Source organism: Saccharothrix coeruleofusca, from assembly GCF_014648515.1.
Taxonomy (GTDB): domain Bacteria; phylum Actinomycetota; class Actinomycetes; order Mycobacteriales; family Pseudonocardiaceae; genus Actinosynnema; species Actinosynnema coeruleofuscum.
Genome location: NZ_BMRG01000006.1, coordinates 185,112 through 231,175, shown reverse-complemented (window position 1 = coordinate 231,175; position 46,064 = coordinate 185,112). Strand labels below are relative to the sequence as shown.

Genomic DNA, 46,064 nt, shown 5'->3' with positions numbered 1-46,064 from the left:
TTCGGCGCTCGCGGTTTCCACCACCGTGCTCATCGGACCTCCCGGACCTGTGGTTCTGGTTGCCGGAAACCTAGGAAAGCCGCATTACCCCGGTGTTGGACCGCGTGTCGCGGGCGGCAACTCCCCCGCACATCAGACGGGCTGGGGCTGTGAGGCGGCCAGCCAGTCGACGATGCCGCACACCGCGTCCTTGCAGCCGCCGCAGCCGGTGGTCGCGCGGGTGGCCTCGGCCAGCGCCGACACCGTCGTCGCGCCCGCCCGCCACGCGCCCACCAGCTGGCCCTTGCTGACCGTGTTGCACCGGCACACCACGGCGCTGGAAGGCAGGTCGGCGGGGCTGGCGGTGGCGGACTCGCCGGGCAGGGCGCGGCCCAGCAGCAGCGCCAGCCGGTCGGTCGGCGCGGGCAGGCCCCGGTCGTAGAGCTGGGTGATGGCCGCCGCCGCGTCCGGCGCGCCGAGCACGATCGCGCCGGTCACCCGGTCGTCGCGCAGCACCAGCTTGGCGTACCGGCCGCGCGCCGGGTCCTGGAAGCACAGCACCTCCGCGTCCGGGGCGTCCACCTCCACGTGCACGTCGCCCAGCGCGGCCAGGTCCACGTCGCGCGCCTTGAGCCGGGTGACCACGGTGGTGCCCCGGTAGCGGGCGGCGGGCGCGGTCCCGGTGAGCCGGTCGGCCAGCACCGCCGCCTGGTCCCACGCGGGCTGCACCAGGCCGGACACCGTGCCGACGTGCTGGGCGCAGTCGCCGATGGCGTGCACCCTGGGGTCGCTGGTGCGCAGCGCGTCGTCGACCAGCACACCCCGGTCGACCTCGATGCCCGCCTCGGCGGCCAGCGCCGTCTGCGCCCGCACCCCCGCCGAGACCACCACCAGCTCGGCGGGCACGCGCGTGCCGTCGTCCAGCGCCAGCCCCTCGCCGGGCAGGTACTCCGCGGCCAGCGCGCCGAGCCGGAACTCGATGCCCAGCCCGGTCAGCGTGCGCGCCAGCACCCGGCCCGCGCCCGCGTCGAGCTGGCGCTCCATCAGGTGGCCGACCGGGTGCACCACGGTCACCAGGCAGCCGCGCGCGGCCAGCCCGCGCGCCGCCTCCAGCCCCAGCAGGCCGCCGCCCAGCACCGCCACCGGCGCGCCGGGGCCCGCCGCCGCGATGATCCGCTCGCAGTCGTCCAGCGACCGGAACGCCACCACGCCCGGCGCGGGCGTGCCGTCGGCGTCCACCAGCCCCTTCGTCGGCGGCAGCCACGAGCGCGCGCCCGTGGCCAGCACCAGCGCGTCGTAGGCGACCTCGGTGTCGTCCACGTGCACCACCCGGCGGGTCCGGTCGATCTTGCCCACCGACCCGCCCAGCCGCAGGTCCACGCGCTGGCGGGCGGCCCAGTCCGGGTCGTGCAGCCGCACCGCGTCGGCGGGCAGCGACCCCGCCACCACGCTGGAGAGCAGCACCCGGTTGTAGGCCGGGTGCGCCTCGTCGCCCAGCACGGTCAGCGCGACCCGCTCGGCCTCCGGGTCGCGGCGGCGGATCTCGTCGGCCAGCCGGGCCCCGGCCATGCCGTAGCCCACGATGACGACCTTCCTCATACCGGCTCCAATCGGACAGCGCAGACCTTGAACTCGGGCATCCGGCTGGTCGGGTCCAGCACCGGGTTGGTCAGCAGGTTCGCCCGCCCCTCGCCGGGGAAGTGGAAGGGCAGGAACACCACGTCCAGGCGCATGGAGGGCACGCACCGCACGCGCGCCACGGTCCGGCCGCGCCGCGACACCACCGCGCTGAGCTGCCCCTCGGCCAGCCCGGCCCTGGTGGCGGTGTCGGGGTGCACCTCGACGTAGGTCTCCGGCTCGGCCTCGGCCAGCTCCCTGACCAGGCGCGTCTGCGCGCCGGACTGGTAGTGCCGCAGGACCCGGCCGGTGGTCGCCTGCAGCGGGTACTCCGCGTCGGGCAGCTCGGCGGGCCCCCGGTGGTCCACCGGCACGAACCGGGCCCGCCCGTCCGGGTGCGCGAACCGGTCCAGGAACAGCCGGGGGGTGCTGTCCACCACGACCGGCCAGTGCAGCGCCTCCCCGCGCCGCAGCCGCTCGTAGCTGACCCCGGAGTAGTCGGCCGGGCCGCCCCTGGACGCCTCCCGCAGCTCCTCGAACACCACCTCGGGCTCGGTCGGGAACCGCTCGGCGGGCTGCCCCAACCGGACCGCCAGGCCGTGCAGCACGTCCAGGTCGCTGCGCACGCCCTCCGGCGGCGCGACCGCCCGCTGCCGCAGCAGCACGCGGCCCTCCAGGTTGGTCATGGTGCCGCTCTCCTCGGCCCACTGGGTCACCGGCAGCACCACGTCGGCCAGCGCCGCGGTCTCCGACAGCACCAGGTCGGCCACCACCAGCAGGTCCAGCGCGGCCAGCCGGTCGGCGACGTGCGCGGCGCGGGGCGCGGAGACCACCACGTTGCTGCCGAACACCAGCAGCGCCTTCGGCCCGCCGGGCTGCCCCAGCGCGTCCAGCAGCTCGTAGGCCGACCGGCCGGGACCGGGCAGCTCGTCCACGCCCCACACCTTCCGCACGTGCTCGCGCGCCAGCGGGTCGTCGATCTTGCGGTAGCCGGGCAGCTGGTCGGCCTTCTGGCCGTGCTCGCGCCCGCCCTGGCCGTTGCCCTGGCCGGTGAGGCAGCCGTAGCCGGAGCCCTCCCGGCCGGGCAGGCCCAGCGCCAGCGCCAGGTTGATCCACGCCGAGACGGTGTCCGAGCCGCTGGCGTGCTGCTCGGTCCCGCGACCGGTGAGCACGTACGCGCCGCGCGCCTCGGCCAGCACCCGCACGGCGGCGCGCTGGTCGGCCACCGGCACGCCGGTCACCCGCTCCACCCGCTCCGGCCACCAGCTCGCCGCGATCCGCCATGCCGCGTCGAACCCGGTGGTGCGCTCGCGCCGGTAGTCCTCGTCCAGGTGGCCGTCGGCGACCGCGACGTGCAGCAGGCCCAGCGCGAGCGCCAGGTCGGTGCCCGGCGCGGGCTGCAGGTGCAGGGTGGCCAGCTCGGCGGTGGCGGTGCGGCGCGGGTCGACCACGATCAGCTCGGCGCCGCGCAGGTGCTGCACGAACGGCGGCATCGTCTCGGCCGGGTTGCCGCCGACCAGCAGCACCGCGCCCGCGCCGTCGAGGTCGGTGACCGGGAACGGCATCCCCCGGTCCAGGCCGAACGCCCTGTTGCCCGCCGCCGCCGCGCTGGACATGCAGAACCGGCCGTTGTAGTCGATCTGCGAGGTGCCCAGCGCGACGCGGGCGAACTTGCCCAGCAGGTAGGACTTCTCGTTGGTCAGCCCGCCGCCGCCGAACACGCCCACCGCGTCCGGCCCGTGCTCGGCGCGCAGCCGCCGCAGCCCGTCGGCGACCACGTCGAGGGCTTCGTCCCAGGTGGCGGGCCGCAGCTCGCCGTCCCGGCGGACCAGCGGCGTGGTCAGCCGGGCGGGCGAGGTGAGCAGCTCGGCGGCGGTCCACCCCTTCTGGCACAGGCCGCCGCGGTTGGTCGGGAACTCCCTCGGCGACACCTTGCCGCCGGTGATGGACATCGCGCACTGCAGCGCGCAGTACGGGCAGTGGGTGTCGGTCACCTGGCCGACGGTAAGAACGGGCTGTTAACGCCGCGCCGTGGTGTGTTTCCTCCGTGCGAACTTGCCTGCTCATCCCGCGCCGCACGGCGGTGAGGATCGCTCGGTGAGGTAGCGGCGAGGGGTGGTGCTGAGGGGTAGTGGCGAGGGCTTACAGCAGGCTGATGACCTGCGCCGCCACCTGCTCCAGCCCGGCCAGCGACCGCGTGCTCGACCGCGCGTGCATCGCGTGCACGGCCAGGCGGAACAGGGTCGCGCGCAGCAGCGCCTGCGGCCACTCGGCCAGGTGAGCCCAGCGCCGCAGGATGCCGGGGTCGGCACCGCCCCAGGCCAGCGCGTCGACCACGACCACCGCGGCGGCCCACTCGGCGGGACGCCAGTAGGCGGTGAAGTCGATGATCGCGGGCGCGGCGTCCCCGGCGAACAGCACGTTGCCGAACAGGTCGCCGTGCACGACCTGCGGCTTGAGGGTGACCGGCTTGCGGTAGGCGGCGAGCAGCTCGAACAGCCGACCACCCAGCTCGGGGTTGAGGTCGACGTCCTCCTCGTCCCAGGCGCACCGGTCGGCGCGGGCGAACAGGCCGTTGCGGGCGTCGAGGAAGCGCGGCCGGGGCAGCCCGGCGGTGGCCTGGTGCAGCCGCACGGCCACGGACACGACCTCGTCGTGGCGCGGCTCGGCCCGGCCTGCCAGGTACTTGGTGGCCGCCCACCCGCCGACCACGTAGCGGCCGTCGGTCGAGCGGAGGGGGCGGGCGACGCGCAGGTCGTCCACGGTGAGCGCGTCGAGGGTCTTGGCGACCCAGGTCGCCTCGGCGGGGTTGCCCGCCGGGCGGATCGCGGCGTCGCCGCACCGCCAGGCGGGGCCGCCGTCGATCAACTCCGGCACGGCGTCCCTCGCGCCGAACGCGGCACGCACGTGCGACGGCGGTGGTTCCGGAGTGGTGCTCACGGCACGGCACGCTACCTGCAACAGCGGTCGCGGTGGTGGAAGCGGGGCGGCCCCGTGTTGCACCACCCCGCATTCGGCGTAACCGCATTAATGCGGTCTGGCGCACCTCGGCCCCCGCGAACGGCCACCACCCCGCCCCAACCACCGGCTGACAGTGCCGAAACACTCAGCCCACCGTGCCCCGAACCCTCAACCCATCGTGTCCGAACGCCCAGTTCGCACTGCCTGAACGCTCAACTCGCTGTGCCTGAAGGCGCGACTCGCGGTGCCTGAACGCGCGACTCGCGCGAACGGGTGGGCACGACGGAACCGGCGGAGGCCAGGTGGGCACCACGCGAGGCCGCGTCGGCCTGTCGGAATGCCTTTCCCGCCGATCACGCTTTTCGATCGGCGGGAAACGCGTCCCGATGGGCCGACTTCCAGGCGGCCTCGCCGCCGCGCCGGAGGCGCGGCAATTCAGTACTGCGGCAGGCTGGGGTCGATCTCGCGGGCCCAGGCCAGGACGCCACCGCCGACGTGGACGGCGTCCTTGAAGCCCGCGCGGTGCAGGGCGGCCAGCGCCTCCGCCGAACGGGCGCCGGACTTGCAGTGCAGGACGACCTGCTTGTCCTGCGGCAGTTCCGCCAGCGCCTCGCCGGAGAGGATGCGGTCCTTGGGGATCAGCACCGAGCCGGGAATCTTCACGATCTCGTACTCGTGCGGCTCCCGGACGTCGACCAGCAGGAAGTTCTCACCGCTGTCCTGCTTCTGCTTCAGCTCCAGCGGGGTGATGGTGCTGCCCGCCGCCGCCTGCTGGGCGTCGTCGGAGACCACGCCGCAGAACGCCTCGTAGTCGATCAGCTCGGTGATCTTGGGGCTCTCCGGGTCCTTGCGGATCTTGATGGTCCGGTACGACATCTCCAGGGCGTCGTAGACCATCAGCCGACCCAGCAGCGGCTCGCCGATGCCGGTCAGCAGCTTGATCGCCTCGGTCACCATGACCGAGCCGATCGACGCGCACAGCACGCCCAGCACACCGCCCTCGGCGCAGGAGGGGACCATGCCGGGCGGCGGGGGCTCGGGGTAGAGGTCGCGGTAGTTCAGGCCCAGCCCGTCCGGCGCGTCCTCCCAGAACACGCTGACCTGGCCCTCGAACCGGAAGATCGAGCCCCACACGTACGGCTTGCCCAGCAGCACCGCCGCGTCGTTGACCAGGTACCGGGTGGCGAAGTTGTCCGTGCCGTCCAGGATCAGGTCGTAGTCGCGGAAGATGTCGAGCACGTTCTCCGAGTTCAGGTGCACCTGGTGCAGGTTCACCTTCACGAACGGGTTGATCTCCGCGATCGAGTCGCGGGCCGACTCCGCCTTGGGCTTGCCGATGTCGGACTGGCCGTGGATGACCTGGCGCTGCAGGTTGGACTCGTCGACCACGTCGAAGTCGACGATGCCCAGCGTGCCCACGCCCGCCGCGGCCAGGTAGAGCAGCGCCGGGCTGCCCAGGCCGCCCGCGCCGACCACCAGGACCTTCGCGTTCTTCAGCCGCTTCTGCCCGTCGACCCCGACATCCGGGATGATCAGGTGGCGGCTGTACCGCGCGACTTCTTCCTTGGTCAGCTCCGCTGCGGGCTCCACGAGCGGCGGAAGCGCCATCTGATCCTCCTCGACGAAACATGTCCTACGCAGATGGACAACACCAGACTGCCCCGCCGTCTTCCCGCGTGGGAAGTCGTCCCACCCAGTGGGCAGGGGCTACTTGGGCGCCACCGGGAACGCGTTGGCGGTGCAGACCTTGCCGTCCGCGGCCACCACACCGCGATTGCTCGCGTCGACCTCGTTGAGCCGGGCGACGTAGTCGTTGGCCACACCGAAGGTCTGCTGCATCATCACGGGCGCGGGCTGGCCGTTGCCCCTGCAGCCCTCGTGCCCCTTGCCGATGGCGTGCCCGACCTCGTGGTTGATGGCGTACTGCCGGTAGCTGGACAGGTCGTTGCTGAACGCCTTCGCCCCGCGCACCCACCGCGCCGTGTTGATCACCACCCGCTTGGTGGTCCGGTCCCAGCACGAGGACTCGTACTGGATCTGGAAACCGCACAGCTGGTGCGTGGTGTTCGTGCTGGTCAGACTGATGACGAAATCGGCCCTCCCGGCGTCGTCGACGCGCCGCATGGCGACCTGGCCGGTGCCCACCCAGCTGCGGACGTCGGAGAGGAAGCCGTCGATGGTGCGCGCGAACGCGTCCCGGTCGCCGTTGTAGTCCTGCGGGTCGATGCCGTCCTCGATCGCGATCGCGTACTCCACCAGCACGCCCGAGCCCACCGGGTTCGTGCTGCCCGGCACCACCTGCCAGGTGCCCGTGCCCTGCTCGGAGAACTTCGGCCCGTCGGGCAGCACGGCGGTCGGGATGTCGACCAGGTCGGCGTTGGACGGCGGCGTCTCGTTCACCGTGGGCAACTCGGGCTGCGAGGAGGACGCGGCCGGTCCGTCCTGCGCCAGCGGGGACTGCCCACCGCCGTTGGCGCCCCCCGGCGCGGTGCTGTCCAGCACCACCAGCACGGTCAGCACCAGCAGCACCGGCAGGGCGTAGATGCGCCAGCCGTAGTTGCCGACCAGGCCCTTCACACCCCGACGACGCTTGCGGTGACCAACGCCGCCTGCGACGGGCTCCCAGGAAGCCGCCAGCGGCTCCCCCGCGGTGCGACGCGTGCCGCGGCGGTAGCGGTCCTCGGAGAGCGTCGGCCGGGCTCCCGCGGAAGGCGTCGGGTCACGCCGTTCCTCAGACGTCCGGTTCACGTCAGACAGGGTGCCACACCCGGACGGGCGGAGTTGCCCTCGGACAGCGGCGGCCGGTGGGGAGCGGGGCGGAGCGCGGGGCCATCTTCGTGGTCATACCCCCATTATCGAACAGGTGTTCGACTGGCTTGAGCTCCCCATCGAGTGAACCTTTCCCGGTCACCAAGCGCTCCGCTCGACCGCCTCCCACATCCCGACCACCGCGCGGGCCACCGACACCGGCCGCTCCATCTGCGCCACGTGCCCGGTCCTGGGCAGCACCAGCAGCCGCCCGCGCGGCAGCAGCCGGGCCACCCTCGGCGCCTTGCGCACGCTGACCAGGCGGTCCTCGGTGCCCCACACCACCAGCGACGGCGCGGCGACCTTCGGCAGCAGCAGCCACATCGACTTCGACCGGGGCACCAGCCAGCTGCGGATCAGCTCCACCGTGCTGCGGCCCAGCGCGTCGCCCGCCCACGCCTGCGCGGCCCGCTCGGCGTACTCCCGCTCGCTCTCCGCGATGCGGTGCTCCGGCACCAGGCTCGGATCGGCGAAGCACAGCCGCAGCATCTGGTCGGCGCGCTCGCGCGGGGTGACCGCGGCCAGCCTGCGGCGCACCGGCGTGCCCAGCACCGGCACGTACGCCAGCGGCAGCCGGGGGTCCGACACCCGGCGCAGGCTCGGCCGCAGGTCCGGCACGGCGGGCGAGACCAGCGTCAGGGTCCGCACCAGCTCCGGCCGGGTGGCCGCGACGATCAGCGCGATCGCCCCGCCCATGGAGTTGCCGAACAGGTCGACCGGCCCCCGGCCCAAGCCCGCCACGTACGCCGCCACCACCTCGGCGTGGCTGGTCATGCCGAAGGTGTAGCCGTCGACGGGCTCGGAGCGGCCGAACCCCGGCAGGTCCAGGGCGTGCCCCTCGGCGTGACCGGACAGCTGGGCGGCCAGGTCGGTCCAGTTGGTCGCCGAACCACCCAGGCCGTGCACGTAGACGGCGGTCCTCCCGGCGGACCCCGCAGAGGGGCCCGCAGAGGGGCCCGCAGAGGGGCCCGCAGAGGGGCCCGCAGAGGGGCCCGCAGAGGGGCCGGGAGTGCGCCGGACGTGCACGCGGTGGCCGTCGACCTCGACGTAGTCACCAGGCCACGGCTGGATCGTTGTGTCCAGCGGAGGTAGCGACTGGGTGGACAGGGGCACGTGGGTGATGGCGGTTCTGCTCGCCTCCAGGGCGTCGGTCACCGCCTCAGGATGCCTGCTCCCGCCCCCGGTGAAACGACGAGCTTCCCGGATCGCTCCTACCAGCGAGTAAGGTTGCCGACGAGCCGGCGGGGCATCCCCTAACCGGTTCCGCGATGATCGGTTGGCTGGAGGCACCATGACGGAGACGGCCCAGACCGCGGTCGGGCACCAGGGCACGGCGGCAGGACGGGGTGTTCGGCTGCCACGCACCGCCCGACGTGCCCAGTTGCTGGCCGCGGCGCAGGACGTGTTCGTGAACAACGGTTACCACGCCGCCGCGATGGACGAGATCGCCGAGCGCGCGGGCGTCAGCAAGCCGGTGCTCTACCAGCACTTCCCCGGCAAGCTGGAACTCTACATGGCGCTGCTGGAGTCCCACGTGGACGAACTGGTCGGCCGGGTGCGCGACGCGCTGGCGTCCACCACCGACAACAAGCAGCGGGTCAAAGCCGCCGTCGCCGCCTTCTACGACTTCGTCGACGGCGAAGGCCAGGCGTTCCGCATGGTGTTCGAATCCGACCTGCGCGGCGAGCCCGCCGTGGCGCAGGCCGTGGAGCGGGCGACCACCGACAGCGTGGACGCCATCACCGAGACGATCACCGTCGACGCGGGCCTCGACGAGCACCGCGCCCGCCTGCTCGCGGTCGGCCTGGTCGGGTTGAGCCAGGTCACCGCCCGCGCCTGGCTGGCCGACGACCGCAAGCTGAGCAAGGAGGACGCCGTCTCCCTGATCTCCAACCTCGCCTGGCGCGGCATCGGCGGCGGCTTTCCGTTGCAGCATTGACCCGGCTTCGCCGGGTCGGGCTCGGCCGCCTGGAAGTCGGCCCATCGGCACGCGTTTCGGAAAAATCGAAGGGCGTGATTTTTCCGAAAGGCATGCCGACAGGCCGACGCGGCCTCGCGTGGGGGTCACCGAGGCCGTCGCGTGGAGTGGGGGTCTCGGGGCCGTCGCGTGGAGGGTCAGCTCGGCAGCAGGCGGGTGATGTGGGTGGTGACGGCTGCGGGGCGTTCCAGGGGGAGCATGTGGCCCGCGCCGGGGTAGATCGCCAGTTCGGCGTGGGGGAGTTCGTCGGCTAGGACCCGGGCGTGGGCCAGCGGGGTGAGGCGGTCCTCGGTGCCCGCCAGGACGACGCAGGGGATGCCCGCCAGTTCGGCCAGCGCCTTGCGGCGGTCGTGCTCGTCGAGGGAGTCGCGGAAGGCCACCATGCTCGCGGGGTGGCAGCGGCCCACCATGGCGGCGGTGCGCGCCACGTGCCGCCGGTCCGCGTCGCGGCCGAACAGGAGCCAGCGCAGTCCGGGGCGGGCCAGGCCGGGGCGGCGCATCAGGTGCGGTCGTCGGAGCTCGGCGATGCGGCGGTTCGCCGCCTTCTCGCCTGCCAGGACGGCGCGGGCGACGGCGCCGGGCAGGCCCAGGGTGCCGCCCGCCAGCTCGCCGCAGGAGGTGGCCACCAGCACCACCCCGACGACGCGGTCCAGCAGCTCGGGGTGCCGCTCGGCCAGCGCCATGACCGTCATGCCGCCCATGGAGTGCCCGGCCAGCAGCACCCGCCCCGAGGGCACCCGGTCGGCGAGCAGCTCGGCCAGGTCGTCGGCGCACTGGGCGATGGTCGCCGAGCCGGGGGGCGCGGGCGCGGAAGCGCCGTGGCCGCGGTGGTCGTAGCGCAGCACCCGGCCCGGCAGCCCGGCCGCGACCAGGTCCCACGACGTGTGGTCGAGCGTCCAGCCGTGCAGCAGTACGGTGGTCGTCCCCGCGTCGCGCGGGCCGGTGTCGACGACGCGCAGCGCGGTGCCGTCGGCGGTGGTGAACCGGAACTCCATGCCCCCTCGAACGAGTTACTGCTACTCAAGGTAACGGTTACTTCTGGTAGCGTTCGTCACATGGGGCGAGCTGTCAAGGGTGCGGGCGGGACCGACGCGCGCCGGGAGCGCTGGAAGGGCCACCGCGAGGCGCGGCGGGCGGAGTTCGTGGAGGCCACCATCCGCGCGGTGGCCGCGCACGGCCCCGACGTCGGCATGGACGAGATCGCCCACGAGGCCGGGGTCAGCAAGCCGGTGCTGTACCGCCACTTCGCGGACAAGTCCGACCTGTACCTGGCGGTCGGGCAGCGGGGCACCGAGATGCTGATGGACCGGCTCGGCCCCGCGCTGGCCCAGGACGGCCCGATCCGGCTGCGGATCAGCCGGATCGTGGACGCCTACCTGTCGGTCATCGAGGAGCACCCGAACCTGTACCGGTTCGTGGTGCGCGGCTCGTTCACCGACCGCCCGGTCGAGCAGGACGTGGTCGGCGAGGACAAGGCGATGATCGCCGCCGCGCTGGCCCGGCTGCTCGGCGACTACCTGCGCGCGTTCGGCCTGGACTCCGGCGGCGCCGAGCCGTGGGCGCACGCGCTGGTCGGCATGGTGCAGAACGCGGGCGACTGGTGGCTGGACCGCCAGTCCATGACGCGGGCGAGCCTGAGCGACTACCTGACCACGATCATCTGGCACGCCCTCGACGGGCTGCTGCGCTCCGCGGGCGTGGAACTCGACCCCGACGCGCCGCTGACCGGGGGATTCTCCGAGGAGCCGCGGTTGCGGCTGGTGAACGGGGAGCGGACGTGACGCCGTCCGCCATCGGCTGAGCTTGTCCGGACGGGGGATGTCACTCCCCCGTCCGGGCGGTCGCTCTCAGGCGCCCGCGACGAAGCCGACCCGACGCGAGTCGCTCGGGCCGATCTCCACGTAGGCGATGCGCGCCGTGGGCACCACGAACCGGGCGCCCTTCTGGTCGACCAGCGTGAGCTGCCCGCTGCCGTCCTTCAACGCGGCCGCGACCAGCGACTCCACCTCGTCGGGGGTGAGACCGCTGGACACCACGAGCTCCCGCGGGCTGTCCGCGACGCCGACCCTGACCTCCACGCTGACCTCCGTGCGCGTTGATGACGCCGCCGAACGGCGGCCGTCAGACAACTGTCGGAACCAACCCTAGCCGAGCCCGAGGGCCGTCATGCGCCGCGTGTGGCTCTGCTGCAGCCGCCGGAACAGCGCCGCGATGCCCGCCAGGTCGCCCGAGCCGCGCACGATCAGCTCGGCCAGCCCGTCCCGCTCCGCCACCACGTACTGGGCCTGCGTCAACGCCTCACCCAGCAGCCTGCGGCCCCACAGGACGAGCCGGTCGCGCAGCTTCGGGTCGGCGTCGCAGGCCGCCCGGACTTCGCGCTCGGCGAACGCGGAGTGGCCGGTGTCGGCCAGCACGGCCAGCACCAGCTCCCTGGTCGGCTCGTCGAGCCACTCGGCGACCTCGCGGTAGAAGTCCGCCGCCAGCCCGTCGCCGACGTAGGCCTTGACCAGCGACTCCGCCCACGTCTTGGGCGCGGTGGAGGCGTGGAAGTTGTCGAAGCCCGCGACGAACGGCGCCATCGCCCGCTCCACCGAGCGGCCGTGGTCGGCCAGGTGGCGCTCCAGCAGCGCGTAGTGCCCGATCTCCGCCGCCGCCATGGCCGACAGCGCGGCGCGCCCGGCCAGCGTCGGCGCGGTCCGCGCGTCCTCGGCCATCCGGTCGAAGGCCGACAGCTCGCCGTACGCCAGCGCGCCGAGCAGGTCGACGACCCCCTCCGGGATCTCGCCGGTGCCCACCGCCTGTGCCGCCTCCACCTCGCTCATGCGACCGAGCCTAGTCGGTGGGCATGTCCGCACCGCCGCGCCCGAGCCCGGCTCGTTCCGGTCCGAACGGCCTAGTCACCGGGTAGACTGGCACTTCGACAAGCCCGGCGCTCGACGCCGCGCGGCCCCGACGGGGATTCGCGGCGGTGCCGACGGGCGATCACGGCGGCACCGTGCCGCCTGGTGAGGGTGCGCGCACAAACCTCGCAAGCCCTCCCGCGCCACGCCCGGTCCCCTTCGCGGACCGCGAGGCGGACGCGGTCGAGCGGCCCGTACAGGCCGTGCGCGCTGGTACGAGAGAGGCGATCATCCTGACCGCGACGAACGAACAAGACCTGGACCCGGTGGCCCTGGAGCACAGCGAGGCCGGAGTCCCCGACGAGGACACCTCCCGACCGCTGGTGGCGGACGCCCCGGTCAGCCCGCTGGCCCCGACCTTCGCCGAGCTGGGCGTGCGCGAGGAGATCGTGCGCGCGCTGGCCGAGGCGGGCATCGAGCGCACCTTCGCCATCCAGGAGCTGACGCTGCCGCTGGCGCTGGCGGGCGACGACGTGATCGGCCAGGCGCGCACCGGCACCGGCAAGACCCTGGGCTTCGGCATCCCGCTGCTGCAGCGGCTGACCACCCCCGGCGACGGCACGCCGCAGGCGCTGGTCGTGGTGCCCACCCGCGAGCTGTGCCTGCAGGTCACCCACGACCTGACCGACGCCGCCAAGCACATGGGCGTGCGCGTGCTTGCCATCTACGGCGGACGTCCCTACGAGCCGCAGATCGCCGCCCTGCGCAAGGGCGTGGACGTGGTCGTGGGCACCCCCGGCAGGCTGCTCGACCTGGCCGAGCAGCGCCACCTGGTGCTGGGCAAGGTCCGCAACCTGGTGCTGGACGAGGCCGACGAGATGCTCGACCTGGGCTTCCTGCCCGACATCGAGCGCATCCTGCGGATGGTCCCCGAGCAGCGGCAGACCATGCTGTTCTCGGCCACCATGCCCGGCCCGATCATCACGCTGGCCCGCACCTTCCTCAACCAGCCCACGCACGTGCGCGCCGAGGAGAACGACGCGGGCGCGGTGCACGAGCGCACCGAGCAGTTCGTCTACCGGGCGCACGCGCTGGACAAGACCGAGCTGCTGGCGCGCGCCCTCCAGGCCCGCGACCGGGGCCTGTCGATGATCTTCACCCGCACCAAGCGCACCGCCCAGAAGGTCGCCGACGACCTGGTCGAGCGCGGGTTCGCGGCCGCCGCGGTGCACGGCGACCTGGGCCAGGGCGCCCGCGAGCAGGCGCTGCGCGCGTTCCGCTCCGGCAAGATCGACGTGCTGGTGGCCACCGACGTGGCCGCGCGCGGCATCGACGTCGAGGGCGTCACGCACGTGATCAACTACCAGTGCCCCGAGGACGAGAAGACCTACGTCCACCGCATCGGCCGCACCGGTCGCGCGGGCCGCACCGGCGTGGCGATCACCCTGGTCGACTGGGACGAGGCGGCGCGCTGGAAGTCCATCAGCGACGCGCTGGGGCTGGACAAGCCCGAGCCGGTGGAGACCTACTCGACCTCCGACCACCTGTTCGCCGACCTGGGCATCCCGGCGGGCTCGACGGGCAGGCTGCCGCTGGGCATGCGCACCCGCGCGGGCCTGGGCGCCGAGCCGGAGGAGAAGCTCGACGACGACCGCAAGTCCCGCAAGCGGCGGCGCGGCGGGCGCGGCTCGTCCTCCGGCGAGGGCGAGGCGGCCTCCAGCGCGCCCGGCCAGTCCGGCCAGTCCGGCCAGTCCGGCGAGTCCGGCGAGTCCGGCGAGGAGCGCGCCACCCGGCCCCGGCGCAGGCGGCGCAGCCGAGGCGGCGTGGTCTCGGGCGCGGCCGGCGAGGCGGCCGAGCAGCAGGAGCAGCGGGCCGAGCCCGCGCAGGTGCCCTCGGGGTCCTCCGACGCCCCGGCGGGCGAGGCCGAGCGGCCCCGGCGGCGCAGGCGTCGCCGGGTCTCCGGGGAGCCTGGTGGTTCCGCCGAGGCGACCCCCTCGGCAGACTGACCGACGACATCGGGCGAGCAGCGGGAGCCGGGCAGTGAGCCAGCCGGAGCAGGCGGAGTCGAACGGGCGGGCAGTGCTGGAGGGGGACGTGCTGGGGGAGGACGTGCTGGAGCCTGCCGCTCCGCAGGACGACCCCCCTCCGCCCGCCCGCTCGTGGCGGACCGGGCGCGACTTCGCCGCGGTCGCCCTGCTGGTGGTCGCCGTGCTGGTGGCGGGCTTCCTGGTCTGGCGGACCAGCGACGCCCGCGGCACGATCTCCCAGGTCGGGCCGAGCACGATCACCCCGCTGCCGCCCGCCACCGTGCTGCCGCCCACCCTGGGCGAGGTGTGGCGGGCGCCCAGCGGCGCCACCCGGACCCCGGTCGCGCTGGACTCCGTGGTGGTCACCGCCGACGGCGGCGAGGTGCTGGGGCGGGACGCGGCCAGCGGCGAGGTGCGCTGGCGCTACCAGCGCGACCTGCCGCTGTGCACGGTCAGCAGCGCGTGGGGCCGGGTCTTCACCGTCTACCACAAGGGCACCAACTGCTCGGAGATCACCACGCTGGACGCGGCCTCGGGCAGGCGCGGCCCCCAGCGCAACGGCGACGCCGAGATGGGCACCCGGCTGCTCGACGAGGGCTCGCACGTGGTGACCACCGGCGGCGAGTACTTCGAGGTCTACCGCCGCGACGACCTGGTGCGGTCGCTGGAGTACGGCGAGCTGCGCGCGATCGTCAACCCCAACAAGCAGCCCCGCACCGGCTGCGACTACGGCTCCTTCGCGGTCACCGGCGGCAAGGTCGCGGTGATCGAGCGCTGCTACGCGATGGACACCGCCGACCGGCTGACCGTGCTCAAGCCCAACCCGGAGAAGTCCGACGAGCCCCAGGTGCTGGCCAGCGTCGTGGTCGGCGCCAAGGGCGCGCGGGTGATCGCGGTGACCGCCAACCGGGTCGCCGTGGCGCTGCCGGGCAAGCTGGTCGTGTTCGACGCCGACACCGGCGGCCTGATCAGCGAGTACCCGGTGCCGATCTCGGCCGAGGAGCTGGCGGGCGACCCGCCCGGCCGGGTGGTGACCACCACGACCAGCACCGCGAACGTGTACTGGTTCACCGGGTCGCGCACGGTCGCGCTCAACCCGGTGGAGCTGAACCCGGTGTGGACCGCCGAGGGCACCCTCGGCTCGGGCACCACGCTGGCGGGCAGGCTGCTGGTGCCGGTGCCCGCCGGGCTGAAGGTGCTCGACCAGGTCAACGGCGCGGAGATCGGCACCATCGCGGTGGACCGGGACGGGTACGACGGCGTGGTGGAGATGGCCACCGAAGGGCCGCTGGTGCTGGAGCAGCGGGGGTCCGAGCTGGTCGCGCTGCGGTGAGGCAGACTGCTGCCGTGCACTCCCAGCTCAGCCCGCACCACGCCCAGCGCGTCGACCTGCCCGGCAGGCACGGCCCGGTCGCGGCCCTGCGCGCGCCCGCGACCGGCCCCGACCTCGGGGCCACGGCTCTGCTCGTGCCCGGCTACACCGGCTCCAAGGAGGACTTCGCGCCCCTGCTGGACCCGATCGCCGAGGCGGGGCTGGAGGCCGTCGCCATCGACCTGCCCGGCCAGTACGAGTCGGCCGGGCCCGCGCGGGAGCAGGACTACCACCCGGCCCCGCTGGGCGCGGCGCTGGCGGAGCTGGTGGAGAAGCTGGCCTCGGACGGCAGGCGGGTGCTGCTGCTGGGCCACTCCTACGGCGGGCTGGTGGCGCGGGGCGCGGTGCTGGCGGGCGCGCCGGTGTCCGGGCTGACGCTGATGGCGTCGGGGCCCTCCGAGCTGCCGCCGGGGCTGCGGCGCACCGCGCTGGACCAGGGCGAGCTGGCCATGCGGGACAAGGGCCTGGAAGAGGCGCAGCGGATCAACGAGGCCCGGCTCGCGCACAACCCGCGGTGGGCGGCGATGCCGCAGCGGCTGAAGGACTTCTACCGGGAGCGGTTCCTGCGCTCGACGCCCGAGGGCCTGCTGGGCATGGGCGCTGCGCTGCGCGCGGAGCCGGACCTGGTGGCCAAGCTGGGCCGGGCGCTGCACGCCGCGGGCGTGCCGTGCCTGGTGGTGTGCGGGGAGCTGGACGACGCCTGGTCGGCGGCCAGCCAGCGGGACATGGCCGAGCGGCTGGACGCCGACTTCGCCGTGCTGCCCGGCGTGCTGCACTCGCCGAACACCGAGGCCCCGGAGGCGCTGCTGGGCACCCTGCTGCCGACCTGGCGGACCTGGCTGGAGCAGTGAGACCTGCCGGGGGCTAAGCCCACCAGAACAGCCACAGCGCCACCGCGCCCGCCACGACCACCAGCAGGCTCAGCGCCGCCGCGGGCCAGCCCCTCCTGCGGTCGGCCAGCAGCTGCGCGACCACCGCGATCACGGCGGCCAGCACGTGCCCCAGCACCACGTCCAGGCCGGGGCCGGGCAGGTCCCTGGTGCCCGCGTAGACCTGCACGCCGATCATCACCAGCGCCAGCAGCACCAGGCCCGCGGCGAAGGCGCCGCTGAGGCCCCGCCAGACCCTGGCCAGCCGGGGCTCCGGCAGGTCGGTCTCCACTGTCGTCACGGATCTCCCCCTACGGTGCGGGCAAGCTACTGGCGGGCGGTCATGGTGCCAGCAGCGCCCACGGCTCCAGCGCGGGCGCGGCCTGCTGCCCCTCCGGGCAGCTGCGCCGGAAGTCGCACCACCCGCACCGCCTGCCGGTGCGCGGTGGGAACAGCACGTCGCGGTCGCCGCCCGCCGCCAGGGTGTCCCCGGCCAGCGCCAGCTCGTCGGCGGCTTCCTCGGCGCGGGCGACGTGCCTGCCCAGGCTCTCCTCGGTGTGCTCCCAGACCGCGACCTCGCCGGTCGGCAGGTGGTGCAGCTCCACCCGGTGGCAGGGCTTGCGCAGCGTCCGCCGCGCCGCCAGCGCGTACAGGGCAAGCGCTTGCGAGCCCCGCGCGTCGTCCACCGTCAGCGCGTGCCTGCCGGTCTTGTAGTCCACGATGACCAGCTCGCCGTCGCGCAGGTCGATGCGGTCCACCCGGCCCTCGGCGACGATCTTCGAGGTGGGGGTGGACACCCAGCGCTCGACGCCGATCGGGTCGACCGAGGTGTCGAGCTCGGCGACGTAGTCGCGCACCCAGACCACCGCGCGGTCGCGGTAGCGGGCCGCCTGCTCGGCGTCGCGGAAGCCGTCGTCCTTCCACTGCCGGTGCAGCAGCGCCACCGCCTGCTCGGGGCTGCGCCGGTCGGCGGGCAGGTCGAACAGCGCCTTGAGGGCGTTGTGCACCACCGCGCCCAGCGTGCTGTGCGCCCAGGCCCCGCCGCGCGGCGGGGTGGGGCGGTCCAGGTAGGCCATGCGGAAGCGGCGCGGGCAGTCCGTCCACGTGGCCAGCTTGGCCGGGGTGACCCGGACCAGCTTGCGCGGCTGCGCGCCGAAGTCGAACCCGAGCTGCTCCTGCACGGCACCACGCTACCGACAGGGACCGACAGCCCTCCACCGCCCCGCCCCGCCGGGCAGCGCGGTCAGCCGACCAGGACCTTGCAGCCGGTGGCGCGGTCGGCGATGGCGTCGAGCACCTCCGGTGACGTGGTCTCCGCGCCGAGCCGGACGGTCTTGTTGGTGCCGTGGTAGTCGCTGGACCCGGTGACCAGCAGCCCCAGCTCCTTGGCCAGGCCGCGCAGCCGGTCGCGGGTGGGCGCGTCGTGGTCGGGGTGGTCGACCTCCACGCCCGCCAGGCCGAGCGCCGCCAGGTCCGCCACGACCTGCTCGGTGACGACGGGCCCCCGCGAGCGGGCGAAGGGGTGCGCCAGCACGGTCACCCCGCCCGCGTCGCGGATCATCTCGATGGCGCGGGCCACCGGGGTGTCGGTGCGCGGCACGTAGTAGCGGCCGCCGGTCAGGTACTTGGCGAACGCCTCGTCCACGCTGTCCACCACGCCCGCCCTGATCAGCGCCATGGCCAGGTGGGGGCGACCGGCGGGGGCGTCCTCGGGCATCGAGGCCATCAGCTCGTCCGGGTCGATCGGGAAGCCGTCCTCCACCATGCGCACGGCCATCCGGCGCAGCCGCTGCCTGCGCTCCAGGCGCAGCCGCAGCTGCTCCTCGACCAGGGCGGGCGAGGTCGGGTCGTGCAGGTAGGCCAGCAGGTGGACGGTGATCACCCGGCCCCGACCGTCGTCCGACGCGCAGGACAGCTCCGCGCCTCGCACCAGGCGCAGCCCGGCGGGCAGCGCGGCAGCGGCCTCGGACCAGCCCGCCGCGGTGTCGTGATCGGTGATCGCGATCGCGTGCAGGCCGGCGGCGGAGGCCGCCGCCACCAGCGCGGCGGGGGTGTCGGTGCCGTCGGACTCGGTCGAGTGGGTGTGCAGGTCGATGCGCACCCGACCAGTCTGACCTACGGGACCATCTTCTTCCCGCGGGCCGCCCGCTGAGCCTTGATCATCGAGAAGCGCTCGGCCTGCGCCTTCTTGTCGCCGAAGGTCAACTCGGAGATCGCGTCGTAGACCTCCTCGGGGTTGGGCAGGTACTCGATCCGGTTCAACGCCTGGATCTGACCCGCCGACTCGACGACCAGGGTGCCGAAGCCGAACATGCGTCCCAGCACCGAGCGCTCGTAGGTGAGGTCGGTGACCTTGCTGATCGGCATCATGGCGACCTTGGTCTCGAAGACCCCCGAGGAGATCATGAACCTCTTGTCGGTGACCACGATCCGCTCCACCCACCACTCCATGACGAAGTAGGCCAGCCGGAGCACCACGAACAGCGAGGCGTACCAGAGGATGTTCTGGATCAGCCCCATGTTGTCCGGCAGCAGGTAGGAGATCATCATGGCGCCCGCCATCAGGGCCAGCGCCTCCAGAAGATCACCGAGCAGGGTGCTCCAGTGCCTGCGTACCCGGATGACCCGACGCTCCGTGGGCAGGAGGTACTCGTCTGGGTCTCGTGGTGCGAACATGCCTTCGACCTCTCGCCGTGGGGGAGGAGCCGGGCGACTCAGAACAATTGTTTCACGAAGGTGATCAGCGCCTCGGCGGCTTCCCTCAGCGTGTTCAGGATGTTCTGCACCACCAGAGCCGCCTGCTGCGGCTCGGCGATGAGGAAGAACAGGAGCAAGCCGACCCCGGCGAAAGTGAGAATCTTCTTCAGATTCACGGCGATCATCCCCGTTCGCTACCCGCACCCGTTTGGCGCCAGTGAAAACCGTTGTACCGCACTCCACGGCACGTTGGGAGCTTTGTACCGCACTTGGGTCAGCGGACTGCACCGCCGAACCGGTGTGGCTACTCTCCGCGATCGTGACGCTTGGCAATCGATTCCCGGTTCGCCGGGTCGGCGGTGTCGACCGGACCCCGCACCAGTGATCACTCCGCGTAGACAGCCGCAATCCTCCAGGTGAGGGACCCCGCCCCACCCCCGTCGGCCGAACGGTCGCCGGGACCGCCGGTGACCAGGCGAGGCGGCGGTCGGGATCGCGCGAACGACCACTCTGCGTGATTGTTCTAGACCACTACGGCCGTGTGCCCACCAACCGGCTCCCGGCCGCCCACGGCGCGAACGACCACCCCTGCCAGGTGCGATCCGGTGGCCCCCGAGCGGGCGACGAGCCCCCGAACGCGCGCCCGACGGCTACTGCGATCTTGGCCACAATCCGGCCCGAGCGCGACCTTCCAGGGGGTCGCGCCGATCAACTTCGCCCGATCGAGTGTGCGTTCGGCGCGCGTTTCAAGGGGTCTCCGGCAGCCACACGAGGCGCTGGCCGTGCAGCGCGGTCCTCGCCAGCGCCTGCGCCCGCACCACCTCGCCGCCCTCGAAGCGGACCAGGCCCAGCACGCCGAAGGTGCCCCCGCCCGGACCGGGCCGCAGGTCCTCGCGGTCGGGCAGCACGTGCACCAGGCCGTTGGCGAACCCCTCGTGGCTGATCCACCACACCGGCCTGCCCAGCCCGGCCAGCGCCGCGACGAACCGCTCCCCCTCCAGGTAGGCCAGCACGCTGCTGGTCAGCACCACCAGCGGCAGCTCGTCGGGCACCCGCGCCGCGGCCCGCCCCAGGTCCGCCACCGCGTCGCCGACGACGAACTCCGGCGGGGACTTGCGCTGCACCGCCGCCGCCACCCCGAACAGCCGCAACCGCTCCGGCTGGTCCGCCCAGACGCACGCCTCCAGCCAGGCGTAGGTGTCCTCGTCGGCCAGGTCCGCGGGCGCGCGGTCCAGGCCGACCTTGGCGGCGACCTTGACCGACTTGGGCAGCTTGGGCAGCCGCGCGCCGGGCGCCAGCTCCAGCGCGCAGTGCAGGCCCACCGCCGCCTTCGCGGGCCCGGCGGCCAGCTGGCCCGCCTGCTCGGTCTGGTACCGGTAGCCGTACTTGTCCAGGTTGAGCAGCAGCCCCGCCGAGCAGCCGACCTCCAGCAGCCCCACCGGTCCCCGGACCGCCGCGTTCACCGCCGCCACCGCCGGGTAGACCAGCGCGGCGCGGCGCACCTCGTTGGTCTGCGTGGTGCGGCTCGCGATCAGCGCGCGCATCCGGTCCGCCCGCTCCAGCACGAACTCCCGGAACAGCGGCCAGGTGCGCTCGTCCACCCCGTGCGTGCCGCCCAGCGAGGGGTAGTAGCTCGACAGCGGGTGGAACGGCTCGGCCTGCACCAGCCGGTGCGCCGCCGCCAGCAGCAGCGTGCCGTGCGCGAACCGCTCCTCGGCGGCGGTGAGCAGGCCCGCCACCTCCGGGTCGTCCGCCGCGCCGCGGCCGAGGTGCTCGTAGAGCGGCGACACCCCCGCCGCCTCGCGCTCGGCGAACCAGGCCAACCGGCGGCGCACCACGTCCAACGGGGTCACATCACTCCTCGGGCTCGGGCCTGCCCGGCTGCTCGCCGCCGCGCGCGGCCCCGTAGGCCCGCTTGGGCACCATCACCTTGCGGCGGAACACGCAGACGACCGTGCCGTCCTGCTTGTAGCCGCGGGTCTCGACGTAGACCACGCCCCGGTCGTCCTTGGACTTCGACGGGGTCTTGTCCAGCACCTCGGTCTCACCGTAGATGGTGTCGCCGTGGAAGGTCGGCTTCACGTGCCGCAGCGACTCGACCTCCAGGTTGGCGATCGCCTTGCCCGAGACGTCGGGCACCGACATGCCCAGCAGCAGGGAGTAGACGTAGTTGCCGACCACCACGTTCTTGCCGAACTCGGTGGTCTCGGCCGCGTAGTGCGCGTCCAGGTGCAGCGGGTGGTGGTTCATGGTCAGCAGGCAGAACAGGTGGTCGTCGTACTCGGTCACCGTCTTGCCCGGCCAGTGCTTGTAGACCGCGCCGACCTCGAACTCCTCGTAGTACCGCCCGAACTGCACCGCGCGCCTCCGTTGGCTGTGTGGTGATCGGGGGTCACCCCGACCGGGACGCACAGTGTGAACGGGGCAGGAGTACCCTAGGCAACCGGTCTGTGAGCGACTCCACCGCCGGACCACCGACCCGAGGAGGTGAGGGCGATGAGCAACGACCCCCATCCTGCGAGTACCTCGCGCGTCCTCGTCGGCGGGTCGGCTTTGATCAGCTAGGCCCAGTGGTACCCGGTCGGGGACGTGCCGTCGTTTCGCCTGGAAACCGACGCCCCCGTCTGGAGGACCCGTGCCCAGCCTGCCCTCGCTCGGCGGCCTGAGAGGCCGCTCGACCGACCGCCTCCGCACGCCCGCGCCCGTCCCGGTGCCGCTGTCGGCGTACGTGGTCGACTGCGGCGTCTACGTCGACGGCAGTCGCCTGGCCGGCCGCTGGTCGCACACCGACGCGGTCAACGAGGTGCGCAAGCGCGGCGAGGGCTTCGTGTGGATCGGCCTGCACGAGCCCGACGAGGAGCAGATCCAGGGCGTCGCGGAGACCTTCGGCCTGCACGAGCTGGCCGTCGAGGACGCCGTGCACGCCCACCAGCGGCCCAAGCTGGAGCGCTACGACGACACGCTGTTCATGGTGTTCAAGACCGTGCGCTACATCCAGAACGCCTCGCCCGACACGGCCAACGAGATCGTCGAGAGCGGCGAGATCATGGTCTTCCTCGGCCGCGACTTCGTGGTCACCGTGCGGCACGGCAACCACTCCGGGCTGGCCGCCGTGCGGCGCGAGCTGGAGGCCGACCCGGAGCGGATGCGGATGGGCCCGGCCGCGGTGCTGCACTCGATCGCCGACCACGTGGTGGACAACTACCTCGACGTGACCGACCACATCGAGGACGACATCGACCAGATGGAGACGCTGGTCTTCGCGCCGCGCAGCGGGATCAGCGCCGACCAGATCTACCTGATGAAGCGCGAGGTGCTGGAGCTGCGCCGGGCGGTGATGCCGCTGGCGGTGCCGCTGCGCAGGCTGGCCGAGGGGTACACGCCGCTGATCCCCGAGCAGGTGCGCTCGTACTTCCGCGACGTCGACGACCACCTCACCGAGGTCTCCGAGCGGGTCCTCAGCTTCGACGAGCTGCTGACCACGCTGGTGGACGCGGTGCTGGCCAAGATCACGCTCCAGCAGAACTCGGACATGCGCAAGATCTCCGCCTGGGTGGCGATCATCTCCGTGCCCACCATGGTGGTCGGCGTGTACGGCATGAACTTCGACAACATGCCGGAGCTGCGCTGGAAGTTCGGCTACCCCATGGTGATCGCGGTGATCCTGGTGGCCTGCCTGACGCTGTACCGAATATTCCGTCGGAACCGCTGGCTGTAGCCCCCCGCCCACCCCGACCCGACGGGACACCCGACCATGACCAGATACCTCACCAACCTGCGCTTCTGGATCCTCACCTTCCTGCTCGGCTGGCTGGTCACGGTGACGCTGATCATCGCCTCCCAGCCGTAGCGGCCGAGACGGCCGCCCGCGTCAGGTCCAGGGCCGCACGTCCCACGCGAAGGGCACGCCGTGCCCGGCGCCCGAGCCCAGCCGCAGCGACACGTCCGCGGGCCAGAGCTTGAGCAGCAGCTGGAACTCCCACGGGTCGTCCGGGTCGTGGCTGCGCCGCGGCTCGTAGACCAGCAGCGCCAGCGGGGCGGTCGGCGTGGCGCGGGCCGCCGCGCCCGCCAGCACCGCCCGGCCCGCGGCGCGGTCGGCGGGCGAGGCGTACTGCCAGACCACCGAGTGCCACACCACGGTCAGCACGCCGCGCTCCGGGGTGCGCAGCTGCTGGGCCAGCCACTCCGGCCCGGTCGCCCGGCGCACCGGCACCCGGTCCGCCAGCGCCAGGTCCAGCGCCGCCCGCAGCCGCGCCAGCCGCTGCACCTGGTCGGCCCACACGAACGACAGCAGGTGCAGCCTGCCGTCCTCGGTGGTCACGTCGACCGGGTTGAGGTCGCAGCCCGCCCGGCGCACCACGCGCAGGTCGTGCTCCAGGTCCACGTCCGGCCGCCCGGTCCAGCCGGGGTCCAGCTCGAACGGGCTGTCCCGGTCGCCGAGCACCCGGTCCCCCACCCGGTAGGCGATCCGGTGCGGGCGCAGGTTCAGCCCGCCACTGGCGCCGACCTCCAGCAGCCGCACCGGGAACGGCGTGCGCCTGCCCGCCGCGTCCGCGGCCAGCCGGGTGGCCACGTGCAGCCCGCCGAACAGCGGACCGCTGCGGCCCGGCTCGTTGGTCTGCACCACCGTGGTGGAGATCATCGCGCGCAGCTCGTCCGCGTGCTCCTCCAGCACCGGCACCGCGTCCCGCCACAACCGGTCCAGCCTCGGCGTGCCGCCGACCGACGGGTAGTGCTCGGCCAGGCCGGGGGCGCGGCCCTGCAGCACCAGGCGGTGCAGCGCGCCCGCGAACCGCAGCCCCGGCACGGTGCCCCGGCGGTCGCGCTCGGCGCCCGCCATCACCCGCGCGGTCACCCCGCCGCTCGCCAGGTCGCGGGCGGCGGCGACCAGCAGGGTGTGGGTCAGCGGGCTGGCCTCGCGGCAGGGGCGGGCGGCGTCGAGGAATAAGTCGGCGAGCACGGGCCCGACGCTAGCCGGATTTCCCTTGTGCGGCACCGGGGAGAGGCGCATTTCACCCGCGCACGGCCGAGCCGCGGGACAGCGCATAGGCTCGGTGGGTGCCCAGGGTGCTCGCGGTGTCGGACGAGGTGGTGGAGCAGTTGTGGAGCGACCAGGTGCGCAGGCACCGGGTCGACCTGGTGCTGGCGGCGGGCGACCTGCCGTTCGACTACCTGGAGTTCCTCTCCGGCGCGCTGGACCGGCCGTGCGTGTTCGTGCCCGGCAACCACGACGTGGACCTGTCCGGCTACGCCAACGTGCGCGGGCTGTGGACCAAGGCCGGGCTGCCCGCGCGGTGGCCGGGGCCGGCGGGCGCGGTCAACGCCGACCAGCGGGTGGTCGACGTGGCCGGGCTGCGCATCGCCGGGCTGGGCGGGTCCATCCGGTACAACGACGGGCCCAACCAGTGGACCGAGCGGCAGCAGGCGCGCAGGCTGCGCCGGGTGCTGCGGCTGGCGCGGTGGCGCGGGCTGCGCGACGGGCGCGGCGTGGACGTGCTGCTGACCCACTCGCCGCCCAGGGGCTGCGGCGACGAGCCCGACGCGCCGCACCGCGGGTTCGAGTGCCTGCACGACGCCGTGCGGCGGCTGCGCCCGCCGTTGCTGCTGCACGGCCACATCCACCCGCACGGCGAGCGCAAACCCGACCGGGTGCTCGGCGGCACGCGGGTGGTGAACGTGGTCGGCTACAAGGTGATCGACATCCCCGGACGGGAGGAGGTGGGCCGTGCGCCGTGACACCGGGTTCCCGCGCATCGACGCGGAGAACGACTTCCAGCGGGCGCGCCGCAACCAGGTGCTGTCGCGCCTGGCCGCGTGGCTGCGCCGCGAACCCGACGACGTCAACATCACGCTGCCGTTCCACGAGGTGGTCGAGGCGCTGGGGATGCTCAGCGAGCGGCGCCTGGGGCTGCGCACGATCCGGCTGGACTCGATCGTGGGCAGCGTGGACCGCACCCGCGACTTCGACCGCCGGTTCCGGCCGACCTCGGCGCGGGTGCGCGAGCGGTGGCAGCGCCTGGCCGCGGCGCAGCGGCGCGGCGAGCCGATCCCGCCGATCGACGTCTACCGGGTCGGCGACCTGCACTTCGTCCAGGACGGGCACCACCGGGTGTCGGTGGCGCACGCGCTGGGCCTCGAGGTGATCGACGCCTACGTCACCGAGGTGGTGACCCGGATCACCGCGCACGGCATCCGGCACCGCGGTGACCTCATCGTCAAGGACTACCGGCGGCTGTTCCTGGAGCGGGTGCCGCTGACCGGCCAGGCGCGGGCGGCGGTGGTGCTGTCCGAGCCGTGGGACTACGCGGCGCTCGGCGAGCACGTCGAGGCGTGGGGCTTCCGCCTGATGCAGGACGAGGGCGCGTTCCTGGACCGGGCGACCGTGGCGCGGCGCTGGTACGAGGAGGAGTACGTGCCGGTGGTGGCCATGCTGCGGCAGGCCGACCTGGTGGGCGAGCGCACCGAGACCGAGGCGTACCTGTGGGTCGCGGGCGAGCGCTACCGCCTGATCCGCACCCACCGCTGGGACACCGGCGTCATCGACACCCTGCGGTCCCGCCGCTAGTCCAGAACGCTCGGTTCGCGGTGCCCGGACGCTCAACTCGCGCGATCGGGTTACCTGGGCAGGGGTCTGGCCTGGTCGAGGACCCGGTCGGCGTAGCTGTCGAGCAGGCGGGTGGCGACCTGCTGCGAGTAGCCGAGGATGACCGCCCACAGCAGCAGCGCGGCCTGCGAGGCGACGCCGATCAGGCCGGTGGTCACGCCCGCGCCCAGCGCCAGGATGCCGACCACGGCCAGTGCCGCGCCGAGCAGCACTTTGATCGCGGCCTGGTAGCCGATCATGATGTACGGCGACAGGCTCGGCCTGCGGCGCAGCAGCAGCACGACCGCGGACAGCACGGCCCCGAACGCGCCGAGGACCTGGATCAGCCACACGTCGGCGCCGCTGGGGGCGCGGCCGGACGGGCAGACCGTGGGCAGCCGCTCGGAGCCCACGCACATCGGCACCAGTCCCGGCCGGACCAGTCCGACCACGCCCAGGACCGTGTTGACCACGAACAGCACCACGGACGCGGCGATCAGCTTGTTGCGCAGCGCCCTTGAGCCCGCGTGGGCGAAGTCGGACTGGTCGAACGCGGCTCGCAGCGCGTCGACGACCAGCTCGCGCTCGACGCTGAGCGGGTACTCGCCGGGCCGCAGCTCCTCCAGCGCCCGGCGGCGCGGGTCCTCGGCGTCGAGCTGCTCGGCGACCCTGGCCCGCAGGCCGGGCAGCCTGCCCAGGAAGCCGCTGCCCGCGGCCACCACGGCGATCTCCGCTTCGTGCAGGGCGCGCCAGGCGCGTTCGATGTGCCAGCCGGACCACCACGACGCGATGGCCCGCCAGCGGGGCTCGTCGTGGGTGATCATCTCCTCCACCACGGCGGCGGCCTGCTCGGCCACCGCGCGCCACTGCTGGCTCTCCGGGTCCAGCGGGTCCGGCGGGCCCAGGGCGGCCAGGTCGGCGCGGACGCGGTCCAACCGCGACTGCACCACCAGCCGCCAGTCCGTGACCCTCGGTTTGCGGGTTGCCATATCACCTGATGGTGACAGGGTGTCGGGCCCAGACGATCACCCGGACGAGTGGTAGCAGGCGTTTTCCCGGCTCGACAGCGGAGCAGACCTCAGCGCCACGCCCTCTCGACAGGGCACCACGTCGCGCCGATGTCGTCGGCGAGCCGGTCGGCGAAACCGCTCACCGCGGCGACGACGTCGGCGAAGTCGGCGGGCAGGTGCTGTCCGTCCTCACCGAGGCGCGCTCGGAACGCCCGGTAAGCGGTCTGCCGCAGGACCGGCAGAGAACCCGTCACCTCGGAGAGCGGTCGGATTTCCACCCCGCGGTGCGCCGTGGTCGCGACCAGCGCTGCGCGGACCTCCTCATGCTCCAGGCGATGTCTACCGGTCAGCATGAAGACGTCCGCGAAGTCGCGGACGCGCGTGTTGGCGTTGCCGAGCGCGATGGCCGTGCTCAGCTTCTCGGCGAGCACGGTTTCGACCGGGTAACCCAGCACCCGGACAGCCGGTTCGCCCGGTCGCTGCGAGGGCAGCGCGACGATTTCGGGCTCGGGGGTCACCGGATCACCGAAGTTGACGTCCAATCTCAGCTTCACCCGCGCGCCGGACAGCAGGCAGTCCATCGCCACCCGGCCCCCGGCGTAGAGGTCGTCCTCCCGGATGCTCCGCGTGGTGACGGTGTCGGGCAGGTATTCCACCCCGTCATCCGGGTCGAGGGTCGTCCGGGCCACGGCGACGACGAGTTCGGCCACCGCCGCTTCGTCGTTGGTCAGCCGCTGGGCCAGCAGATCCGCGTCAGCGGTCGGGCGTCGGGCACCGAGGGCGGCCAGCAGCATCCCCCCTTTGAGGACGAGTTCTCCCGCGTGCGGCGACTCGGTGAGCCTGGCCAGCCAGCGCTCCAGGACGTACAGGACCAGCAGTTCCTGCGTGGTGCGGCGCTCGCGGCGTGCCCGGTTCCGCAGCTCCAGGTAAGCGCGCCCGCCGGGCGTGGCCTTCGTCGGGCGGTTCACTCGGCGATCAGCGCGTCCAGCGCGTTCCTGACCGGCCCGAACACGTCGAGTGCGCGGGCGATGTCGAGCACCAGCCCCGGACGGGCATCAGCGCGCCGGACGTAGCGGCGCAGCGCGGTCAGCGCCACCGGCTCGCCGTGCCGGTGGCGCAGTCTCATCAGGTCCACCACGGTCCTCGCCGGGTTGTAGACGCGGACGTACTCACCAGGGGCCGCCTCGACGGTTCCCACACCGAGTTCGAAGGTGGCCTCGGCGAACCGGAACACCTGCGTCGGGGGGTGGTCGATGCGCGGCGGCCGCTGGTGGCGCGGTACCGCGATCTGCGTCGTCAATGGGATCTCATCGGTCAACTCGTGCACAGCGGCGGCGGACAGGCAGCAGGTGATCGCACCGGGAACCCGGTAGGCCACGGCCAGCAGGTCCGGCAGGGACGCCTGTTCCGAGTCGGCTTTTCGGAACACCCCGCGGGAGAGCTCCACCACCGCCCCGCTGTCCCGGAGCCGGTACAGGTCGCGGTGGTGCATCCCCCGCCCGCAGGCGGTCGCCGTGGTGAAGGTGTCGGGCAGCTCGTCCAACGACACAGTCATGGATAGAAGTGTCACCATGTAGGACACACCTGGCAACACTTTCATCCACCCGCCGGCAAGTACTACCCGCCCCGTCCTCCTGGGCCGTTTTCCACTACCCGGCCGCCGCAGCGCTCCGGCCGGGTAGTAGTTGAACGCTCGTGGAGAGCCCACGGGTAGTACTTGCAGGTGGGGTCAGACGGCTTGGGAGGGCTCCACCAGCTCGCGCAGGCGCGGGGGCATCCGCTTCTCCAGCCCGTAGGGCTCCAGGTGGGCCTGCAGCACCCCGGTGAACGCCCGCTCCACCGACCCCGCGTCCCAGCTGTCGCTCTCCAGGATCGGCGGCTTGAAGTGCGGCTGGCCGATCAGGTGCAGCTGCCTGCCGTTGCACCGCACCACCTGCCCGGTGATGCCCGCCGCCGCGTCGCTGAGCAGGAACAGCACCAGCGGCGCCACCTTGCCCGGCACCCGGTCGGCCGGGATGGCGCGCAGCGAGCGCTCGGACTTCCACACCATCCGGGTGTGCGCCACCGGGCACACCGCGTTGACCCGGATGCCCTCGGTCTCCAGGTCCAGCGCCCACGAGCAGCTCAGCGACGCAACCGCGCCCTTGGTCGCCGAGTAGGTGGCCAGCTTGCGCTGGCCCAGGAACGCGCCGGAGGAGACGTTGACGATCGAACCGCCCCCGCCCCGCTCGCGCATGGCGCGCATGGCCGCGGTGCCGGTGTAGATCACGCCGAGCAGGTTGACCTCGACCAGCCGCCGGATGGCGTCCGGGTCGTCGTCCCACGGCAGGGCCTCGTAGTTCAGCCCGGCGTTGTTGACCAGGCCGTCGAGGCGGCCGAACTCGGCCACGCACACGCCGACGATCTTCTCCGCCTCGGTCGGGTCGGCGACCGTGTGCGCGCTGGCCACGGCCCGCCCCCCGTAGTCCCTGATCCGCTCCGCGACCCGCTCGGCGAGGTCGCCGTCCACGTCGTTGACCACGACCGCGGCGCCCGCCCGCGCGGCGTGCATGGCGTACGCCTCGCCCAGCCCCCGGCCCGCGCCGGTGACGACGACCGCCTTCCCGTCCAGCTCATTGCCCATGCGTGTGCCCCTATCCCCTGCGCGGTGGCCGATCACCCCCGCTCGCTCAGCGTGGAGATCGTCGGGGCGGGTGGGACGGGACTTGCGGCGAGTTGCCGCCGTGCTGCGCTGAATGGAGCACCGAATTCGTCCGCACCGATGAGCCGCACTGGTCAGCAACTCTCCGTGAACAGCGCAAAGGGGCTGTCCGGCGCACCGGACAACCCCTTCCCGGCATTCACTCTCCAGCGTAAGTGAGGTTCCGCCCGGTCGCGGGGTCGAACAGCTGCACCTTGTCGGCGTCGAACCAGATCTCCGCCTGCTCACCCTGCGTAGCCGACGAGGCGGCCGAGAGCCGGGTCACCAGCGCCACCCCGCTGCCCGGCACGTCCGCCGAGCCCGCGTCAGCGGCCAGCTCGGCCAGCTCCTCGGAGGTCGCCTGCTCACCGGAGAGGGTGAAGTAGGCGAACTTGTCCGAGCCCATCGACTCCAGCACGTCCACCTGGCTGGTGAACGTGACGCCGCTGTCGCGGACCGCCTCGTCGACCAGCCGGGCGTCCTCGAAGTGCTCCGGGCGCAGGCCCACGATCACCTCGCGCGGCGCGTCGGCGGCCTCCAGCATCGACCGCACCCGCGCGGTCAGCGGGATGTCGCCCAACGGCGAGCGCAGCGTGCCGTTCTCCAGCCCGGCGGGCACGAAGTTCATCGCGGGCGAGCCGATGAACCCGGCGACGAACAGGTTGGCCGGGTGGTCGTAGAGGTACTGCGGCGCGCCGATCTGCTGCACCGCGCCGCCGCGCATCACCACCACGCGGTCGCCCAGGGTCATCGCCTCGGTCTGGTCGTGGGTGACGTAGACCGTGGTGGTGCCCAGCTGCTTCTGCAGCCGCGACACCGAGGTGCGCATCTGCACGCGCAGCTTGGCGTCCAGGTTGGACAGCGGCTCGTCCATCAGGAACGCCTTGGGGTTGCGCACGATCGCGCGCCCCATCGCCACCCGCTGGCGCTGGCCGCCGGAGAGGTTGGACGGCTTGCGGTCCAGGTGCTGGGTCAGGTCGAGGATCTCCGCGGCCTCCTTGACCTTCTTCTCCACCGTGGCGTTGTCCACCTTGGCCAGCCGCAGCGGGAAGGCCATGTTCTCCTTCACCGTCATGTGCGGGTAGAGCGCGTAGGACTGGAACACCATGGCGATGTCGCGGTCCTTGGGGGCGCGCTCGTTGACCCGCTCCCCGCCGATGCGCAGCTCGCCCGAGGTGATGTCCTCCAGGCCCGCGATCATGTTGAGGGTCGTGGACTTCCCGCAGCCCGACGGGCCGACCAGGATGATGAACTCGCCGTCGGCGATCTGGATGTCCACGTCCCGCACGGCCACCGCGCCGTCCGGGTACTGCTTGCTCACCTTGTCCAGGACGATCTCGGCCATTGCGCACTCACCCCTTGACAGCGCCGGAGGTCAACCCGGCGACGATCCGACGCTGGAAGAACAACACGAACAGGATGATCGGGATCGTGATCACCACCGCGGCGGCGGCGACCGACCCGGTCGGGTCCTCGAACTGCGAGCTGCCGGTGAAGAACGACAGCGCCACCGGCACCGTCCGCGACGCCTCGGTGGAGGTCAGCGAGATCGCGAACAGGAAGTCGTTCCAGCAGAAGATGAACACCAGGATCGCCGTGGTGAACACGCCCGGCGCGGCCAGCGGCGCGATGACCCGGCGGAACGCCTGGCCCGGCGTCGCGCCGTCCATCTTCGCCGCCTTCTCCAGCTCCCACGGGATCTCGCGGAAGAACGCCGACAGCGTGTAGATCGCCAGCGGCAGCGCGAAGGTGATGTAGGGCAGGATCAGGCCCGGCCAGGTGTCGAACAGCCCCAGCGACCGCTCGATCTCGAACAGCGGCGAGACCAGCGAGATCTGCGGGAACATCGCGATCAGCAGGGACACCCCGACCAGCACCCGCTTGCCGGGGAAGTCCAGCCGGGCGATGGCGTAGGCGGCCATGGTGCCGAACACCACCGCGACGGCCGTGGCGATCAGCGCGATGCCGATGGAGTTCACCAGCGCCCGCACGAACTCCGTGGTGGAGAAGATGGCCCGGTAGTTCTCCAGGGTCCACTCGCGCGGGATGAAGTTGCCGTCCGCCAGGGTGGCCTTGGACTTGAACGACAGCGACACGATCCACAGCACCGGGAACAGCGCGTAGACCACCACGACGGCGTTGAGCAGCGACCAGCGGACCTTGCGGCCGGTGGTCTCGGCCCCACCGATGCCCGCCATCAGCGCCTCCCCCCGTTGTCGCTGCCCGGAGCGGCGGTGCCGAACAGCTTGATGAAGATGAACGCGATGATCGCCACCGCGATGAAGATGAGCACCGACATGGTCGAGCCGACGCCCAGGTTCAGGCCCTTGATCAGGTTGTTGTAGGTGATCATCGACACCGACGCGGTGCCCTGCGAGCCGCCGGTGAGCACGAACAGGTTGTCGAAGATGCGGAACGCGTCCAGGGTGCGGAACAGCAGCGCCACCAGGATCGCGGGCTTCATCACCGGCACCATGACCTTGGTGAACCGCTGCCAGGCGTTCGCGCCGTCCATCGCCGCGGCCTTGAGCAGGTCGTCGGGCACCAGCGCCAGGCCCGCCATCAGCAGCAGGGCCATGAACGGCGTGGTCTTCCAGACCTCGGCCAGGATCACCACCATGATCGACGGGATCTTCTCGGTCAGCACCGGCCCGCCGCCCGCCAGCTCGGCCAGGTAGCCGGTGCCCGGCGTCCAGGCGTAGCGCCACGAGAACGCGGCCACCACGGTCACGATGCCGTACGGGATCAGCGAGGACGTGCGCACCAGCCCGCGGCCGACCAGTGCGCGGTGCATGATCAGCGCCAGCGCCATGCCCAGCACCAGCTCGATCACCACCGACACCACGGTGATCACCACGGTGATCCACATGGCGTTCCACCAGTACGGGCTGCTGAGCACGGTGACGTAGTTGTCGAGGCCGACGAACTCGGTCCGGTCCGGGAACTTCAGGTCGTAGCGCTGGAGCGACAGCCAGACCGAGTAGACGATCGGCCAGCCCGCCACGCCCGCCATCACCAGGATGGCGGGCAGGCACAGCAGCAGCCCCAGCCTGCGCTCGGCCTTCTTGCCCTCGCTGAGCGCCGCCTTGGCCTTGGCGTCCAGCGGTGTGCGCGGTGCGGTCTCCGCCCGCGGGGTCGTCGCCTGGCTCACGGCAGCACTCCCTTCGAGTCCAGTGCGTCCTGCAGCTCGCCGCGCAGCCGGTCGGCCGTGGCCTGCGGGTCGATGCTCGCGGGCGGCGACAGGATGGTGGAGATCACCGTCGAGACGTTCTGGTAGGCCGGGGTGCGCGGGCGCACGGTGGCGCTCTTGAGCGTCTCCAGGATGGCTTCCTTCATCGGGTACGGCTCGGCCATCTCCGGGTCCTCGTAGACCGACTCGATGGTCGGCGGCACGCCGTCGTTGATCGCGGCGAACTTCTGGTTCTCCGCGCTGCGCAGGCACAGCACCGCGTCGAAGGACTCCTCCGGGTGCTCGGTGAACGCGCTGACCCCGTAGTTGACGCCGCCGACGGTGACCTTGGCGTCCCCGCCGTCGATCGACGGGAACGGCGCCCACTTGAGGTTCTTGGCGAACTCCGGGTTCGCCTGGGCCGCCGCGTAGACGTAGGGCCAGTTCAGCATGAACGCCGCGTCGCCGCGCTCCATGGCCAGGCGCGCGTCGTCCTCGGCGGCGTTGGAGAACGACGGGTCGACCACCTCGGAGGTGGCGAACTTCTTCAGCACCTCCAGCGCCTTCACGGCCTTGTCGTCCACGACCGCCTTGGTGCCGCTGTCGTCGATGATCTCACCGCCCGCCGAGCGCACCAGGGTGTTGAACAGCACCACCAGGCCCTCGTACTGCTTGCCGGTCGCCTCGACCAGGCCGGGCTTGCCCTGGGCCTCCAGCTGGGCGCCCATGTCGATCATCTCGTCCCACGTGCGCGGCGGCGTGGGCACCAGGTCGCCCCGGTACCACAGCAGCTGGACGTTGGTGTTGTCCGGAGCGCCGTACAGCTTGCCCTCGTAGCGGGCCGTCTCCAGCGGCGTCTCCAGCGTGCCGTCCTCGACCCGCGCCTTGGCCTCGCCGGTGAACTCCTTGATCCAGCCCGCCTCCGCCAGCTCGGCGGTCCAGGTCACGTCGAGCCCGAGGACGTCCATGCCGGTGTCCCCGGCGGCCAGCCTGCGCACCAGCTGCTCGCGCTGGCCGTCCGCCTCGCGCGGCAGCTTGTGGTACACGATCTCGTACCCGGCGTTGCGCTCGTTGCACTTGTCGACGATCTTCTGGAAGTTCTCCTGCGGGTACTTGTAGACGTTGATGGTGAGTCCACCACCACCTGAACCGCAGCCCGCCAGCGCCGAGGCCGCGATCAGCGCGGCTCCTCCCGCGGCGGCCAACCGGTGACGCGGTTTCGCGCCCCTCATCGGCCTCGCCTCCTTCTCAACAACGGAGGAGCCAGACCGCAGCGCCCGGCACCTCGTCGTGCCCCCACCGGTCGACCCAGGGATGGGCCAACCGGTGGGACGAACCTAGGCCCGGTGATCACTTGCCGCAACCACCCTGCGCAACGATTCAGACCCGAACCGTGCGCTACCCGGTGGAGGCGGTCGGCAAACCTACTCCTTTTGGGCGTCCGCCGGTCGCATGGCGAGTTTGGCGAGCAGGTCCCTGCCCCGTTCGGCCGAGCGGGGTTGGCACAGCACGTCGTAGCGGCCCGCGACCAACTGGCTGGCGGACTGGAAGTCGCGCTTGCCCCTGGTCGAGCTGTAGCCGACGGCCGCGAAGATCAGGCCGAAGCCGACGCCGGTGATCACGCCGACCAGGATCGGCCCGAAGCCCGCCCCCGGCGTGGTGTTGAACAGGCTCAGCAGCACGCCGACGAACGCGCCGAACCAGGCGCCCGAGGCCGCGCCGGTGCCCAGCACGCGCCCCCAGGTGAGCTTGCCGGTGACCCGCTCGACCAGCATCAGGTCCACGCCGACGATGGTGACCTCCTGCACCGGGAAGTCGCTGTCGGCCAGGAAGTCCACCGCGCGCTGGGCTTCCTCGTAGGTGCCGTACGAGCCGATGGGCCACCCCGTCGGGGGCGTCGGCAGGCGCGGTGGCATGCCCGGTCGGTTCTGGCCGGAGAAGGAACTCGTCACGGTGACCACCTCTTCGCGGTGCTGATCACCCCATCCTGCCAACAGCGGGCGAACGACGCGAAACGGATGACCGGGAAATCAACGCGACTGTGACGTCGGCCCCCTCGGCACCGCGCCCACGAGGGCGATCGGGGACGGCGCCCGGACCCCGCACCCGCTCGGCCGCCCACCGCACGGGTGAGCGGCCGGGAGCCCGGACGAGTGACCGCCGAGCCGTCCTCAGCCCCGCGACCGGTAGTCGCGCAGCAGACCGCGGCTGATGATGGTCTTCTGGATCTCGCTGGTGCCCTCGCCGATCAGCAGGAACGGCGCCTCGCGCATCAGGCGCTCGATCTCGTACTCCTTGGAGTAGCCGTAGCCGCCGTGGATGCGGAACGCCTCCTGCGTCACCTCGGCGCAGTACTCGGAGGCGATCAGCTTCGCCATGCCCGCCTCGACGTCGTTGCGCGCGCCGGAGTCCTTCAGCCGCGCGGCGTTGACCATCATCAGGTGGGCCGCCTCGACCTTGGTGGCCATCTCGGCCAGCTTGAACGCGATGGCCTGGTGCTCGGCGATGGGCTTGCCGAAGGTGCGGCGCTGCTGCGCGTACTCGATGGCCAGCTCGAACGAGCGCAGCGCGATGCCGCACGCGCGGGCGGCCACGTTGACCCGGCCCACCTCGACGCCGTCCATCATGTGCTGGAAGCCCCGGCCGGTCTGCCCGCCGAGCACCCGCCCGGCCGGGACGCGGAAGCCGTCGAACACCATCTCGGTGGTGTCGACGCCCTTGTAGCCCATCTTGTCGATCTTGCCGGGGATGGTCAGGCCGGGCGCGACCTCGCCGTAGCCCTCGGGCTTGTCCACCAGGAACGCGGTGAGGTTGCGGTGCGCCTTCTCCGCGCCCTCGTCGGTCTTGACCAGCACGGCCGTGAGGTTGGACGTGCCGCCGTTGGTCAGCCACATCTTCTGGCCGCTGATGACGAAGTCGTCGCCGTCCCGGACCGCGCGGGTGCGGATGGCGGCCACGTCGGAGCCCAGCTCCGGCTCCGACATCGAGAAGGAGCCGCGCACCTCGCCGGTGGCCATGCGCGGCAGGTAGTCCCGCTTCTGCTCGTCGGTGCCGTGCTGCTTGATCATGTGCGCCACGATGAAGTGCGTGTTGATCACGCCCGACACGCTCATCCAGCCGCGCGCGATCTGCTCGACCACCAGCGCGTAGGTCAGCAGCGACTCGCCGAGGCCGCCGAACTCCTCGGGGATGGTCAGGCCGAACAGCCCCATCTCCTTCATGCCCTCGACGATGTCGGCGGGGTAGGTGTCGGCGTGCTCCAGCGCCTGGGCGTGCGGGATGATCTCCTTGTCCACGAAGGCGCGCACCGTGGACAGGATCTCCTCCTGCACGTCGGTCAGTCCTGCGGTCTGGGCCAGGCGCGCCATCGCACTCTCCCCTTCGTAGCCGTGAGTTACCGGCGAGTATGGACCGGTTAACGACCGTTCGCGCTCGGAAGGTGCGCTACACCACGCGCTGTACCGAGACAGCCCCCGGGCCGCCCCCGAGCAGGTTCTTCTCCCACAGCTCGCCGAGCGAGCACTCCTCCAGCCACCGGCCGAGCCGGTCGCGGTCCGGTCGACAGCCGGTCCGCGGGCACCGCGGTGCCCGAGTCGTCCCGCCACCGCAGGCGGACGCGATCGCCGTTCTCCGGCCTGAGCACGAAGTCGCGGAAGAACGGGGCGACCTGCCGGACGACTCCGACGACGCGCCGGTAAGCCGAGCGGTCCCGCCGCTCGTCGCTCTCGGCGAGCGCGAGGAGCACCGCCGCGAGGTTGCCCGCATCACCGCGCAGCACCCGGTTGTCGGAAGTCGGCCCCGCGCCTGACCGGCGCGTTCCGGCTCGTGTCGTGGAAGTGGTGGACGCGGCAGCCGCGCGGCGGGTCGACGACTTCCGGGGCCGCGTCGAAGCGGCCGGGGGCGTCCGCCTCGGCGCTCCGGTGGAGGCGCACCTCCCCGCCGCTGCCCGCGAAGTGCCAGTTCCCCGCGTCCGAGCCGCCGCCTTCCGCCAGCCGCCCCAACAGCTCGAACAGGCGGAGGAAGTCGCTCTTGCCCGTGCCGTTCGCGCCGATCAGCACGTTGAGCCTGCCGGGGGAGACCGACGCCGACCGGATCGAGGCGAAGTCCCGCACTTCGATCTTCCGCAGCCCCGCGACGGCCATGCCGACCCCCCTACGGCCACACGACCGCCGCGGAGCCGCGACACGTCACTCCTCCGGCGGGGTCCACACGTCGTTGCGGGACATGCCCGCCGCGCGTCCCTTGCCCGAGATCACCAGGGCCATCTTGCGCGAGGCCTCGTCGATCATCTCGTCGCCCAGCATGACCGCGCCGCGCTTCCCGCCCGCCTCGGAGGTGTAGTAGGCGTAGGCGTCGAGGATGTTCTCGGCGTGGTCGTAGTCCTCCTGCTTGGGGCTGTAGACCTCGTTCGCCGCCTCGATCTGGCCGGGGTGCAGCACCCACTTGCCGTCGAAGCCCAGCGCGGCCGAGCGGCCCGCCACGCGCTTGAAGCCCTCCACGTCGCGGATCTGCAGGTAGGGGCCGTCGATGGCCTGCTTGTCGTGCGCCCGCGCGGCCATCAGGATGCGCATCAGGATGTAGTGGTAGGCGTCGCCCACGTCGTAGCCGGGCGGCTGCTCGCCGACGACCAGGGACTTCATGTTGATCGACGCCATGAAGTCGGCCGGGCCGAAGATGATGGTCTCCACGCGCGGGGACGCGGCGGCGATGGCGTCGACGTTGGTCAGGCCCAGCGCGTTCTCGATCTGGGCCTCGATGCCGATGCGGCCGACCTCGTAGCCCATGGTCTTCTCGATCTGGGTCAGCAGCAGGTCCAGCGCGTGCACCTGCTGCGCGGTCTGCACCTTGGGCAGCATGACGCAGTCCAGGTTGGCGCCCGCGCCCTCGACCACCTCGACCACGTCCCGGTAGGTCCACTCGGTGGTCCAGTCGTTGACCCGCACCACGCGCGTCTTCGAGCCCCAGCCGCCCTCGTTCAGCGACGCCACGATGGTCTTGCGCGCGTCCGGCTTGGCCAGCGGCGCGCACGCGTCCTCCAGGTCCAGGAAGACCTGGTCCGCGGGCAGCGTGCGGGCCTTGTCGATCATCTTCTGGCTCGATCCGGGGACCGCCAGGCAAGAACGCCGGGGACGCTGCTGGTCGACCACTGGGGTACCTCCTCGTACCGGCCGGTAACTCCTGTGCTGCGAAGGGTGGCACGCACCCGTGCACCCCGCTATCGCGTGAGTCCCGATTCACAGGGTCGTGGCAGGCTGAACCGGTGGAGATCGGACAGGTGCTGGACAACGCGCTGCGCAAGGCCGCCGCGATCTGGGTCGCCCCGGCGGGCGGGGCGCCCCGGCTGGTGTGGGCGCTGTGGCGCGACGGCGCGGTGCTGGTGGCCGTGGGCGGCACCGAGCAGGAGGTGCCGGGGCTGGCCGACGGGGTGCGCTGCGCGGTGACGGTGCGCTCGCCGTCCACGCACTCGCACCTGCTCGACGCCACCGCCACCGCCCGGCTGGTCGAGCCGGACGAGGTCACCGCGGCGGCGCTGCGCTCCGCCCGGCTCAACGCCGCGCCCCGCTGGGAGTCGGTGTACCGCCTGGAGTTCGCGTGATCACCGTGCCCGAGGGCTTCGGGCACGCGCTGCCCCCGGAGGCGGCGACGTGGCTGGCCGGTCTGCCCGCGCTGGCCGCGAAGTTCTGCGCGCGCTGGCAGCTGTCGCCGGACGGGCCGCCGCTGCACGGCGCGGTCGGGCTGGTGCTGCCGGTGCGGCGGGCCGACGGGCACCCGGCCGCGCTCAAGCTGACCTGGGTGGACGAGGAGACCCGCGGCGAGCCGCTGGCGCTGCGGGCCTGGGACGGCGACGGCGCGGTGCGGCTGCTCGACCACGACGACGCGCACGGCGCGCTGCTGCTGGAGCGGCTGGACCACACCTGGTCGCTGCTGGACGTGCCGATCGAGCAGGCGCTGCTGGTCGCGGGCGGGCTGACGCGCAGGCTGCGCACCCCGGCGGGCCCGGAGTTCCGCCGCTGGCGGGTGCCCGACCTGGTGGCGCAGAACGCCGCGGCGGGCGGGCCGGTGCCCGCCCGGCTGGTCGCGATGGCCGTGGAGGTCGGCCGGGAGCTGGTCGCGGACGCGGGCGGCACGCTGGTCAACGAGGACCTGCACTACGCCAACGTGCTGCGCGGCGAGCGCGAGCCCTGGCTGGCCATCGACCCCAAGCCGCTGGCGGGCGACCGCGAGGTCGGGCTGATCGCGCTGCTGCGCAACCGGGTCGCCGAGCTGGACGGCGAGCGCGGGCTGCGCGAGCGGTTCGCCGCCCTGGTCGACATCGCCGAGCTGGACGTCGAGCGGGCGCGGCGGTGGGTGTTCCACCGCGCGGTGGCGAGCTGGCCGTGGTGCGTGGAGAAGGGGTACGCCGACACCGCCGAGGTGCTGGCGGCGATGGCGCGGCTGTTCAGCGGCCGGGTCGCCTGATCCGCCCCTGCGCCACCGGCACCACCCCGCCACCGCAGCGCACGCGCGTGGCCCGGCCGCCGACCGCGGCCACCCAGCAGTCCAATGTGGACGGGCGATCGATCTCGGCTCCTTGGCGCACCGTGAACTCGTGCTCGCCGTCGCCCGGCAGCAGCCCGCGGTCGACCAGCCACGCGGCCAGCGCCAGCGCCGCGCTCCCGGTGGCCGGGTCCTCGCCGCCGGTGGCGCGGAACATCCGCACCCGCGCCACCCGCCCCACCGGGTCGAACGCCACCGGCACCAGCCCCCGCCCCACCACCCGGTCGGCCAGGTCCGGGGCCGGGCGCGCCCGCGCCACCGCCGCCTGCCGCACCGGCAGGAAGGTGAACTCCATGCCCGCCGAGGCCGCGCCCGCGGCGATCCCTTCGTCCACATCGGACGGTGACAGGCCCAGGGCGGCGGCCAGCGGCGCGCTGTCGAGGGACCGGCCGATCCCCGGCTCGCCGCCCGCCAGCGTCGCGCCGCGCGGCGTCACCACCACCTCGTGCAGCCCGGCCCCGGTCTGCTGCACCACCGGCCCGTGCCGCAGCAGCCCCTGCGAGGCGAGCACCCACGCCGCCCCGATGCCGGGCAGACCGGCGAACGGCAGCTCGACCAGCGGGGTGAAGATCCGCAGCCGGTAGTCGGCGGCGGGATCGGTCGGCGGGAGCGGGAACGCGGTCTCGGAGAGGTTGAACTCGCGGGCGACGGCCTGCATCCCCGCGTCGTCGAGCCCCTCGCCGCCGTGCACCACGGCCAGCGGGTTGCCCGCGAAAGCGCGGGAGGTGAACACGTCCACGACGTCGTACCTGAGCACGGCACGGACCCTAGACCCCGGCTAGCCTGGCGGCGTGGTCGCCGTGAACCGGGTTTTCGCCGCTCAGCTCGCCGGACTGCCCGTGTTCGGGCCCGACGGCGAGGCCATCGGCAAGGTCCGCGACCTGGTGGTCGGCCTGCGCGTGGACCGGCAGCCGCCGCGCGTGCTGGGACTGGTGCTGGAGCTGGCCACCCGGCGGCGGATCTTCGTGCCGATGCTGCGGGTCACCTCCATCGAGCCCAACGCCGTCACGCTGGCCACCGGGTCGGTCAACCTGCGGCAGTTCCACCAGCGCGCCAACGAGGTGCTGGTGGTCGGCGAGCTGCTGGACGCGCGCGTGCGCACCGCGTCGGGCGCCGCCGCGGTGCTGGTGGACGCCGCCATGGAACCCAGCCGCACCCGCGACTGGCGGATGACCAGGGTCGCGGTGCGCGAGCGGACCGGCAGGCTGGCCCGCCGAGGCCCGGTGCAGGTGCTGCACTGGGAGGAGATCGGCGGGCTGTCGGTCACCGAGCTGGCGGGCCAGCCGCAGGGCGCGCAGCACCTGGTGGCGGTCTTCGAGACCATGCGCGCCGCCGACGTGGCCAACGCGCTGCACGGCCTGCCGCTCAAGCGCCGCTACGAGGTCGCCGAGGCGCTGGACGACGAGCGGCTGGCCGACATCATCGAGGAGCTGCCCGAGGAGGACCAGAAGGACCTGCTGGCGCACCTGGACGAGGAGCGTGCGGCGGACGTGCTGGAGGCGATGAACCCCGACGACGCCGCGGACCTGCTGGCCGAGCTGCCCGAGATCGACAAGGACCGGCTGCTGGGGCTGATGGAGCCCGCCGAGTCCGCGCCGGTGCGCAGGCTGCTGGAGTACAGCTTCGACACCGCGGGCGGCCTGATGACCCCGGAACCGGTGGTGCTCGCGCCGGACGCCACGGTCGCCGAGGCGCTGGCGCACGTGCGCAACCCGGACCTGACCCCGGCGCTGGCCAGCATGGTGTTCGTGTGCCGCCCGCCCACCGCCACCCCCACCGGCCGCTACCTGGGCTGCGTGCACATCCAGCGGCTGCTCCGGGAACCGCCGTCGGACCTGGTCGCGGGCGTGCTCGACACCGACCTGACCACCCTGTCGCCCGCCGCGTCGCTGGGCGAGGTGACCCGCTACTTCGCCGCCTACAACCTGGTGTGCGCGCCGGTGGTGGACGAGAGCGACCACCTGCTCGGCGCGGTCAGCGTGGACGACGTGCTGGACCACCTGCTGCCGGACAACTGGCGGGAAACGGGGCTGCCCCATGCCTGAGCTCGTGCCGCGCAGGCGGTTGGACCAGCCGCGCAGCCAGGGCCGGTTCCGGCTGGCCCTGGACCCGGAGGCGTTCGGCCGGTTCTCCGAGCGGCTGGCCCGGTTCCTGGGCACCGGCAAGTTCCTGTTCTGGCAGACCCTGATCGTGATCGTCTGGATCACGCTGAACCTGTTCGCGGTGTCGCTGCGCTGGGACCCCTACCCGTTCATCCTGCTCAACCTGGCCTTCTCCACCCAGGCCGCGTACGCCGCGCCGCTGATCCTGCTGGCGCAGAACCGGCAGGACGACCGCGACCGGGTGTCGCTGGAGGAGGACCGGGCGCGGGCCGCGCAGACCAAGGCCGACACCGAGTACCTGGCGCGGGAGCTGGCCGCGCTGCGGCTGGCCGTTGGCGAGGTGGTCACCCGCGATTTCCTGCGCGGCGAACTGGACCGGGCGCTGCGGGAGAGCCGCAAGCGCCGGGCGCGCGACGACCCGAAGTGGGACGACGTGCCGTCCTGATCCGGTGCCGTCCAGAGCTGGTGCTGTCCTGAGCTGACGCCGTCCCGCGTTCGCCCGGTGCGGGCGCTACGGCCCGTCGGCCAGGCGGTCGCAGGAGCGGCCGAACGCCTCCAGGTCCGGGGGCTCGAGCGCGTCGGCGAAGTGCCTGGCCACCCCGGCGAGGTGGGTGCCCGACGCGGTGCGCAGCCGTTCCATGCCCTGCTGGGTCAGCACCGCCACCACCCCCCGACCGTCCCCGTCGGCGCGCTCGCGCAGCACCAGGCCGGAGCGCTCCAGGCGGTCGACCAGGCGCGTCACGCCGGAGCGGGACAGCAGCACGGCGTCGGCCAGCTCCGTCATCCGCAGCCGGTACTGCGCCGCCTCGGCGAGCTGGATCAGCACGTCGTAGGCCGCGAGCGAGAGCCGCTGCTCGGCGATGAGCTCGGCTTCGAGTATCCGGGTCAACCGCGCGTGGGCCCGGAGGAAGGATCGCCACACCACGAGCTCGGATCGGGTGGGCAACCGGGCACTTCCCGTTTCCGGCACGGAGAGCAATGTTACGGAAAGCACGCAAGCCGCTGCGCGCTGCCCCCGAGTTCGAGGTGACCGACCGGTAGCTTGGAGGTGGACAACGCCGCCGTAGCATGGTGGCGAGCCGTACCCCCTCCCCGTAAGGCGATTCCCGTGACCACCACGCAGCCCGTTCCCACCGTTGCCGACGTGCAGAAGGCGCTGGCCGGTGTGCAGGACCCGGAGATCAAGCGGCCCATCACCGAGCTGGGCATGGTGAAGGACGTCGCGGTCGGCCCCGACGGCGCGGTCGACGTGGCCGTGTACCTGACGGTGTCCGGCTGCCCGCTGCGCGACAAGATCACCGCGGACGTGACCGCGGCGGTGTCGGCGCTGGACGGGGTGAGCACGGTCCGGGTGTCACTGGACGTGATGAGCGACCAGCAGCGCACCGAGCTGCGCAAGACCCTGCGCGGCGGGGTCGAGGAGCCGGTCATCCCGTTCGCCCAGCCCGGCTCGCTGACCCGCGTGTACTGCGTGGCCTCGGGCAAGGGCGGCGTCGGCAAGTCCAGCGTGACGGTCAACCTGGCGGCGGCCATGGCCGCTCGGGGGCTGTCGGTGGGCGTGGTGGACGCCGACATCTACGGCCACTCCATCCCCCGGATGCTGGGCACGGAAGCGCGGCCCACCCAGGTCGAGAAGATGATCATGCCGCCGCAGGCGCACGGCGTGAAGCTGATCTCGATCGGCATGTTCACCCCCGGCAACACCCCGGTGGTGTGGCGCGGGCCGATGCTGCACCGGGCGCTGCAGCAGTTCCTCGCCGACGTGTTCTGGGGCGACCTGGACGTGCTGCTGCTGGACCTGCCGCCGGGCACCGGCGACGTGGCGATCTCGGTGGCCCAGCTGGTGCCCAACGCGGAGATCCTGGTGGTGACCACGCCGCAGCAGGCCGCCGCGGAGGTCGCCGAGCGGGCCGGGTCCATCGCGCTGCAGACCCGGCAGCGGGTGGCGGGCGTGATCGAGAACATGTCGTGGCTGGAGCTGCCCGACGGCACCCGGATGGACGTCTTCGGCAGCGGCGGCGGGCAGGCCGTGGCGGAGTCGCTGACCAGGGCGGTCGGCTCCGAGGTGCCGCTGCTGGGCCAGGTGCCGCTGGACCCCAGGGTGCGCGAGCAGGGCGACGCGGGCACCCCGATCGTCGTGGCCGCCCCGGACTCGGCGGCGGGCCAGGTGCTGACCTCGGTCGCCACCAAGCTCTCGGTCCGCTCCCGCGGCCTGGCGGGCCGCCTCCTCAACGTCTCCCCCGCGGGCCGCTGACCCACCCGCGAGTCGAACCTCCGGAACCCCCGAACTCAACGCTCAGGCCCCCCGAACGCGGAGTTCGGGGGGCCTGAGCGCGTCTCAAGCGCCTGGGATCAGGTGGCGTCGGGGTCGTAGGGCGGGCGCTCGCCGTGCTGCAGCGGCCGATCCCGCTCGACCGCGGGCTGCGCCTGCGGCGCGGGGTAGCCGTTGGCCTTGGGGGTGGGCTCGTCGTCCCACAGGTGCTTGGTGATCGCGCGCTTCGGGTCGAAGTTGCGCAGCTCCCTCAGGTCCTCCAGGGGCTTGCGCAGCTGCTCGAACTCCGGCCCCATCTCCTGCTTGAGCTGGTCCCGCGCACCGGTCGCGTACTCCCGGACCTGGCGGATGGTGCGCCCCACCCAGGCCGCCGCCGAGGGCAGCCGCTCCGGCCCCAGGATGAACAGACCCGCGACGATGATGATGAGGATCTCAATCCACCCGATGCTGTCGAACACCCGCGCCCCACCTCCACCGACCGCACCGACTGCCTTGCGACCAGCCTAGTCGTCGATCAGTCCGACCTGAGCGTGACCTGCACGGTCAGCTCACGGCCCTGCCTGGCCAGCACCACCGGGACCGTCTCGCCGATCTCGTGGTCCCGCACCGCCACGGTCAGCTCGGCGGCGTTGCGCACCATGCGGTCACCCACCCTGGTGATCACGTCCCCCTCCTGGATGCCCGCCGCCGCGGCGGCCCCGCCCTCGGGGACGTTCTGCACCTGGGCGCCCTCCGCGGTCTCCGCCGAGGCCGACCGCACGTTGACGTTCATGTCCGCGTGCTTGACCTGGCCGTCGCGGATGAGCGCCTGGGAGATCTTGCGGGCGTAGTTGCCCGAGATCGCGAAGCCCAGGCCCACCGAACCGCCGGTCTCGGTGCGGATCGAGGAGTTGATGCCGACCAGCGCGCCGGAGGAGTCCACCAGCGCGCCGCCGGAGTTGCCGGGGTTGATCGCCGCGTCGGTCTGGATCGCGTCGTAGGTGATCGGCGGGCCGCCGTTCTCGCCCGCCGCGGTGACCGGGCGGTGCAGGGCGCTGACGATGCCCTCGGTGACCGTGTTCGACAGCGACAGCGGCGAGCCGATCGCCAGCACCGTGTCCCCCACCTGGAGGTCGTCGGAGTCGCCGAACTGGAGCACGGTCGGGTTGTCCACCTCGACCTTGATCACCGCCAGGTCGGTCTTGGAGTCGCGGCCCACGACCTGCGCGGTGGCGCGCTTGCCGTCGGTGAAGACCACGGTCAGCCTGGCCGACGAGTCCTGCACGGCGGGCGCGATCACGTGGTCGTTGGTCAGCACGTAGCCCTCGCCGTCGATCACCACGCCGGAGCCGACGCCCGCCACGCTGCCGCCCTTGAACTCGATCGACACCACGCTCGGCGTGACCCGCCGGGCGATGTCGGCCACCGAGCCCACCGGGCGCTCCTTGCCCGGCTTGACCTCGGCCAGCGTCACACCGCCGTCGGTCAGCGGGTTGTCCACCCGGCCCAGCAGCCACCCGGCCGCGCCGCCCGCCGCGCCCACCAGCAGGGCGGCCACCATCAGCAGCACCAGGCCCAGCGGCTTGACCCGGCGGCCGAACAGCAGCTCGGGGACGCTGAGCTGGGGACCGGGGGCTGTCGCGGTCCCGGTCTCGGCCGCGGGCTGCTCGGTGACCGCGGGCGGTCCGATGACCGCGCTCGCGCCCGGATCGCGCCAGGAGTCGCCAGCGGGCTCACCGTTCCAGAAGACCGGCTCGACCTCGGGTTCGCCGCTCAAGTCCACCGGCGGGCGCTGCAACCGCACGTCCCCACCGCCCGCCGGGCGGCCGAACGCGGTGCTCAGCGCCTCCGGGGTCGGCGGAACCAGCTGGACCGAGCCGTTGCCGTTGAGCACGGGCCGGTCGGCCGCGAAAGCGCCCTCCACACCCCTGGGCCTGCCGAACACGGCGGCCTGGGTGGGGTCCACCTCGGGGCGGTGCAGGGGACGCGGGGCGAGCCTGCGGTGCTGCCCGTCGTCCACACCGGAGACCGGGGTCGCGGACGGGTGACCGTTGCCCTGCTGTGGCTCGCTCATCGCTCCCCGAACGTTCTCATGCTTGCGTTGCGGGGCAATCGTGCCCGGTAGGCGGTGAAGTTGCCGTCAGCGGCCCTCAGTCAGCGATCCGGTTCAGCGACCCGGTCCGTCGTGGGTGGGTCCGCGCAGCGCGTCCAGGCCGTCCGCGCCCTGGTTCAGCGACGGGGCGACCGCGGGCGTCGGCTCGGGAGCGCCGCCCTGGACGGGGGTGGGAGACGGGTCCTCGCTGCCCGGCACGACCAGCGCCAGCGCGCCGAGCATCAACCCGGACACGACGACGCCCGCGCCCTGGCGGGCCCGGCGGCTACCGAAGCGGCTGCCGCCGCCGGTGCCGAAAGGGCGCGACTGCCCCAGCACCGGTCCGCTGCCGAAGGAGGACGCGCGATCGGGGCGCAGCACCGTCACCAGCTGGCCGTCCTCGGTCACCGCGAGACCGTCCGGCGCGCTGGGCAGATCGACTTCCTGCGGGATCGCGCCCAGCTTGGCCAGCAGGCCGGCGGGCGCGCAGGG

At 72.8% G+C, this 46,064-nt stretch carries 47 protein-coding genes (1 of these 47 only partly in view); 13 read left to right on the top strand and 34 right to left on the bottom strand.

The window, feature by feature from the left end; translation table 11 throughout:
* Positions 1 to 132: 132 nt before the first annotated feature.
* From IEZ00_RS18505 to IEZ00_RS18480, 6 genes are all read right to left on the bottom strand, one after another.
* Entirely contained in the window at positions 133 to 1,578 is a 1,446-nt protein-coding gene (locus tag IEZ00_RS18505; RefSeq protein ID WP_189224518.1) for an FAD-dependent oxidoreductase, read from the bottom strand.
* Complete coding sequence (locus tag IEZ00_RS18500; RefSeq protein WP_373293160.1) at positions 1,575 to 3,590, bottom strand: molybdopterin oxidoreductase family protein; 2,016 nt, start codon at positions 3,588 to 3,590, stop codon at positions 1,575 to 1,577. Before IEZ00_RS18500 ends, IEZ00_RS18505 begins: the two co-directional genes overlap by 4 nt.
* Positions 3,591 to 3,738: 148 nt before the next feature.
* Positions 3,739 to 4,536, bottom strand: coding sequence for a TIGR02569 family protein (locus IEZ00_RS18495; RefSeq protein ID WP_189224517.1), 798 nt, complete (start codon positions 4,534 to 4,536; stop codon positions 3,739 to 3,741).
* A gap of 456 nt (positions 4,537 to 4,992) precedes the next feature.
* Complete coding sequence (gene moeZ / locus IEZ00_RS18490; RefSeq protein WP_189224516.1) at positions 4,993 to 6,165, bottom strand: adenylyltransferase/sulfurtransferase MoeZ; 1,173 nt, start codon at positions 6,163 to 6,165, stop codon at positions 4,993 to 4,995.
* Positions 6,166 to 6,264: 99 nt separating this feature from the next.
* Complete coding sequence (locus IEZ00_RS18485; RefSeq protein WP_189224515.1) at positions 6,265 to 7,305, bottom strand: DUF3152 domain-containing protein; 1,041 nt, start codon at positions 7,303 to 7,305, stop codon at positions 6,265 to 6,267.
* A gap of 159 nt (positions 7,306 to 7,464) precedes the next feature.
* Entirely contained in the window at positions 7,465 to 8,520 is a 1,056-nt protein-coding gene (locus IEZ00_RS18480) for an alpha/beta fold hydrolase (protein WP_229795869.1), read from the bottom strand.
* A gap of 136 nt (positions 8,521 to 8,656) precedes the next feature.
* On the opposite strand from IEZ00_RS18480, the gene IEZ00_RS18475 reads away from it, so the two are divergent.
* Entirely contained in the window at positions 8,657 to 9,304 is a 648-nt protein-coding gene (locus tag IEZ00_RS18475; RefSeq protein ID WP_189224513.1) for a TetR/AcrR family transcriptional regulator, read from the top strand.
* Between the two features lie 176 nt (positions 9,305 to 9,480).
* On the opposite strand, the gene IEZ00_RS18470 is transcribed toward IEZ00_RS18475, so the two are convergent.
* Positions 9,481 to 10,338, bottom strand: a complete 858-nt coding sequence (locus IEZ00_RS18470; RefSeq protein ID WP_189224512.1) for an alpha/beta fold hydrolase — start codon at positions 10,336 to 10,338, stop codon at positions 9,481 to 9,483.
* 60 nt (positions 10,339 to 10,398) lie between these two features.
* Between IEZ00_RS18470 and IEZ00_RS18465 the strand changes: the two genes are divergently transcribed.
* Positions 10,399 to 11,124, top strand: coding sequence for a TetR/AcrR family transcriptional regulator (locus IEZ00_RS18465; RefSeq protein WP_189224511.1), 726 nt, complete (start codon positions 10,399 to 10,401; stop codon positions 11,122 to 11,124).
* A 66-nt stretch (positions 11,125 to 11,190) separates the two neighbouring features.
* On the opposite strand, the gene IEZ00_RS18460 is transcribed toward IEZ00_RS18465, so the two are convergent.
* Positions 11,191 to 11,421 (bottom strand): DUF3107 domain-containing protein, encoded by a 231-nt coding sequence (locus IEZ00_RS18460; protein ID WP_189224510.1) that lies wholly within the window; start codon positions 11,419 to 11,421, stop codon positions 11,191 to 11,193.
* A 66-nt stretch (positions 11,422 to 11,487) separates the two neighbouring features.
* Complete coding sequence (locus tag IEZ00_RS18455) at positions 11,488 to 12,165, bottom strand: ferritin-like fold-containing protein (RefSeq protein WP_189224509.1); 678 nt, start codon at positions 12,163 to 12,165, stop codon at positions 11,488 to 11,490.
* A gap of 344 nt (positions 12,166 to 12,509) precedes the next feature.
* Here IEZ00_RS18455 and IEZ00_RS18450 point away from each other — a divergent pair, with 344 nt between their 5' ends.
* The 3 genes from IEZ00_RS18450 to IEZ00_RS18440 are packed head-to-tail and all read left to right on the top strand — an operon-like array spanning position 12,510 to position 16,433.
* Entirely contained in the window at positions 12,510 to 14,189 is a 1,680-nt protein-coding gene (locus IEZ00_RS18450; protein WP_189224600.1) for a DEAD/DEAH box helicase, read from the top strand.
* Between the two features lie 34 nt (positions 14,190 to 14,223).
* The gene (locus IEZ00_RS18445) at positions 14,224 to 15,543 is read left to right on the top strand and encodes an Rv3212 family protein (protein ID WP_189224508.1); all 1,320 of its coding nucleotides are present in this window, start codon (positions 14,224 to 14,226) and stop codon (positions 15,541 to 15,543) included.
* A gap of 14 nt (positions 15,544 to 15,557) precedes the next feature.
* The gene (locus tag IEZ00_RS18440) at positions 15,558 to 16,433 is read left to right on the top strand and encodes an alpha/beta fold hydrolase (protein ID WP_189224507.1); all 876 of its coding nucleotides are present in this window, start codon (positions 15,558 to 15,560) and stop codon (positions 16,431 to 16,433) included.
* A 13-nt stretch (positions 16,434 to 16,446) separates the two neighbouring features.
* On the opposite strand, the gene IEZ00_RS18435 is transcribed toward IEZ00_RS18440, so the two are convergent.
* From IEZ00_RS18435 to IEZ00_RS18405, 7 genes are all read right to left on the bottom strand, one after another.
* Entirely contained in the window at positions 16,447 to 16,752 is a 306-nt protein-coding gene (locus IEZ00_RS18435; protein ID WP_189224506.1) for a hypothetical protein, read from the bottom strand.
* 40 nt (positions 16,753 to 16,792) lie between these two features.
* A complete protein-coding gene (locus IEZ00_RS18430; RefSeq protein WP_189224505.1) occupies positions 16,793 to 17,632 on the bottom strand; it encodes a RecB family exonuclease in 840 nt (279 codons plus the stop codon).
* A gap of 62 nt (positions 17,633 to 17,694) precedes the next feature.
* Complete coding sequence (locus tag IEZ00_RS18425; protein WP_189224504.1) at positions 17,695 to 18,552, bottom strand: PHP domain-containing protein; 858 nt, start codon at positions 18,550 to 18,552, stop codon at positions 17,695 to 17,697.
* A 14-nt stretch (positions 18,553 to 18,566) separates the two neighbouring features.
* The gene (locus IEZ00_RS18420) at positions 18,567 to 19,127 is read right to left on the bottom strand and encodes a PH domain-containing protein (RefSeq protein ID WP_189224503.1); all 561 of its coding nucleotides are present in this window, start codon (positions 19,125 to 19,127) and stop codon (positions 18,567 to 18,569) included.
* A gap of 38 nt (positions 19,128 to 19,165) precedes the next feature.
* Positions 19,166 to 19,324 (bottom strand): hypothetical protein, encoded by a 159-nt coding sequence (locus IEZ00_RS18415; RefSeq protein WP_189224502.1) that lies wholly within the window; start codon positions 19,322 to 19,324, stop codon positions 19,166 to 19,168.
* A 570-nt stretch (positions 19,325 to 19,894) separates the two neighbouring features.
* Positions 19,895 to 21,001, bottom strand: a complete 1,107-nt coding sequence (locus IEZ00_RS18410) for a DUF2332 domain-containing protein (protein WP_189224501.1) — start codon at positions 20,999 to 21,001, stop codon at positions 19,895 to 19,897.
* A 1-nt stretch (position 21,002) separates the two neighbouring features.
* Entirely contained in the window at positions 21,003 to 21,506 is a 504-nt protein-coding gene (locus tag IEZ00_RS18405) for a MaoC family dehydratase (RefSeq protein ID WP_189224500.1), read from the bottom strand.
* A gap of 277 nt (positions 21,507 to 21,783) precedes the next feature.
* On the opposite strand from IEZ00_RS18405, the gene corA reads away from it, so the two are divergent.
* Entirely contained in the window at positions 21,784 to 22,866 is a 1,083-nt protein-coding gene (gene corA / locus IEZ00_RS18400) for a magnesium/cobalt transporter CorA (RefSeq protein ID WP_189224499.1), read from the top strand.
* A 153-nt stretch (positions 22,867 to 23,019) separates the two neighbouring features.
* Here the strand turns inward: corA and IEZ00_RS18395 are convergent, their stop codons facing one another.
* Entirely contained in the window at positions 23,020 to 24,108 is a 1,089-nt protein-coding gene (locus tag IEZ00_RS18395; RefSeq protein ID WP_189224498.1) for a DUF2332 domain-containing protein, read from the bottom strand.
* Between the two features lie 98 nt (positions 24,109 to 24,206).
* Here IEZ00_RS18395 and IEZ00_RS18390 point away from each other — a divergent pair, with 98 nt between their 5' ends.
* The gene (locus IEZ00_RS18390) at positions 24,207 to 24,884 is read left to right on the top strand and encodes a metallophosphoesterase family protein (RefSeq protein ID WP_189224497.1); all 678 of its coding nucleotides are present in this window, start codon (positions 24,207 to 24,209) and stop codon (positions 24,882 to 24,884) included.
* Complete coding sequence (locus IEZ00_RS18385) at positions 24,874 to 25,713, top strand: ParB N-terminal domain-containing protein (protein ID WP_189224496.1); 840 nt, start codon at positions 24,874 to 24,876, stop codon at positions 25,711 to 25,713. The genes IEZ00_RS18390 and IEZ00_RS18385 overlap by 11 nt, the downstream gene beginning before the upstream one ends.
* Positions 25,714 to 25,763: 50 nt before the next feature.
* Here IEZ00_RS18385 and IEZ00_RS18380 read toward each other — a convergent pair whose 3' ends face one another.
* From IEZ00_RS18380 to IEZ00_RS18325, 12 genes are all read right to left on the bottom strand, one after another.
* On the bottom strand, positions 25,764 to 26,720 hold the full coding sequence (locus IEZ00_RS18380; RefSeq protein ID WP_189224495.1) for a hypothetical protein: 957 nt from the start codon (positions 26,718 to 26,720) through the stop codon (positions 25,764 to 25,766).
* Between the two features lie 89 nt (positions 26,721 to 26,809).
* Positions 26,810 to 27,709 carry a nucleotidyl transferase AbiEii/AbiGii toxin family protein gene (locus IEZ00_RS18375; RefSeq protein ID WP_189224494.1) on the bottom strand — a complete coding sequence of 300 codons (900 nt, stop codon included), beginning with the start codon at positions 27,707 to 27,709 and terminating at the stop codon, positions 26,810 to 26,812.
* Positions 27,706 to 28,296 carry a type IV toxin-antitoxin system AbiEi family antitoxin domain-containing protein gene (locus IEZ00_RS18370; RefSeq protein ID WP_189224493.1) on the bottom strand — a complete coding sequence of 197 codons (591 nt, stop codon included), beginning with the start codon at positions 28,294 to 28,296 and terminating at the stop codon, positions 27,706 to 27,708. Before IEZ00_RS18370 ends, IEZ00_RS18375 begins: the two co-directional genes overlap by 4 nt.
* Positions 28,297 to 28,470: 174 nt before the next feature.
* Positions 28,471 to 29,364: an SDR family NAD(P)-dependent oxidoreductase gene (locus tag IEZ00_RS18365; RefSeq protein ID WP_189224492.1), complete on the bottom strand. Its 894-nt coding sequence runs from the start codon at positions 29,362 to 29,364 to the stop codon at positions 28,471 to 28,473.
* A 217-nt stretch (positions 29,365 to 29,581) separates the two neighbouring features.
* Entirely contained in the window at positions 29,582 to 30,766 is a 1,185-nt protein-coding gene (locus IEZ00_RS18360) for an ABC transporter ATP-binding protein (protein ID WP_189224491.1), read from the bottom strand.
* Positions 30,767 to 30,773: 7 nt separating this feature from the next.
* Positions 30,774 to 31,619 (bottom strand): carbohydrate ABC transporter permease, encoded by an 846-nt coding sequence (locus IEZ00_RS18355; RefSeq protein WP_189224490.1) that lies wholly within the window; start codon positions 31,617 to 31,619, stop codon positions 30,774 to 30,776.
* The gene (locus tag IEZ00_RS18350; protein ID WP_229795880.1) at positions 31,619 to 32,524 is read right to left on the bottom strand and encodes a carbohydrate ABC transporter permease; all 906 of its coding nucleotides are present in this window, start codon (positions 32,522 to 32,524) and stop codon (positions 31,619 to 31,621) included. Before IEZ00_RS18350 ends, IEZ00_RS18355 begins: the two co-directional genes overlap by 1 nt.
* 44 nt (positions 32,525 to 32,568) lie before the next feature.
* A complete protein-coding gene (locus tag IEZ00_RS18345; RefSeq protein ID WP_189224489.1) occupies positions 32,569 to 33,822 on the bottom strand; it encodes an ABC transporter substrate-binding protein in 1,254 nt (417 codons plus the stop codon).
* A gap of 192 nt (positions 33,823 to 34,014) precedes the next feature.
* Complete coding sequence (locus IEZ00_RS18340) at positions 34,015 to 34,506, bottom strand: YflT domain-containing protein (protein ID WP_189224598.1); 492 nt, start codon at positions 34,504 to 34,506, stop codon at positions 34,015 to 34,017.
* Positions 34,507 to 34,761: 255 nt separating this feature from the next.
* Positions 34,762 to 35,958, bottom strand: a complete 1,197-nt coding sequence (locus tag IEZ00_RS18335; protein ID WP_189224488.1) for an acyl-CoA dehydrogenase family protein — start codon at positions 35,956 to 35,958, stop codon at positions 34,762 to 34,764.
* A gap of 396 nt (positions 35,959 to 36,354) precedes the next feature.
* The gene (locus tag IEZ00_RS18330) at positions 36,355 to 36,732 is read right to left on the bottom strand and encodes a hypothetical protein (protein WP_189224487.1); all 378 of its coding nucleotides are present in this window, start codon (positions 36,730 to 36,732) and stop codon (positions 36,355 to 36,357) included.
* Between the two features lie 45 nt (positions 36,733 to 36,777).
* Complete coding sequence (locus IEZ00_RS18325) at positions 36,778 to 37,737, bottom strand: HpcH/HpaI aldolase/citrate lyase family protein (RefSeq protein ID WP_189224486.1); 960 nt, start codon at positions 37,735 to 37,737, stop codon at positions 36,778 to 36,780.
* 113 nt (positions 37,738 to 37,850) lie between these two features.
* Here IEZ00_RS18325 and IEZ00_RS18320 point away from each other — a divergent pair, with 113 nt between their 5' ends.
* Both IEZ00_RS18320 and IEZ00_RS18315 read left to right on the top strand, forming a co-directional pair.
* Positions 37,851 to 38,186, top strand: coding sequence for a hypothetical protein (locus IEZ00_RS18320; protein ID WP_229795867.1), 336 nt, complete (start codon positions 37,851 to 37,853; stop codon positions 38,184 to 38,186).
* Positions 38,183 to 39,049: an aminoglycoside phosphotransferase family protein gene (locus IEZ00_RS18315; protein ID WP_189224485.1), complete on the top strand. Its 867-nt coding sequence runs from the start codon at positions 38,183 to 38,185 to the stop codon at positions 39,047 to 39,049. Before IEZ00_RS18320 ends, IEZ00_RS18315 begins: the two co-directional genes overlap by 4 nt.
* Here IEZ00_RS18315 and IEZ00_RS18310 read toward each other — a convergent pair.
* Positions 39,030 to 39,884, bottom strand: coding sequence for a PhzF family phenazine biosynthesis protein (locus IEZ00_RS18310; RefSeq protein WP_189224484.1), 855 nt, complete (start codon positions 39,882 to 39,884; stop codon positions 39,030 to 39,032). The genes IEZ00_RS18315 and IEZ00_RS18310 overlap by 20 nt on opposite strands.
* A gap of 34 nt (positions 39,885 to 39,918) precedes the next feature.
* On the opposite strand from IEZ00_RS18310, the gene IEZ00_RS18305 reads away from it, so the two are divergent.
* Together IEZ00_RS18305 and IEZ00_RS18300 are read left to right on the top strand one after the other, a co-directional pair.
* Positions 39,919 to 41,172 (top strand): magnesium transporter MgtE N-terminal domain-containing protein, encoded by a 1,254-nt coding sequence (locus IEZ00_RS18305; protein WP_189224483.1) that lies wholly within the window; start codon positions 39,919 to 39,921, stop codon positions 41,170 to 41,172.
* Complete coding sequence (locus IEZ00_RS18300) at positions 41,165 to 41,674, top strand: DUF1003 domain-containing protein (protein WP_189224482.1); 510 nt, start codon at positions 41,165 to 41,167, stop codon at positions 41,672 to 41,674. The genes IEZ00_RS18305 and IEZ00_RS18300 overlap by 8 nt, the downstream gene beginning before the upstream one ends.
* Before the next feature lie 66 nt (positions 41,675 to 41,740).
* Here IEZ00_RS18300 and IEZ00_RS18295 read toward each other — a convergent pair whose 3' ends face one another.
* Positions 41,741 to 42,175 carry a MarR family winged helix-turn-helix transcriptional regulator gene (locus tag IEZ00_RS18295; RefSeq protein WP_229795866.1) on the bottom strand — a complete coding sequence of 145 codons (435 nt, stop codon included), beginning with the start codon at positions 42,173 to 42,175 and terminating at the stop codon, positions 41,741 to 41,743.
* Between the two features lie 162 nt (positions 42,176 to 42,337).
* Between IEZ00_RS18295 and IEZ00_RS18290 the strand changes: the two genes are divergently transcribed.
* Positions 42,338 to 43,483, top strand: a complete 1,146-nt coding sequence (locus tag IEZ00_RS18290) for an Mrp/NBP35 family ATP-binding protein (protein WP_189224480.1) — start codon at positions 42,338 to 42,340, stop codon at positions 43,481 to 43,483.
* Between the two features lie 98 nt (positions 43,484 to 43,581).
* On the opposite strand, the gene IEZ00_RS18285 is transcribed toward IEZ00_RS18290, so the two are convergent.
* From IEZ00_RS18285 to IEZ00_RS18275, 3 genes are all read right to left on the bottom strand, one after another.
* Entirely contained in the window at positions 43,582 to 43,959 is a 378-nt protein-coding gene (locus IEZ00_RS18285) for a sec-independent translocase (RefSeq protein WP_189224479.1), read from the bottom strand.
* Between the two features lie 56 nt (positions 43,960 to 44,015).
* Positions 44,016 to 45,554, bottom strand: a complete 1,539-nt coding sequence (locus tag IEZ00_RS18280) for a S1C family serine protease (RefSeq protein WP_189224478.1) — start codon at positions 45,552 to 45,554, stop codon at positions 44,016 to 44,018.
* Between the two features lie 93 nt (positions 45,555 to 45,647).
* Positions 45,648 to 46,064: the 3' portion of a zf-HC2 domain-containing protein gene (locus tag IEZ00_RS18275; RefSeq protein ID WP_229795865.1), read on the bottom strand. 192 nt of this gene lie beyond the right edge of the window; the window shows 417 of its 609 coding nt (coding positions 193-609); its start codon lies beyond the right edge, outside the window; the stop codon is at positions 45,648 to 45,650.

Coding starts and splice junctions, on each gene's coding strand:
- IEZ00_RS18505 (WP_189224518.1), bottom strand. CDS start 1,578: ATGAGGAAGGTCGTCATCGTGGGCTACGGCATGGCCGGGGCCCGGCTG.
- moeZ (WP_189224516.1), bottom strand. CDS start 6,165: ATGGCGCTTCCGCCGCTCGTGGAGCCCGCAGCGGAGCTGACCAAGGAA.
- IEZ00_RS18475 (WP_189224513.1), top strand. CDS start 8,657: ATGACGGAGACGGCCCAGACCGCGGTCGGGCACCAGGGCACGGCGGCA.
- IEZ00_RS18470 (WP_189224512.1), bottom strand. CDS start 10,338: ATGGAGTTCCGGTTCACCACCGCCGACGGCACCGCGCTGCGCGTCGTC.
- IEZ00_RS18465 (WP_189224511.1), top strand. CDS start 10,399: ATGGGGCGAGCTGTCAAGGGTGCGGGCGGGACCGACGCGCGCCGGGAG.
- IEZ00_RS18455 (WP_189224509.1), bottom strand. CDS start 12,165: ATGAGCGAGGTGGAGGCGGCACAGGCGGTGGGCACCGGCGAGATCCCG.
- IEZ00_RS18420 (WP_189224503.1), bottom strand. CDS start 19,127: ATGTTCGCACCACGAGACCCAGACGAGTACCTCCTGCCCACGGAGCGT.
- IEZ00_RS18380 (WP_189224495.1), bottom strand. CDS start 26,720: ATGGCAACCCGCAAACCGAGGGTCACGGACTGGCGGCTGGTGGTGCAG.
- IEZ00_RS18370 (WP_189224493.1), bottom strand. CDS start 28,296: ATGACTGTGTCGTTGGACGAGCTGCCCGACACCTTCACCACGGCGACC.
- IEZ00_RS18365 (WP_189224492.1), bottom strand. CDS start 29,364: ATGGGCAATGAGCTGGACGGGAAGGCGGTCGTCGTCACCGGCGCGGGC.
- IEZ00_RS18360 (WP_189224491.1), bottom strand. CDS start 30,766: ATGGCCGAGATCGTCCTGGACAAGGTGAGCAAGCAGTACCCGGACGGC.
- IEZ00_RS18355 (WP_189224490.1), bottom strand. CDS start 31,619: ATGGCGGGCATCGGTGGGGCCGAGACCACCGGCCGCAAGGTCCGCTGG.
- IEZ00_RS18345 (WP_189224489.1), bottom strand. CDS start 33,822: ATGAGGGGCGCGAAACCGCGTCACCGGTTGGCCGCCGCGGGAGGAGCC.
- IEZ00_RS18340 (WP_189224598.1), bottom strand. CDS start 34,506: ATGCCACCGCGCCTGCCGACGCCCCCGACGGGGTGGCCCATCGGCTCG.
- IEZ00_RS18335 (WP_189224488.1), bottom strand. CDS start 35,958: ATGGCGCGCCTGGCCCAGACCGCAGGACTGACCGACGTGCAGGAGGAG.
- IEZ00_RS18330 (WP_189224487.1), bottom strand. CDS start 36,732: ATGGCCGTCGCGGGGCTGCGGAAGATCGAAGTGCGGGACTTCGCCTCG.
- IEZ00_RS18300 (WP_189224482.1), top strand. CDS start 41,165: ATGCCTGAGCTCGTGCCGCGCAGGCGGTTGGACCAGCCGCGCAGCCAG.
- IEZ00_RS18280 (WP_189224478.1), bottom strand. CDS start 45,554: ATGAGCGAGCCACAGCAGGGCAACGGTCACCCGTCCGCGACCCCGGTC.